At 35.7% G+C, this 57,671-nt stretch carries 51 protein-coding genes, 1 pseudogene and 1 riboswitch (2 of these 53 only partly in view); of the genes and pseudogenes, 17 read left to right on the top strand and 35 right to left on the bottom strand.

Going from position 1 to position 57,671, the window contains the following annotated elements; genetic code table 11:
- Positions 1–699: the 5' portion of an ABC transporter substrate-binding protein gene (locus tag ACQCPR_RS08395; protein ID WP_093494744.1), read on the bottom strand. It extends 477 nt beyond the left edge of the window; the window shows 699 of its 1,176 coding nt (coding positions 1–699); its start codon is at positions 697–699; the stop codon falls past the left edge of the window.
- Between the two features lie 432 nt (positions 700–1,131).
- Between ACQCPR_RS08395 and pepF the strand changes: the two genes are divergently transcribed.
- The gene (gene pepF, locus ACQCPR_RS08390) at positions 1,132–2,946 is read left to right on the top strand and encodes an oligoendopeptidase F (protein ID WP_427138746.1); all 1,815 of its coding nucleotides are present in this window, start codon (positions 1,132–1,134) and stop codon (positions 2,944–2,946) included.
- A 1,025-nt stretch (positions 2,947–3,971) separates the two neighbouring features.
- On the opposite strand, the gene ACQCPR_RS08385 is transcribed toward pepF, so the two are convergent.
- Complete coding sequence (locus ACQCPR_RS08385; protein WP_090561538.1) at positions 3,972–5,453, bottom strand: DHA2 family efflux MFS transporter permease subunit; 1,482 nt, start codon at positions 5,451–5,453, stop codon at positions 3,972–3,974.
- A 182-nt stretch (positions 5,454–5,635) separates the two neighbouring features.
- Between ACQCPR_RS08385 and ACQCPR_RS08380 the strand changes: the two genes are divergently transcribed.
- A complete protein-coding gene (locus tag ACQCPR_RS08380) occupies positions 5,636–6,505 on the top strand; it encodes a TetR/AcrR family transcriptional regulator (RefSeq protein WP_090561540.1) in 870 nt (289 codons plus the stop codon).
- A 13-nt stretch (positions 6,506–6,518) separates the two neighbouring features.
- Positions 6,519–6,797 (top strand): hypothetical protein, encoded by a 279-nt coding sequence (locus ACQCPR_RS08375; protein WP_090561543.1) that lies wholly within the window; start codon positions 6,519–6,521, stop codon positions 6,795–6,797.
- 59 nt (positions 6,798–6,856) lie between these two features.
- Here the strand turns inward: ACQCPR_RS08375 and ACQCPR_RS08370 are convergent, their stop codons facing one another.
- Together ACQCPR_RS08370 and ACQCPR_RS08365 are read right to left on the bottom strand one after the other, a co-directional pair.
- Complete coding sequence (locus ACQCPR_RS08370; protein WP_427138745.1) at positions 6,857–8,959, bottom strand: RNA degradosome polyphosphate kinase; 2,103 nt, start codon at positions 8,957–8,959, stop codon at positions 6,857–6,859.
- Positions 8,956–10,509, bottom strand: coding sequence for a Ppx/GppA family phosphatase (locus ACQCPR_RS08365; protein ID WP_427138744.1), 1,554 nt, complete (start codon positions 10,507–10,509; stop codon positions 8,956–8,958). Before ACQCPR_RS08365 ends, ACQCPR_RS08370 begins: the two co-directional genes overlap by 4 nt.
- A 203-nt stretch (positions 10,510–10,712) precedes the next feature.
- On the opposite strand from ACQCPR_RS08365, the gene ACQCPR_RS08360 reads away from it, so the two are divergent.
- The gene (locus ACQCPR_RS08360) at positions 10,713–11,993 is read left to right on the top strand and encodes an MFS transporter (protein ID WP_241600348.1); all 1,281 of its coding nucleotides are present in this window, start codon (positions 10,713–10,715) and stop codon (positions 11,991–11,993) included.
- Positions 11,994–12,038: 45 nt separating this feature from the next.
- Here ACQCPR_RS08360 and ACQCPR_RS08355 read toward each other — a convergent pair whose 3' ends face one another.
- From ACQCPR_RS08355 to ACQCPR_RS08340, 4 genes and pseudogenes are all read right to left on the bottom strand, one after another.
- Positions 12,039–12,707, bottom strand: a complete 669-nt coding sequence (locus ACQCPR_RS08355) for a phospholipid phosphatase (RefSeq protein WP_427138743.1) — start codon at positions 12,705–12,707, stop codon at positions 12,039–12,041.
- A gap of 471 nt (positions 12,708–13,178) precedes the next feature.
- Positions 13,179–13,589, bottom strand: a pseudogene (locus ACQCPR_RS08350) (VOC family protein).
- A gap of 265 nt (positions 13,590–13,854) precedes the next feature.
- Positions 13,855–14,334 (bottom strand): PaaI family thioesterase, encoded by a 480-nt coding sequence (locus tag ACQCPR_RS08345; RefSeq protein WP_090561554.1) that lies wholly within the window; start codon positions 14,332–14,334, stop codon positions 13,855–13,857.
- A gap of 69 nt (positions 14,335–14,403) precedes the next feature.
- Entirely contained in the window at positions 14,404–15,180 is a 777-nt protein-coding gene (locus ACQCPR_RS08340; protein ID WP_090561556.1) for a carbon-nitrogen family hydrolase, read from the bottom strand.
- Between the two features lie 85 nt (positions 15,181–15,265).
- On the opposite strand from ACQCPR_RS08340, the gene ACQCPR_RS08335 reads away from it, so the two are divergent.
- A complete protein-coding gene (locus ACQCPR_RS08335; protein WP_427138742.1) occupies positions 15,266–16,429 on the top strand; it encodes a pyridoxal phosphate-dependent aminotransferase in 1,164 nt (387 codons plus the stop codon).
- Between the two features lie 34 nt (positions 16,430–16,463).
- On the opposite strand, the gene ACQCPR_RS08330 is transcribed toward ACQCPR_RS08335, so the two are convergent.
- Positions 16,464–16,970 carry a PPC domain-containing DNA-binding protein gene (locus ACQCPR_RS08330; RefSeq protein ID WP_427138741.1) on the bottom strand — a complete coding sequence of 169 codons (507 nt, stop codon included), beginning with the start codon at positions 16,968–16,970 and terminating at the stop codon, positions 16,464–16,466.
- Positions 16,971–17,123: 153 nt separating this feature from the next.
- A riboswitch (SAM riboswitch) is annotated at positions 17,124–17,239 on the top strand.
- Between the two features lie 93 nt (positions 17,240–17,332).
- Between ACQCPR_RS08330 and ACQCPR_RS08325 the strand changes: the two genes are divergently transcribed.
- Genes ACQCPR_RS08325 through ACQCPR_RS08300 form a run of 6 tightly spaced genes read left to right on the top strand, consistent with a single transcriptional unit; the run spans position 17,333 to position 23,062 of the window.
- The gene (locus ACQCPR_RS08325) at positions 17,333–18,154 is read left to right on the top strand and encodes a MetQ/NlpA family ABC transporter substrate-binding protein (protein ID WP_241600306.1); all 822 of its coding nucleotides are present in this window, start codon (positions 17,333–17,335) and stop codon (positions 18,152–18,154) included.
- Between the two features lie 57 nt (positions 18,155–18,211).
- Complete coding sequence (locus ACQCPR_RS08320; protein ID WP_427138740.1) at positions 18,212–19,237, top strand: methionine ABC transporter ATP-binding protein; 1,026 nt, start codon at positions 18,212–18,214, stop codon at positions 19,235–19,237.
- Positions 19,230–19,901 carry a methionine ABC transporter permease gene (locus ACQCPR_RS08315; protein WP_093494733.1) on the top strand — a complete coding sequence of 224 codons (672 nt, stop codon included), beginning with the start codon at positions 19,230–19,232 and terminating at the stop codon, positions 19,899–19,901. Before ACQCPR_RS08320 ends, ACQCPR_RS08315 begins: the two co-directional genes overlap by 8 nt.
- A gap of 14 nt (positions 19,902–19,915) precedes the next feature.
- Positions 19,916–20,692, top strand: a complete 777-nt coding sequence (locus ACQCPR_RS08310) for an enoyl-CoA hydratase/isomerase family protein (protein ID WP_427138739.1) — start codon at positions 19,916–19,918, stop codon at positions 20,690–20,692.
- Positions 20,693–20,704: 12 nt separating this feature from the next.
- Positions 20,705–21,841 carry an alpha-hydroxy-acid oxidizing protein gene (locus ACQCPR_RS08305; RefSeq protein ID WP_427138738.1) on the top strand — a complete coding sequence of 379 codons (1,137 nt, stop codon included), beginning with the start codon at positions 20,705–20,707 and terminating at the stop codon, positions 21,839–21,841.
- A gap of 27 nt (positions 21,842–21,868) precedes the next feature.
- Positions 21,869–23,062 carry a CaiB/BaiF CoA transferase family protein gene (locus ACQCPR_RS08300; RefSeq protein ID WP_427138737.1) on the top strand — a complete coding sequence of 398 codons (1,194 nt, stop codon included), beginning with the start codon at positions 21,869–21,871 and terminating at the stop codon, positions 23,060–23,062.
- A gap of 197 nt (positions 23,063–23,259) precedes the next feature.
- Here ACQCPR_RS08300 and ACQCPR_RS08295 read toward each other — a convergent pair whose 3' ends face one another.
- From ACQCPR_RS08295 to ACQCPR_RS08260, 8 genes are read right to left on the bottom strand one after another with little or no spacing between them, the layout of a single operon-like run.
- On the bottom strand, positions 23,260–25,101 hold the full coding sequence (locus tag ACQCPR_RS08295; RefSeq protein ID WP_427138736.1) for an SEC-C metal-binding domain-containing protein: 1,842 nt from the start codon (positions 25,099–25,101) through the stop codon (positions 23,260–23,262).
- 51 nt (positions 25,102–25,152) lie between these two features.
- The gene (locus tag ACQCPR_RS08290; RefSeq protein ID WP_427138735.1) at positions 25,153–25,569 is read right to left on the bottom strand and encodes a hemerythrin domain-containing protein; all 417 of its coding nucleotides are present in this window, start codon (positions 25,567–25,569) and stop codon (positions 25,153–25,155) included.
- Between the two features lie 15 nt (positions 25,570–25,584).
- Positions 25,585–26,601 (bottom strand): GTP 3',8-cyclase MoaA, encoded by a 1,017-nt coding sequence (gene moaA / locus ACQCPR_RS08285; protein WP_427138734.1) that lies wholly within the window; start codon positions 26,599–26,601, stop codon positions 25,585–25,587.
- Between the two features lie 16 nt (positions 26,602–26,617).
- Entirely contained in the window at positions 26,618–27,175 is a 558-nt protein-coding gene (locus tag ACQCPR_RS08280) for a molybdenum cofactor guanylyltransferase (protein ID WP_090561579.1), read from the bottom strand.
- Positions 27,175–27,408: a molybdopterin converting factor subunit 1 gene (gene moaD, locus ACQCPR_RS08275; RefSeq protein ID WP_090561582.1), complete on the bottom strand. Its 234-nt coding sequence runs from the start codon at positions 27,406–27,408 to the stop codon at positions 27,175–27,177. The genes ACQCPR_RS08280 and moaD overlap by 1 nt, the downstream gene beginning before the upstream one ends.
- The gene (locus ACQCPR_RS08270) at positions 27,405–27,851 is read right to left on the bottom strand and encodes a molybdenum cofactor biosynthesis protein MoaE (protein ID WP_427138733.1); all 447 of its coding nucleotides are present in this window, start codon (positions 27,849–27,851) and stop codon (positions 27,405–27,407) included. The genes moaD and ACQCPR_RS08270 overlap by 4 nt, the downstream gene beginning before the upstream one ends.
- On the bottom strand, positions 27,838–28,359 hold the full coding sequence (gene mobB, locus ACQCPR_RS08265) for a molybdopterin-guanine dinucleotide biosynthesis protein B (RefSeq protein WP_427138732.1): 522 nt from the start codon (positions 28,357–28,359) through the stop codon (positions 27,838–27,840). Before mobB ends, ACQCPR_RS08270 begins: the two co-directional genes overlap by 14 nt.
- On the bottom strand, positions 28,347–29,603 hold the full coding sequence (locus ACQCPR_RS08260) for a molybdopterin molybdotransferase MoeA (protein WP_427138731.1): 1,257 nt from the start codon (positions 29,601–29,603) through the stop codon (positions 28,347–28,349). Before ACQCPR_RS08260 ends, mobB begins: the two co-directional genes overlap by 13 nt.
- A gap of 64 nt (positions 29,604–29,667) precedes the next feature.
- On the opposite strand from ACQCPR_RS08260, the gene moaC reads away from it, so the two are divergent.
- Complete coding sequence (gene moaC / locus ACQCPR_RS08255; RefSeq protein WP_427138730.1) at positions 29,668–30,156, top strand: cyclic pyranopterin monophosphate synthase MoaC; 489 nt, start codon at positions 29,668–29,670, stop codon at positions 30,154–30,156.
- A gap of 10 nt (positions 30,157–30,166) precedes the next feature.
- Here the strand turns inward: moaC and ACQCPR_RS08250 are convergent, their stop codons facing one another.
- The 14 genes from ACQCPR_RS08250 to ric form a co-directional block, all read right to left on the bottom strand.
- Entirely contained in the window at positions 30,167–30,664 is a 498-nt protein-coding gene (locus ACQCPR_RS08250) for a MogA/MoaB family molybdenum cofactor biosynthesis protein (protein WP_340879535.1), read from the bottom strand.
- 19 nt (positions 30,665–30,683) lie between these two features.
- Entirely contained in the window at positions 30,684–31,703 is a 1,020-nt protein-coding gene (locus ACQCPR_RS08245) for a ThiF family adenylyltransferase (RefSeq protein ID WP_427138729.1), read from the bottom strand.
- Positions 31,704–31,869: 166 nt separating this feature from the next.
- Positions 31,870–33,384, bottom strand: a complete 1,515-nt coding sequence (locus tag ACQCPR_RS08240) for a nitrate/nitrite transporter (RefSeq protein ID WP_090561596.1) — start codon at positions 33,382–33,384, stop codon at positions 31,870–31,872.
- A gap of 710 nt (positions 33,385–34,094) precedes the next feature.
- On the bottom strand, positions 34,095–34,619 hold the full coding sequence (locus ACQCPR_RS08235; RefSeq protein ID WP_340879532.1) for a hemerythrin domain-containing protein: 525 nt from the start codon (positions 34,617–34,619) through the stop codon (positions 34,095–34,097).
- Between the two features lie 18 nt (positions 34,620–34,637).
- Positions 34,638–35,285 (bottom strand): response regulator, encoded by a 648-nt coding sequence (locus tag ACQCPR_RS08230; protein WP_090561599.1) that lies wholly within the window; start codon positions 35,283–35,285, stop codon positions 34,638–34,640.
- A 4-nt stretch (positions 35,286–35,289) separates the two neighbouring features.
- The gene (locus ACQCPR_RS08225; RefSeq protein ID WP_427138924.1) at positions 35,290–36,300 is read right to left on the bottom strand and encodes a sensor histidine kinase; all 1,011 of its coding nucleotides are present in this window, start codon (positions 36,298–36,300) and stop codon (positions 35,290–35,292) included.
- A 41-nt stretch (positions 36,301–36,341) separates the two neighbouring features.
- Positions 36,342–36,800: a GAF domain-containing protein gene (locus ACQCPR_RS08220; protein WP_340879530.1), complete on the bottom strand. Its 459-nt coding sequence runs from the start codon at positions 36,798–36,800 to the stop codon at positions 36,342–36,344.
- Positions 36,801–36,848: 48 nt separating this feature from the next.
- The gene (narI, locus tag ACQCPR_RS08215; RefSeq protein ID WP_090561603.1) at positions 36,849–37,535 is read right to left on the bottom strand and encodes a respiratory nitrate reductase subunit gamma; all 687 of its coding nucleotides are present in this window, start codon (positions 37,533–37,535) and stop codon (positions 36,849–36,851) included.
- Positions 37,522–38,097 carry a nitrate reductase molybdenum cofactor assembly chaperone gene (gene narJ, locus ACQCPR_RS08210; RefSeq protein ID WP_340879529.1) on the bottom strand — a complete coding sequence of 192 codons (576 nt, stop codon included), beginning with the start codon at positions 38,095–38,097 and terminating at the stop codon, positions 37,522–37,524. Before narJ ends, narI begins: the two co-directional genes overlap by 14 nt.
- Positions 38,090–39,634 carry a nitrate reductase subunit beta gene (gene narH, locus ACQCPR_RS08205; protein WP_090561607.1) on the bottom strand — a complete coding sequence of 515 codons (1,545 nt, stop codon included), beginning with the start codon at positions 39,632–39,634 and terminating at the stop codon, positions 38,090–38,092. The genes narJ and narH overlap by 8 nt, the downstream gene beginning before the upstream one ends.
- Positions 39,624–43,298, bottom strand: coding sequence for a nitrate reductase subunit alpha (locus ACQCPR_RS08200; protein ID WP_427138728.1), 3,675 nt, complete (start codon positions 43,296–43,298; stop codon positions 39,624–39,626). The genes narH and ACQCPR_RS08200 overlap by 11 nt, the downstream gene beginning before the upstream one ends.
- Positions 43,299–43,700: 402 nt before the next feature.
- Positions 43,701–44,384: a molybdate ABC transporter permease subunit gene (gene modB / locus ACQCPR_RS08195; protein WP_241600268.1), complete on the bottom strand. Its 684-nt coding sequence runs from the start codon at positions 44,382–44,384 to the stop codon at positions 43,701–43,703.
- The gene (gene modA / locus ACQCPR_RS08190; protein WP_340929528.1) at positions 44,365–45,144 is read right to left on the bottom strand and encodes a molybdate ABC transporter substrate-binding protein; all 780 of its coding nucleotides are present in this window, start codon (positions 45,142–45,144) and stop codon (positions 44,365–44,367) included. The genes modB and modA overlap by 20 nt, the downstream gene beginning before the upstream one ends.
- A 111-nt stretch (positions 45,145–45,255) precedes the next feature.
- Positions 45,256–45,954, bottom strand: coding sequence for an iron-sulfur cluster repair di-iron protein (ric, locus tag ACQCPR_RS08185; protein ID WP_093494712.1), 699 nt, complete (start codon positions 45,952–45,954; stop codon positions 45,256–45,258).
- Positions 45,955–46,125: 171 nt separating this feature from the next.
- Between ric and ACQCPR_RS08180 the strand changes: the two genes are divergently transcribed.
- From ACQCPR_RS08180 to ACQCPR_RS08165, 4 genes are all read left to right on the top strand, one after another.
- Entirely contained in the window at positions 46,126–46,692 is a 567-nt protein-coding gene (locus ACQCPR_RS08180) for an SLOG family protein (RefSeq protein ID WP_241600265.1), read from the top strand.
- A complete protein-coding gene (locus tag ACQCPR_RS08175; protein WP_090561620.1) occupies positions 46,689–47,261 on the top strand; it encodes a hypothetical protein in 573 nt (190 codons plus the stop codon). Before ACQCPR_RS08180 ends, ACQCPR_RS08175 begins: the two co-directional genes overlap by 4 nt.
- Before the next feature lie 283 nt (positions 47,262–47,544).
- On the top strand, positions 47,545–48,177 hold the full coding sequence (locus ACQCPR_RS08170; protein ID WP_090563504.1) for a spore coat protein: 633 nt from the start codon (positions 47,545–47,547) through the stop codon (positions 48,175–48,177).
- Between the two features lie 268 nt (positions 48,178–48,445).
- Positions 48,446–49,108, top strand: a complete 663-nt coding sequence (locus tag ACQCPR_RS08165) for an HAD family hydrolase (RefSeq protein ID WP_427138727.1) — start codon at positions 48,446–48,448, stop codon at positions 49,106–49,108.
- A 289-nt stretch (positions 49,109–49,397) separates the two neighbouring features.
- Here the strand turns inward: ACQCPR_RS08165 and hisF are convergent, their stop codons facing one another.
- From hisF to gltB, 4 genes are all read right to left on the bottom strand, one after another.
- Positions 49,398–50,174 (bottom strand): imidazole glycerol phosphate synthase subunit HisF, encoded by a 777-nt coding sequence (hisF, locus tag ACQCPR_RS08160; RefSeq protein WP_340879524.1) that lies wholly within the window; start codon positions 50,172–50,174, stop codon positions 49,398–49,400.
- Position 50,175: 1 nt separating this feature from the next.
- Positions 50,176–50,787: an imidazole glycerol phosphate synthase subunit HisH gene (gene hisH / locus ACQCPR_RS08155; RefSeq protein ID WP_427138726.1), complete on the bottom strand. Its 612-nt coding sequence runs from the start codon at positions 50,785–50,787 to the stop codon at positions 50,176–50,178.
- Between the two features lie 93 nt (positions 50,788–50,880).
- On the bottom strand, positions 50,881–52,365 hold the full coding sequence (gene gltD, locus ACQCPR_RS08150; RefSeq protein ID WP_090561629.1) for a glutamate synthase small subunit: 1,485 nt from the start codon (positions 52,363–52,365) through the stop codon (positions 50,881–50,883).
- A 17-nt stretch (positions 52,366–52,382) separates the two neighbouring features.
- Positions 52,383–56,915, bottom strand: a complete 4,533-nt coding sequence (gene gltB / locus ACQCPR_RS08145; protein ID WP_427138725.1) for a glutamate synthase large subunit — start codon at positions 56,913–56,915, stop codon at positions 52,383–52,385.
- 121 nt (positions 56,916–57,036) lie between these two features.
- On the opposite strand from gltB, the gene ACQCPR_RS08140 reads away from it, so the two are divergent.
- Positions 57,037–57,671, top strand: the 5' portion of a protein-coding gene (locus ACQCPR_RS08140; RefSeq protein WP_090561633.1) for a LysR family transcriptional regulator. 268 nt of this gene lie beyond the right edge of the window; only the first 635 of its 903 coding nucleotides appear in the window; the start codon lies at positions 57,037–57,039; its stop codon lies beyond the right edge, outside the window.

The raw sequence follows: 57,671 nt of genomic DNA, 5'->3' as shown, positions 1-57,671 counted from the left end.
ATTAGAAGATTTAATATTTGTTAAGGTTGAACGGAAGTCAGTATCTTTAGCAACATAAGATTCTTCTGCAACGATTTTACCTCCAGCTGCTTCAAAATCTTTAATAAACGAAGCAGCAAGACCTTTTGCGTAATCACTCGCATTGTCAGCATACACTGCAGCAGTTTTAACTTTTAACTCATTAGCAGCGAAATTTGCTGCTACTGTTCCTTGGAATGGATCGATAAACGCTGTACGGAATGTGAATGGATTAACCTTTCCATCATCTCCTACAGTAACTGTTGTACTTGTTCCTGAAGGAGAAATCATTGGTGTTTTTGTGTCTGTTGCAATTTGAACTTGAGCAACGGAGTTACCACTAGTTGCAGCGCCTATAATAGCTGTTACTTTGTCTTGACTTGTTAATTTAATAGCAGCATTTGTCGCTTCAGCTGCATCAGATTTATTGTCTACTTTGATAAGTTCGATTTTTTTCCCGTCAATACCTCCAGCATCATTGATTTCCTCAACAGCTAAATCAATTGCATCTGCTTCTGATGTACCATAAGATGCCGTCGCTCCAGAAAGCTCAAGATTTGCTCCAATTTTAATCGTGTCTCCGCCTTCTGAACTACTTCCTTCTTCCGCTCCGCACCCTGCTAAGATCCCGATCAATAAAGAAGATGACAGGAAAAGTGAAGCAAATTTCGATTTCTTCATAAAATAACCCCCATTTTGTTTGATAATTCTGAATTTATAAGTTATACTACTTGCCCTTCTCTTTTTAGCAAGCATAAACTCAAAATCTATCATTTTGTAAGAACAACCCTATTGTAAAACAAACTTTTAATTCAGTCTACACTAATTTTTCGGTATTATTAGAAAATTTATAATATTACACCAGTATAATATTTATTTACAGTCGATAAGTCCTTATACAATAAGGATTTATAGGAAAAATTCCCCTTATGACATTCCCACTATTTACATAAAATAATTTTTATTTAAGATTATGCAATATATTTTATTATTTATACTAATATTTCTTACAATTAATCAAATTCTATGAAATAATTAATTGTTTTTACTTTTCTATTAACTTTATATATACTATTGAATAGTTCGAAATCCGTAATAATAAGGAGAGATAAAATGGTAAAAGAAATGCCGAGTCGTGATCAAGTAAAAGTAGAAGAAACGTGGAATTTAGTTGATTTATTTAAAACTGAAGACGATTTTGAAGTTGCATTAAAAGAAATCGAAGTTTCTTCATCAGAGTTTAACAAACGTTTTAAGGGGTCCATCCAAATCGCTTCTGATGTTGGTGAAGCACTTCACGAATATACGAAATTATATGAAAAAATTGTACCAGCTGGAGCATTTGCTAGCCTTTCCTTAAGTACAGATCAAACAAATACAGACGCTCAGATGAGAGCAAGTAAATTTGGTTCTCTTTCCGCAAAAGTTAGCAGTCAATTATCGTTTTTAAATAGTGAGTTAGTGGAATTACCTGATAATATAATTGAAGAAGCAATTTCTAAATTCCCTCCCCATCAGCTTTACTTAGAAAAGTTATTAAAGAAGAAAAAGTATCAATTACATCCAGAAGTAGAAAAAACACTTGCTGCCTACTCTGCTTCGTTTGGTGCTCCTTATAAATTATATGATACGACTAAAATGCTCGATATTTCGTTTGATAACTTTGAGGTAAATGGTCAAGAGTATCCTCTTAGCTATGTGTCATTTGAAAATGACTGGGAAGCCGAATCAGATCCAGAAAAAAGAAGAGCAGCCTTTGATGCATTTTCCAAAAAATTAAGAGAATATCAGCATACAACAGCTAAAACCTATGATATGCACTTGCAAATGGAAAAAACAACTTCAGATTTACGAGGTTATAGCTCTATATACGATTACTTATTATTCAACCAAGACGTGGACCGTTCCTTATATAATAGACAAATTGATTTAATTTCTAAAGAACTTGCACCTCATATGCGTAGGTATGCAAAATTACTTCAAAAAGAACATGGGTTGGACAAAATGACGTTCGCGGATTTAAAAGTATCTTTAGATCCTGAGTTTGAACCTAAGATTTCTGTGGCAGAGTCAAAAAAATATATAGATGATGCTCTTTCAGTTATGGGTGAAGAATATATAGATATGGTCAACCGCGCTTATGATGAACGCTGGATTGATTTCCCCCAAAATGTCGGAAAATCAACTGGCGCTTTTTGTTCTAGTCCATACGGAAGTCACCCTTATATTCTAATTTCATGGTCTAGTCGGATGAATGAAGTGTTTGTTCTTGCACATGAATTAGGTCATGCTGGTCACTTCTATTATGCAAATAAAGAGCAGAACATCTTTAACGCTCGCCCTTCTCTTTATTTCATCGAAGCTCCTTCCACAATGAATGAAATGCTAGTGGCCAACCATTTACTGAAGAATTCGGATGATCTTAAATTTAAACGATGGGTGATTTCTTCTATAGTAGCTCGAACGTATTATCATAATTTTGTAACTCATCTATTGGAGGCAGCATATCAGCGTAAGGTTTATGACCGTATTGATAAAGGCTTAAATGTTAATGCACAAATTCTAAACGATTATAAACGCACTGTATTAGAAGAATTCTGGGGAGATACGGTAGAAATTACAGAGGGAGCCGAACTCACTTGGATGCGCCAACCACATTATTATATGGGTTTATACCCGTACACATATAGCGCAGGATTAACTATCTCCACTCAGGTATCTAAGCGAATATTGAAGGAAGGTCAGACTGCAGTAGATGAATGGACGGAAGTATTGAAAGCTGGTGGTACCAAATCACCGGTAGAACTAGCACAAATGGCTGGTGTTGATATTACAACTGATGAGCCTTTAAAAGATACAATTGCTTATATTGGTTCGTTGATAGATGAGTTAGAATCGTTAACAGAAGAAATAAATCATAACGCCTAAGAAAAAACGGTCAAAAGACGCCCGGTCCTTTAAGATCTAACCTGTTTCTAAAGTTTTCGATGTGCTTTGGACAGCAGTTTTGAAATATTATTACCGAGTGAATTTTTAGTGATATTGGTAGTGACGTCCGTCGCAACCAATATCACTTTTTTTTGCAATCTTATGGTGTTTGCCTGTCCCTCACCCTCCTGCACCTCCTAGAAACAGGTAAGTGCGTTTTTGGATAACTAGAGATAAGTTACTTTCCAATAAATAGAGTAAGCCCTCGAAGATACAATTTTGTTGGCTATTTTACCTCTTTTTTAGTAAACACTTACTATTTCACTTATTAGTAAAATAAAATCTACTTCCGTCCTCTATTATTGGGTAGACTTATTTCTAATTCAAATCGATTACAAATCATTTATTACTCTCTAAAATTCTACCTAACCTTATCATCTTGGCCATAAGCTCTGCGGAAGTACTACACACTAATGGATTGTAGTGGAAGGTGGCGACTCCAGCAGGATCAGTGAGACAGATGAAACATCACAACGTACCCGAAGGGGCGGTGATGGTTCATCGCTCACCCTGCGGAACGCGTCCACCTGGAACGAAAATCGCTGTACTATCCCTAGCATAAAACAAAATATGCTTCCTTCTCTATCATTGGATAAACTTATTCTTAATACAAAAGCGATTACAAAAAATTTATCACTCGCTAAAATTCAACCCAATCTTATCATCTAAGCGATAAACTATGCAGAAGTACTACACACTAAGGGATTGTAGTGGAAGGTGGCGACTCCAGCAGGATCAGTGAGACAGTTGAAACATCACAACGTACCCGAAGGGGCGGTGATGGTTCATCGCTCACCCTGCGGAACGCGTCCACCTGGAACGAAAATCGCTGTACTATCCCTAGCATAAAACAAAATATGCTTCCTTCTCTATCATTGGATTAACTTATTTTTTATTCAATAACATTACAAATTATTTTCCTAAACACAAAAAAAGCACTTGCTTACGCAAGCGCTTTTCCATGTTTATTTTACGTTAGTTGGTTTTTTAGAAACATCCACTCTTTTTACAAATAGCGATAATACTAATGCAAGAACCGTAACAAGCGTAGCAATAAAGAAAGTGAAATTAATCCCTTCTAACATTGCTTGACCACTAATTTGCAATTTAAATTGCTCTAATGCATCTGCAGCTGTTGGAACATTCCCTGCTTTCGCTGCCTCCGCAAACAAACTAGCTCCTTTGGATTCCATTCTTGCATTCATAATTGTGATAAATATTGCAGAACCTATAGCACCCGATACTTGTTGTAACGTATTATTGACAGCAGTTCCGTGCGGGTTCATCTTCATTGGCAATTCATTAAGACCATTTGTCATGATAGGCATCATTACCATAGACATACCAAACATTCGTATTGTGTAAACAATCATGATGTAGTAATAATCTGAGTCAGCCGCTAAATTACTCATCATATATGTCGCGATCGCTGTTATTGTTAACCCGATAATTGCTAACGAACGAGCACCGTATTTATCAAACAACTTCCCTGTAACTGGAGACATTAACCCCATAGCTAAAGCACCTGGAAGCATTAATAGACCAGAATCTAAGGGTGAAATACCTCGAATTGTTTGCACATACAGTGGGGTTAGAATCATACCTGAAAACATTGCAGCTGAAACAACTACAGAAATAACGGATGACAAAGCAAACATTGGGTACTTGTAAATACGTAAATCTAACAATGGTTCATCTAGTTTTAATTGTCTAAGTACAAAAATTACTAGAGCAATTACTCCAATTGCAATCGTACTATATACAATTGGTGCATCCCAGCCTTTATCTCCAGCTGTACTAAATCCATATAGAAGACCACCAAAACCTATGGTCGATAAACCTAAAGAGAAAACATCTAGTTTCATATCTTTGTTCGGAGTAATATTTTTTAGTTTAAAAATGGATAGTAACAATACTATAACAGCCAATGGTAATATTAGCTCAAACAATACTCTCCAAGTATAATGCTCAATGATGAAACCAGACAATGTGGGTCCGATAGCTGGAGCCATAATCATTACTAAACCGAATAACCCCATCGCTGTCCCTCTTCGTTCAATAGGGAATGCAGTTAACATAACATTCATTAGTAATGGCATCATTACCGCTGAGCCCGCTGCTTGAATCATACGAGCTAAAATTAGCACCCAAAACTCTGGTGCGATAGCTGCTAATAATGTACCCAATGAAAATAATGACATTGCAGTAATAAATAATTTTCTATTTGAGAACTTAGTTACAAAATACGCACTTGCCGGTATTAATATACCGTTTATAAGCATATATCCAGTTGTTAACCATTGAACAACAGAAGCTTTGACTGCAAACTCTGTCATAATAGTAGGTAAAGCTACGTTTAATAACGTATTATTTAAAAAAGCTATGAATGCCCCTACAAAAAGGATTGCAATCATGGCATATGGTGGTTTTTGTTGCGTTTCGTTCATTCTTTTTTTTCCTCCTAATATTTCGGAACTATAATTGCACGAGTTGTACACTACTTTGAACATTTTATACCCTTGGTCCAAAAAATGCAATAACGAAAAACGCTTACATTTAAAATTCATTGATTTAACAGCTATTATTTTGTATTATATTATTTAGACTTGTAGTATAAAGGTGTGTGAATATGAAGAATAGGAAGCATCAAGTATTATTGACAGCTCAAAAATTATTTATAGAAAAAGGTTTTGCAGCCACTTCTGTTCAAGACATTATAAATGAGAGTAAAATATCGAAAGGTACATTTTATAATTATTTTTCATCAAAGAATGAATGTATTATTTCTATTATAGATAACGCTAAGGAAGAAACTGTTCTTAAACGTAGAGAATTATTAATTCATCAAGACATATCCAATAAAGATATACTTATAAAACAATTAATAGTACGCATGGAAGTATACAAAGAACGAAATTTGGTTCCCATCTTCTTGGTCATCTTCCACTCTCAAGATTCAGAGCTGAGGGATATTATTAAGAATAATCATTACGAAGAAGTAAAATGGTTATCCAAACGAATAGTTGATATTTATGGGGCAAAATCAAGGAAATATTCAGTAGATAGTGCAATTTTGTTATTGGGAATGATTCAACAGATGCAGCACCCTTGGACTGTTAAGTCTAAAGAGGTTTCTTCTATTGAATTAGTAAATTATGTTATGAATCGATTGGATTCATTAATGACAGATTTAGTAGAGTCTGATGAAGTTATTATAGACACATTTGTTTTTAATCACTTTTATGATGAAGTACGAATTACCAAAGATCATGTAATTCAGCTAATTCAAACATTTAAAGAAACAAATTTAAAAGAGTTGAAGGCACAAGAAATTGAGTTAATAAACTTTATTATAGAGGAACTAAAAAGCAACCATCCTAGGAAATTTCTACTGGAAACTGTAGTAAATAGCTTCTCAAATACAATGATTAATACTGCTCAATCAATAGAAATAAAAGAAATATCCTCGAATATATGGCAAGTAATCGATTCTCTATAACTGGAGGTATAAAATGAAAAATAAAGTAATTGAACAATATGAAGCAGATGAAAATATGATGATACAAATCTATGTACAATGGTGTGTTAATCATGATATTAATCCCGTAGATCTTTATAGTAGAGCATACCCTAACCAAGCTTCAAATGAGGTTATTTTAGAACTAATGGACAGCACAGAGAAAAATTCTACCTTAATAGACATAGGGACCGTTTTATATGTACTTCAATTATTTGGAAATGACGATCTTGCTTTTGTAGTTTCAGAAGTGGAAAAAAGTAATTTACATTAATAAATACAAATAATTCTTTCAAAATAAAGGAGCTGAACCAATGGATTCAGCTCCTTTACCTATTCTTCTGGTATATACTTTAGTGACCTTTCTAACAAAATTTGCTGACTATCTAATTTGCATTCAGTTTTGTCTTTATAATGATATTTGCCACTTTGATCTTGGAATCTGGCTTTAACAGTATCTCGCAATTCTAAATCTAGAATTTCCATCACTCTCTTTTTTATAGGAGGAGATAAAACAGGAAATAATATCTCTACACGTTTCACCATATTTCGAGTCATCATATCCGCTGAGGAAAGGTATAATTTAGAATCACCATTTCGATGGAACCAATAAATTCTAGAGTGCTCTAAAAATCTACCGACAATACTCGACACTGTTATATTTTCACTTACTCCTGGGATTTTGGGTAGTAAACAACATGTACCCCTTACTATTAGATCCACTTTTACTCCCACAGATGAAGCTTCGTAAAGCTTCAATATCAAATCTTTATCTGTAAGAGAATTCATCTTTAGTTTAATGTGACCGTTATGAAATGCCTGATGGCACGCAATTTCTTCATCTATCAAACTAATAAATTTATCTCGTATATCATATGGCGAAACGACTAATTTATCATAATTTGGTTTATCCGTATATCCGCTAAGAAAATTAAAAAATTGCGTTGCATCTGAACCAATTTTTTTATCTGCCGTAATAATTCCCATATCAGTATACGTTCTCGCAGTTTGGTCATTATAATTTCCTATCCCAAGATGGACATATTGTTCGATTCTGTTATTCCTTCTTCGAACAACTAACGTTATTTTGGAATGAGTTTTTAAATTATGCATCCCGTAAATTACGAGACAGCCTGCTTTCTCTAACTCTTTTGCCCACTGCACGTTATTTTCCTCATCAAAACGAGCTTTTAACTCAACCAATACGGTTACCTGTTTTCCGTTCTCAGCAGCACGCTTTAAAGCTAGTATAACAGGAGAATTCCCACTAACTCGGTACAAGGTTTGCTTAATAGCCAAAACAGATGGGTCTTCAGCTGCTTTTTCGATAAAATCTATTATTGGTTGAAAGGATTCATAAGGATGATGAAAAAACAAATCTTGCTTTTGAACTTTCGCAAAAATTTCCTCATCACTTGATATATCTAATGGAGGTTGCGGTATAAAAGGTTCATAGAATAAATTTATATACTTCCCTTCAAAAGTTTTAATAAAGGAAAATAGGAAAGTCACATCTAATGGACCATCTAATTTATAAACATCTTCTGGTATAATTTCTAACTCATCCAGTAAAAAGTTTAACAGTTTCGGTTTGATTTCACTTACTTTTACTTCTAATCTGCTTACCGCTCCCCACTTACGCTTTTTCAACTCTTTTTCAATTTCAATTAGTAAATCCCGAGCTCCCTCTTCATGAATTGTTAAATCAGCATTACGGGTAATTCTGAAGGGGTTTGCATGTTTCACATGATACCCGTGAAATAGATTGGAAATATGTTCAACGATGACATCCTCTAAAAGAACAGCCACGAACGAACCATCCTCTGTCGAAACTTGGATAAACCGTTTTAAAACCGACGGCACCTGAACTATAGCAATCTTATTTTGTTCGGTGTTTGCATCTTGGCTGTCTTCTATCATCACTAAAATATTCATTGTTTTACTTAATAAAATTGGAAATGGTCGATATGTATCAACTGCAATTGGTGTTAAAACTGGAAAAATTTCTTCCTCAAACAGTTTCTGTAATTCCTGTTTTTGAGGAATTGATAATTCAGCATACTTGACTAAAGAAATACCATGCATAGGAAGTTGTTCTTCAATCAGCTCTTTATAAATTTTCATTTGTCTGCTTACTAATTCTTTCGTAATTAAAGCTATTTGATTTAACTGCTCTTTTGGTGTTAATCCTGCTTTATTTTCAGGTTTATTGAATCCAGCTCTAACCTGATCCTGTAAACCTGCTACACGTACCATAAAAAACTCATCTAAATTGGAACTAAAAATAGCTAAAAATTTCAATCGTTCCAACAGGGGATTCGTTTCATCTTCAGCTTCCTCTAGTACTCGCTCATTAAATGCGAGCCAGCTTATTTCTCTATTATTATAATAGGCATAGTTGTTAAAAGGATGTTTTTGTACCGCTCCGTCATTCATTCCTGAATTTCCTCCATGTCTACAAACTTCAACTTAACTTCCATATCAACTATTTTTTCAAGATGTCTTTTTAATTTTTCCGCTTGGTATTGTTCTAACATGTATTTTTCAGAAACTAAAAATATAAATTCGATAGTATTTGCAGCAGTTTTTGTGAGGAATACATCTTTTATAGGAGATTTTCCTAGTACATTTATTCCTTTTATAAAGCGAATTAATGCTCCAACATCTCGAAGCTTTTTACTTTCCATAGTACTAATAATATGTTGATAGGGTTCAATATATTGTTTAAATGTACCCTTATTTTTATATGAGGCAATTAAGGCAATTTTTAAACGATCTTCATTAGATATACCATCTATTGTTAAGTTGGTTATAATATGGAAAGTTTGCTGACTATACGCATCTTGCTCAATTTCCTTACCAATATGAAATAGTTGGAATGCATGGAGAAGTAACTTCTTATTGTGAAGTGGTGCTATATAACCCCACTGCATGAATTTATCATATATAGAAGAAAAAATTCCAAACAAATGAAGTGATTCATTTTCATTCATATTAAACTTTCCTAACACATGACGGATAGCGTTCTTAGTCACATCATTTACTTTAAAATCATCAGGAGATTGATCGATAAGATGAGCTAAAATAATTCCTTCCCGTAAACCCTTTTTGCTATAAATAAAAGCTGAACTTTTTACTACCTCCATAAATATCCGAAAGGTTTCTAGTGCAGGCACAATAATATCCGCTCGATCTGCGGAAAAACCGTCTAATTTCTTTAAACGTTCGAAGGGAAATTGAGCAAATTCATAGCTAATCTCCTGTAAATCCGATGCACTTAACTCATATTGATGTATCCCATGTAGTGCAAAGTTCTTGCGTTGCTGATCCACCTGCGCTAAATTTCGTGCACTACCGCCGATAGCAACCACAGGTGCTTGTAAGTTATGTAACCAAGGTAATCCTTGAAATTGTTCCCACACATAAGCAATAAGATTTTCCTTTTCTTCCAATGTAATTGAACTACCCTGTATAAATTTCTTTTTTAAAGAGACAGCTCCGAAAGGAAAACTGTGTGAAAATTTTATCTTTTTGTTTTCAAAATATGTAACTTCCGTACTTCCTCCACCCATATCTATCGTTACACCTGTAGTTATATTAGTTGAATGAATAACAGCTAAATAACCATAATAAGCTTCCTGTTCTCCAGATAATAAAGAAATTTGAATCCCCGTCTGTTTCTGGGCCTTAAGTAAGACCATTTCACAATTGTTTGCTTCTCTAATAGCAGCTGTAGCTGCTGCAAACACGTTCGTCACAGAGATATCGTTTAATATGTCCTTAAATTTCAATAAATTTTCGATTAAAATATGTATACCTTCAGAACTTAAGTTTCCTTCTTCATCAATATGCATACTTAATCGTGCTACAGTTTTAATATTAAGTTGCTCTATTAAACCCTTGTCTCTACTATAGCTAATTACCACTAAGCGGATGGAATTGGACCCAATGTCTATTATTGCTTTCTGCTCATTTTTAGTTTCCATATTTTCTACTCCTTCATATATAGTTTATTCCTAATATCACCCGTCGAATGTTAAAAGTATGTAAATTTTGATTGGAAGGTGACAATGTTCATGTAATTATTTTGAACTTTCTTTGTAAAATTTAGGTTATTTTTCTGAATTATTCTACTAAGCCTGTTTTGTTTGATGTACAATAATTTATAACAATGATTGGAGGGATGAATATATTGAAAAAATTCACAAAAGAAGAGAATAGTTGGTCTCTTTATGATTGGGGCTCTTCCGCCTATTCAATCATCATTACTACAGCTGTTTTCCCTATCTTTTATAAAGAATCTGCTACAGCAGGCGGGGTAAATGCAGCAGATTCCACAGCTTACCTTGGATATACGATTGCAATTTTCACTTTTATATTAGCCATGATAGGCCCAATTCTAGGAACAATCGCAGACTATCGTGGGATGAAAAAAAAGTTTTTTACTTTTTTCTTTGTATTAGGTGTTACGTTTACTACAATGCTAGCATTCGTACCTTTTGATAATTGGCTATTATTATTAATCTTTTATACACTTGCAGCACTTGGTGCAACAGGAGCGAATGTCTTCTACGATGGCTTTATCGTAGATGTAACTAATAATGAACGTATGCATAAAGTATCTTCACGTGGATATAGTTTTGGCTATATTGGGTCCACTATTCCCTTTTTACTTAGTATCATTATTATTTTGCTAGCCGGAAAGGAAATTATTCCTATTTCAACAACGAATGCTAGCCGACTAGCATTCGTTATAACAGCAGCTTGGTGGGTAATATTCTCTATTCCGATGTTCAAAAACGTGAAACAAATTCACTTTGTCGAAAAAGAAGGAAATATCATCTTAGAAAGTTTCAAACGATTAGGAAATACCTTTAAAGAAATACGTCAATACCGGGCTCTTTTTTTGTTTTTACTTGCTTACTTTTTTTATATTGATGGCGTAGGTACTATCATCTCCATGTCTACAGCATATGGTTCTGATTTAGGTTTGGAATCTACCAGTTTGCTTATAGTTTTATTTGCCACACAAGTTGTTGCTGCACCATTTGCTATACTATATGGAAAATTAGCTACTAAATTTTCTGAAAAGAAAATGCTTTATGTTGGAATAATAGTTTATATAATTATATGTACATATGCATTTTTCTTAGATACTATTGTAGATTTCTGGATTTTAGCAATGCTCGTAGCTACTTCTCAAGGCGGTATTCAAGCGCTAAGTAGATCCTACTTTGGTAAATTAGTTCCAAAAGAGAATTCAAACGAGTTTTTTGGATTTTATAATATTTTCGGAAAGTTTGCCTCTATCATTGGACCATTACTAGTAGGAATCACTGCCCAGTTAACCGGGAACTCAGCATATGGGGTATTTAGTCTAGTAATCTTGTTCATCATCGGATTTATCATTTTAACAAAAGTTCCAGAACCGAAAGAAGCAGTTCCTGTCGATCAAATTGTAAAAGCATGAATTTTTTAAGACATACTAAAATTTAGTATGTCTTTTATATTGAAACTATCTAACATTTAGCTCATTTGTTATAAGACGTCTCTTAGTCCATATCAAAGTAAATATCAAAAATAATTCAAATGCGTTCGTCACTGCTCCACTTTCTACATTTATAGGTATTGCACTTCCAAAAGTCATAACTACGGCACCTATAAAGAAAACTGGCCATTTCGTTTTTTTCCACAAGATTGCACTTGCTACAATGAGAATGATAGTAACTAATAACACCATTACAGGGGGACCAGTTGATTCTTTAACATTTGAATAGCTTATAACCCCGTATTCTTTCACTACTTCAATGTCTAATCCAACAACCTCTTTAGAAAATTCTAATATCATTAAACCAATCGTATATATAATACCTGAAATAAATAACCACTTTTTCTTTGCCCATTTGATACCACTTTCCTGCAATGTCCCTAAAGAATACATAACAAGTAATGGTGTGATTAAAGCATGTAAGCAAAAACGAGAAAAGTTTAAGCTTTCCAATAACTCCCCTTCTCCAATCCACTTTCCTGTAGCAAGTATTGCGTTATCATAGATCAATGGTAGGATCACTAAATAGATGACACTTGTCCATTTTGCTAAATCCTGCTTTCTTATGCCATATACCCCCCAAATTAATAGCGCAGTATATAAAACTACATAAAGAAAATATAATAATGTATCCATTAAAATCAACCTCCTATTCCTTTCATTCCCAAATTTTGAGTGTTTTAATCTTAAGGAAAAGCTTGATAATAAATAGAAAATCAAATGAAACGTACTTAATTTCGAACTATTTATTTCAATTTCATAATGAATTGATTATCAGTAAATTACGTGCCCCATTTAAATAATTCATCTTTAAATAAACAATAGGATGGCCGACCAACTATGGTACCGTTGAGCCCGTTGTTAGTCTAACTCCAACGTCCACGGCACATCACAGACTGGCGCACTCTATACGAGGAGCACTCCTGAGTGATTAATCCTACTCTGATTATGTCACCAGTCATTTTTATTATGTAATTTTATAGATATTGAAAGCTTTTTAATTTTAACTCTGTTCCTCAAGAACTTCATAATTTACGACAAAAAAGCTAACACCATGTGCTAGCTTCCTCAATCGTATAATGTAAGTTACTTTGTCTTTAGGATAAATTAATTCATTGAACTTTCATCCATGAAAAAAAGCTCCCAAAGATGCCCGTCAATATCCTCAAAACTCCACCCATACATAAAACCATGGTCTTGTGGTTCCATTGAAGGTTTTCCACCTGCTTCTAAAGCCTTGTTTACAATCTCTACGACTTTTTCTTTACTTTCAACAGATAATGCCAATATTGCTTAGTTACTTGTTGTAGAATCGGAGATTTCTTTTTTCGTAAAAGTCTTAAAATGTTCTTCAACTAACAACATAGCAAATATATTATCATTAATAATCATGCTTGCTGCAAGCTCATTGGTAAACTGAGCATTGAATTCAAACCCCAATTTAGAGAAAAACGCCTTAGACTTATTTAAATCTTTTACTGCTAAATTTACGAATATCTTATCAGCCTGAAACCCCATGTTACTCACCTCTACTATAGTATTGTCATTTACTTTATAATTCTCTATTCCACAAATGAATTCCTTCCAAGAATAAAAATATTTTATAGAATCCGTAATGCGACATAAGTGGCTAGCTTTTCTTCTTCAATTAATCTGCTGTGGTTGTTAAAGTGAATATTTCAATACCACCTCACGGAAAATCAACACTTTCTTTTTAACATAGCCAAAATAAAAAAGAACCTGCTAATAAAAACAATTTGTTTATTAGCAGGTTCTATATAATTTATTGTTTCCCAAAAGATGCAGGCATTAGAACAGCGATCACTTCACCACGAGCGCAGAGAACTTCTCCTGCAAATACTTCTGTAGTAACTTTGAATTTTTTAGGATGAATTTCTTCTACATGGCCAATTGCTTTTAGAACAATTTTCTGCGGAGTTGGTTTTAGGAAATCTACATGCAAGGAACCAGTAACAAAGCGAGGTGGTGTTTCTCCACTACCTGGTTCAAATCCATTCTTTCGATGTAGAGCAAGCGATGCAGAACCTGTACCATGACAGTCGACTAATGCCCCAATTAGCCCGCCATATACGAAACCAGGTATCGCTATATGCTCTTCCTTCGGTTCATAAATAGTTACTGTTTGCTCTCCATCCCATACTGTACGAAAGTGATGCCCTTCTTTGTTCATTCTCCCACAACCATAACACCAAGCAAAATCCTCCGGGTACTCATCTTGAATCGCGCGAATTATTTCTACCATTTTAATTCCCCCTTTAGAAAACCATACAAAAAAGCTATCTGTACGTCAATACAGATAGCACTATATCTTTTAATATAGGTCCACTCTACGGTCTTTAAAAACCGGAATCCTTTTTCTTACTTCTTCCACATCATCCATGTTTACATCTACTAAACCTATTGTTTCTTCATCAGCTCCAACCCAAAGAACCTCGCCCCATGGTGCGATTACCATCGAATTTCCGTTAAATGAATTGTTAGGATCTTCTCCGACCCGGTTTACTGCAACGATGAAACATTGATTTTCAATCGCCCGAGCTTGTAATAATATTTTCCAATGATCAACTCTAGTAGCCGGCCATTGAGCAGGTACAAAAATAATTTTCGCTCCTGCCAATGAATGGGCACGGAACCACTCTGGAAAACGTAAATCATAACAGATAACGCCCCCCATTTCGACATCATTCAGCGTGAAGATATTTTTGCTTGTTCCTGCCTCTAAGTATAGATGCTCATCCATTAATTTAAACAAATGCGCTTTATCATATTCAGCAATCAGCTCTCCAATATTATTTACTACGTACATCGTATTAAAGAAATGGTTGTTTTTTTGGGTTGAAACGGAGCCTCCAATAATATGAATATGTAACTCACTAGCTAACCGAGTTAGGAGATTTCTAGTTTCTTCTCCGTTTACATCAGCTGTTACATCAAGTTTTGTTAAGTCATAACCAGTATTCCACATTTCAGGCAGTACGACGATTTCTGCATTTAACATCGCTGCTTTCCGAATCTTTTCTTCTACTTTTCTAAAATTTTCTTTTGGGTTACCAAAAGCTATATTTAATTGGACACATGCAATTCTCATTTTTGACACCCCTATAGACATAATAATAAAAAGGTTATAAGATTTGACTAACAAATGCAACTTATTAGAAAACGAGGTTACGAACATGGAATTTTCAAACCGTTTAAAAAATCTACCTTCACAGTTTTTTGCTACACTAGTAAAAAAAGTTGGAGACGCAGTTTTAGAAGGTAGAGATGTGATTAATCTTGGACAAGGTAATCCTGATCAGCCTACTCCTGAGCATATTGTACAAGCACTGCAGGAAGCGGCAGCCAATCCATTAAACCACAAGTATAGTCCATTTCGTGGAACTGGAGAATTTAAAAAAGCGGCAGCCAATTTCTATAAACGAGAATATAATGTTGACATTGACCCTGAAACTGAAGTAGCGATATTATTTGGCACTAAAATTGGCTTAGTAGAGCTCCCGTTGGCACTGATGAATGAAAATGATTTAATGCTACTTCCTGACCCAGGCTATCCTGATTATTTATCTGGGGTAGGACTTGCTAATGTAGCGTTTGACACGATGCCATTACTCAAGGAAAATAATTTCCTTCCTGATTACAGTTCCTTAACAGAGGAGCAAAAACAAAAAGCTAAACTTATGTACTTAAACTATCCAAATAACCCCACTGGCGCTATCGCTAATTTAGAATTTTTCCAAGAAACTGTTTCGTTGGCAAAAGAAAAGGACATTGCCATTGTCCATGATTTTGCATATGGTGGAATAGGTTTTGATGGAGAGAAGCCAATTAGTTTCTTACAAGCTGATGGTGCAAAAGACGTAGGTATTGAAATGTACACATTGTCCAAAACGTATAATATGGCTGGCTGGAGAGTTGGTTTTGCTGTTGGGAACGCTAAAATTATTGAAGCTATAAATATAATTCAAGACCACTTATTTGTTAGTCTCTTCCCTGCCATACAGGATGCTGCAACGGTTGCACTCAATGATAGTCAAGAATGTGTAAAGGAATTAGTGGATTTATATGAGGGCAGACGAAATGCTCTTATTGAATCTTGTAACAGTATTGGTTGGCAGGTGAATGCACCAAAAGGTTCCTTTTTCGCATGGTTACCTGTTCCCGATAATTTTACAAGTGAAGCTTTTGCAGATTTACTTTTGAACGAAGCCGATGTAGCAGTTGCTGCTGGCAATGGGTTTGGTGGATACGGCGAAGGGTATGTTCGCGTGGGTTTATTAGTAGATGAAGATCGATTAAGAGAAGCAATTACACGCATTGGAAAGCTTAGTTTATTTTAAAAAATTGCAGCCCTTTAATGTAGGGCTGCAATTTTCATTTATTTAGCTGATTAGGTTTTTCTTTATTTGTTTCTACAGGATAAAACTGATTAGCTCCAGTTTCTTCGTCAAACTGTCTCTTAAACTCCATATCAACAGTTTCTGCCAACACTAGGTCTACTGTAATAACAGGATTTTCACCTTTAATAAAATGACCACCAAAAATTTTGCCATTTTGGTCACATATTGTACCGTGGAAATGCGTTTCAAATTGATCATCTCTTTGGCATACAACTCCTGTACCCTGCAAGAACTCAATTGGCCCCTCTTTCACCACAAGATTATTGTATCCTACACCTATAGGGGAATCTTCATTTGGTACTAAATACACAAATCCACATCTTTGAAAACTACCAAAACAACTAAGAATTGTAGCTGATTGAATTCCATTTACTTTACACAATTCCTCTATCCCTTCCAGCAGATCAGTTCCATAAATTAAACGTGCGCTCACTATCTTCCCTAGCTGCCCTACAGCATAATTTGCTCTAATTTTTGACAACGCTTACACACTCCCTATGTATAATTATTTATTGTTATTAAACATAAACTAATTCGAATGATATATGCAACTATAAAAAAAGTCTGTTGACTTTAATAATTTGATGTAGTAAATTATATTTTATGAACTGTTGGAAAACTTAATAGCTGATATCTCTTATCAAGAGTAGCTGAGGGACTGGCCCGATGAAGCTCGGCAACCATCCATATATTTTTTGTATATGGAAAGGTGCTAAATCCTGCAAAACATTTTGTTTTGATAGATAAGAGAGGACAAACGTATGTATGCGCCTCTCTTTCTACTGGAAGAGAGGCTTTTTATATTTATACAACGTTCTTAATAATTATTCGGAGGAATGACAAATGAAAAAGATTGGATTTTTATTATCAACGGTATTATTAACTGGAACTCTTGCAGCTTGTGGGTCTGACGCTGCGTCAGAAGCTAAAGCAATCAATGAAGACAAAATAGTAGTAGGAGTAACTGCCGGACCACATGAACAAATTGTAGAAGTAGCTGCAGAAGTAGCAGCTAAAGATGGTTTAGAAGTAGAACTTAAAGTATTCTCTGATTATATTCTACCTAACACTGCATTATCAGAAGGTGATTTAGATGCGAATAGCTATCAACACGAACCTTTCCTAGACACGTTTAACGAGGATCACAGTACTGACTTAGTACCAGTAGGAAAAACAATTTTAAATCCAATGGGTGTATATTCAGAAAAATACAAGTCAATTGATGATCTACCAGACGGTGCAACTTTTGGTTTGCCAAATGATCCAACGAATGGCGCGCGTGCACTATACATTTTAGAAGAACATGGCTACATCAAAATTAAAGAAGACAAAAGAGAAACAGCTAGTATTTATGACATTGAAGAAAATCCAAAAAACTTGGAATTTATTGAACTAGAAGCTGCTCAAATACCAAAACAATTAAGTGAAGTAGATGCAGCTGCCATTAATACAAACTTTGCACTTGAAGCAGGAATTAGCCCAAAAGAGGATTCTATATTATTAGAGTCTTCTAACTCACCTTATGTAAACTTTGTTGTTGTTCGTGCGGAAAATAAAGATGATCCAACGATTCAAAAATTTGTAAAAGCATATCAATCGGAAGAAGTACGAAAGTTTATCGAAGAAGAGTTTAAAGGTTCTGTATTAGCTAGCTGGGACGAATAATGGACTTGAAAACGTTACCGACTTCGGTAGCGTTTTCTTTAGAAAGGAAGATAGTAAATGATTGAGTTAGAAAATGTATCGAAAGAATTTAAAAGCAAGAGTGGAATAGTAAAGGCAGTAAACCAAGTAAATATTCAGGTTAATAAAGGAGAAATTCATGGAGTCATTGGATATAGCGGTGCTGGTAAAAGTACACTGATTCGATGCGTAAATTTACTCGAACAGCCAACGGAAGGCAAAGTTTTTATTAACGGTGTTGAACTTACTTCCCTTCCCCTCCCTAAATTGCGTGAAACCCGCAATAAAATTGGTATGATATTTCAAGGATTTAATCTATTAAAAACAGCAACTGTTTATGATAATATCGCCATTCCACTTAAGCTACTTGGATATAATAAAGCGCAAGTAAAAAAACGAGTGGATCAATATTTAGAAATAGTTGGATTAACTGACAAGCATACAAACTATCCAAACCAGTTATCTGGTGGCCAAAAGCAGCGTGTCGCAATAGCCCGTGCACTAGCGCAGGAACCCGAAGTATTGCTTAGTGATGAAGCAACAAGCGCACTGGATCCGGAAACTACTGATTCCATATTAGATTTGCTTCTAAAGATAAATCGAGAATTAGGTATTACTATACTTTTAATCACGCATGAAATGAATGTCATTCAAAAAATTTGTGATCATGTGTATGTCATGGAAAATGGAGAAATTGTTGAACAAAATACAGCTATTAATCTATTTACTAAACCTACACACCCTACTACTAAAAAGTTTTTAAATACAATAAGTCAGCGTAATTTATCCACTTCTTTAATTTCTCAGCTAAATGTTACGGGTGCAGTCACTCGCTTAACATTTGTCGGGGACAGCACTGGAAAACCTTTATTAGCTGAAGTAAGTCAAAAATTTAATGTCAAACCGAACATATTAACTGCCAATATTATCGAACTTAAAAATGGCATTGTCGGAAATATAGTGGTCCATTTAATTGGCGACAAGGACCAGGTTAGAAATGCTATACACTATTTAGATTCTCAAGGTGTAGCAACGGAAGAACTGGAGGGACAGTCTCATGAGTAGAATCGATCAATTTATAGAACAATGGCTACCGATTATTGGTGAGTCTGTTGTACAAACATTTCAAATGGTGGGTATCTCCCTATTTTTCTCAGTATTAATCGGGATTCCATTAGGTATTTTAATCGTCCTGACCAGACCTGGCCAGGCATTAGAAAACAAATTTATATATCAAATCACTAATTTAATCATAAATATTGTACGTTCTGTTCCCTTTATCATTTTACTATTTTTCATAATTCCTTTTACAAGATTAATAGTTGGAACAACTATTGGAGTTCAAGGCGTTATCGTGCCATTAGTAATTTATACAGCTCCATATATTGCTAGACTAATGGAATCTGCTCTTTTGGAAGTGGAAAATGGTGTCATAGAGGCATATACTGCTATGGGTATTAGTACACGCGCAATCATTTGGAATGTTTTACTTCGAGAAGCTCGTCCTTCTATTGTTTTAGGATTAACCATTTCAACTGTCAGCTTAATCGGTGCTACAGCAATGGCAGGTATGGTTGGTGCAGGTGGTTTAGGTGACTTGGCATATCGTTTCGGACATTTACGTTATGAAGTTGATGTAATGTATGCGACAGTAGTAATTTTAATCATCCTAGTACAAAGTATTCAATCTATCGGAAATCGTATTGCTGCAAATATTAAAAAAGACTAGCAGGAGGCGAACTTATGACGAATCTTTTATATGTTGAACGTAGTGGATCAATCGCAACACTTGTATTTAACCGAGTGGATAAGAAAAACTCTTTCTCCCTAGCTATGTTCAAAAAGCTCGGTGAAATATTAAATGATTTAGAGAATGATCAGCAAGTTAAATTGTTAATCCTTAAAGGTGCGGATGAAACTGCTTTCTCCTCTGGTGCAGATATTACAGAGTTTTTAAAAAATCGTTTCTCTGCCCAAAAAGCAAAGGATTATAATGATGCAACACTTGAATCAATTGAAAAATTATATCGTTTCCCCAAACCTACTATTGCCCTTATTAAGACATTAGCCATTGGGGGTGGATTAGAACTTGCTAATTCCTGTGACTTCCGATTCGCATCTTCTGGTAGTAAGCTTGGCATAACCGCTGCAAACATCGGCATTATTTATAACCTAGTAAGTACAAAACGGTTAGTTAACCTTATCGGAATTACAAAAACAAAGGAATTATTGTATACTGCAAAACTAATTACAGCAGAAGAAGGAAAAGAAATTGGCTTAGTTGACTATATTTATCCGATGGAAGAGATAGAGGAAAAGTGTCATGAGTTCGCTCATCAAATTATCCGTAAGTCTTCCGTTGCCAATAACGGTATTAAACAAGTAATTCAAGCAATTATTGATGGTGATAATGAAGAAACAAAACAAATTGAAGAACTTATCTTAGATTCTTTCAGCTCCGATGACTATAAAGAAGGCATCCAAGCATTCTTAGAAAAAAGAAAACCAAATTTTACATAAGAGGTGTTTCATATGTCCACGAATGATCTATTATTAAAAAATATTGGAGCAAACTCCCATTATCCTATTAACTTTGCAGAATTAGAAGAAGGAGCAAAACAAATATTAGAACCCGGCCCATTCGGATACATTCGTTCCTCTGCTGGTGGTGAAGAAACATATAAAAAAAATACAGAATCTTTTTTTAAGTATTCTATCATCCCGCGTTTTTTAACGGATGTATCTACTTTAAATACAGAAGTCACGATTCTAGGCTATACATATCCCCACCCCCTTCTCATTGCTCCCGTCGGGGTGAATAAAATTGCACATGAAGATGGCGAATTAGCGGTATCCAAAGCTGCAGCAAAATTCGGATTTTCTTATATTCAAAGTACGGTATCCAGCTATTCTATTGAAGAAATTGCTGCAGAAACAAATGGTAGTTCTAAATGGTTCCAATTATATTGGTCTTCTCAAAATAAAGAAGTTTCCTTTAGTATGGTAAAAAGAGCAGAAGCAGCGGGCTATGAAGCAATTGTATTAACAATAGATACTACGATGCTTGGTTGGCGAGAGGAAGATATTCGCAATCAATACTCTCCATTGAAACGCGGATTCGGACAAGGAAATTATGCATCAGATCCAGTATTCATGGCTTCACTTAGCGATCATTCTCAAGAGACTATCGTAAATAATATTTTAGAAAATATCTACCACCCTACTTTAAATTGGATGAATATTTCTGAGTTACGCGAGCATACAACTCTACCAATCCTAATAAAAGGAATACTTCACCCAGAGGACGCTAAACTTGCTGTTGAAAAAGGGATGGATGGAATAATCGTCTCGAATCATGGAGGACGCCAATTAGATGGTGTTATTGCTAGCATTGATGCCCTCCCAGAAGTCATCCGAGTTGTAAACGGGAGAATTCCTGTTTTATTTGATAGTGGAATTCGAAGAGGATCAGATGCAGTAAAGGCTTTAGCACTTGGAGCCACTGCAGTATGTATTGGTCGCCCCGTCATATGGGGATTAGCTACTGGTGGCCAAATTGGTGTGGAACGTGTATTAGAGAACTTCCTACAGGAGTTTAGAGTTTCGATTTCGTTAAGTGGTGCTCGTAATTTAGAGGAAGTAAAAAATCTTCAGCTCTTAAAAGATTAACGGAAAATATAAGGTGGTAGATAGACGATGGAACAAGCATTAAAAGGTATGAAGGTACTTGATTTATCGCAGGTTCTCGCTGGACCCTATTGCACAATGGTTTTAGCGGATATGGGTGCTGAAGTTATTAAAGTGGAAAAATTTCCAAGTGGTGACGACACTAGAAGTATGGGACCATATATAAACGAAGAAAGCTATATGTATATGATGGTAAATCGTAACAAACGCGGGATATGTCTTAATTTAAAAACAAAACAAGGACTAGAAGTATTATATAGACTTATTAAAAATGCGGATGTTTTTATCGAAAATTATCGACCAGGTGTTACGAAGAAACTTGGAATTGATTATGATACGCTGAAAGCTATAAACCCGGCGTTGATATATTGTTCTATTTCCGGCTATGGCCAAACAGGACCATATAAAGACAAAGGTGGCTATGATATTATGGCTCAAGGACTTTCAGGGCTGATTGATATGACTGGAGAAAAAGCTGGAAAACCTGTCAAAGTAGGCATTGCAATACACGACATTGCAGCTGCACAAACCGCCATCCAATCTATTTTATCCGCCTATATTTTTCGGTTAAAAAAAGGTGCTGGACAATATATCGACGTCTCCCTAGTAGATTCTGGTCTTGCATGGACTGTGTGGGAAGCTGCAGCATATTTTGGCAAAGGTGAAGTACCACAAAGAAATGGTACAGCACATCGTGTTTCTGCTCCATATCAAGGCTATAAAACACAAGATGGATTTATACTTATTGGAGCAGGAAATCAGAAACTGTGGGAAAAATTTTGTTTACACGTCGTCCATAAACCGGAATGGCTCACGGACGAACGATTTTTAACAAATAGTATTCGAGCAAAAAATGCTAGCGAACTTGAAATAGAAATAGAGGAAGTTTTAAGCGAACACCCCTCCTCCTACTGGCTAGATTTACTAGATTCAAGTGGCGTCCCTTCTGGACCTATCTATTCGTATGACCAAACATTGAATGATGAACATATTCTATCAAGAGAAATGATAGTAGATTATGTACATCCGATAGCAGGTCCAATGAAAACACTAGGTTTTCCAGCTAAATTTTCCGAGACACCAGGACAATTCAGAACTGCAGCTCCCCTACTTGGTCAGCATAACAAAGAAATACTTTCGGAGCTTGGATACACAGAAGATGAAGTACAATTATTAATATCCGCTAAAGTTATGAATGAGTAATTGTTGTAATGGGTCGTTGTAGTGCTTTTATTGGCTATGCGTTATAGTTTAAGGGCTATCAAGCATTTTTTATAGTCTATATACAAATATTTATGGGTAATAATAAGGTTTTCTATGTTGTGGGAGTCGTTTATGGGCTATTTCCAATACTTTATGGGCTCTACAAGCAAAAAGACCGATTGCGCTGTGCAATCGGTCTAGATTATTGGTTGCAATAGTGTCCAAATTACTTTTGCTTCTTCCGGGCTATCGGGCGTAATTGCAAGAGAATTGGGATATGGTAAGGCGGGAACTTTTATACGATAATAGTTTGCTACGTATGCATTATCTTCAATTGCCAACTCATATGCTCTCTGTGTTTCCTTAGAGAAGAAGCTTTTCTTTTTCTCCATTGACCAACGGAACCAGCTGAAAAACGCATTATCTGAATCCTGGTAATGGCTCATTAGACTCTCTGCTTCCTCTATTCTGTTTAAAGCGATCAAAGTTGCAACTGCTGGATAGCGGACACCTTGATGATCGGCTGGATTTAACTGCAAAATCTTATTAAACAAATCAAATGCTTTCTCAAAATTCATTATTTCAAAACACGATAATCCGTATTTAAACAAGGCTCTTAAATAAGGTCTATTCGGTAAATACCCCCATACAGATTCAAAATTTGGATCAAACTGGTTTTCTCCAATACGTATAGCTTCTTTAAAGAAATTAGTTTTCTCTGCAATATCTACATAATCAGCTTTTAACAAAATTGCATCTACATTTTGTTTATCTAATAAATAAGCCAGTGAAGTTGAATTTTCTCTTAGCAAATCTGAGGAGCTATATGCTTCATACGCATATTTTTGGGAAGCTTCTTTATCATCCTTTGGTATATAATCTTTATCTTTATAAATATCTATATATCTACTCATCTCTTTCTCATTTTTAATAGAAACCTTGCTAAGATGCATACCCATTTTCCAATTTGAAAATTCCACTAGATTTGCATCTGTTCCAACTTCAAAGGCAAATACAGTATTCTGAGTTAGTTCTTCTTTTGAAATTTCATGCTCATAAAACTCCTTGAATAATTCTTCATATTTGTTAGCCGTAGTAGTTGAAACTTCTAAAAACGATGAGATTTCTTTCTTTGTCCAGATATATGAAATGATAGAATTTAGCATACCAAACTGCAAGGCCCCTGCCACTAACGCAGTAGGTTTTTTAATCCCCTTAGGAATACCTTTTCTTTGAATATATTCGATAAAGATGTACATTAGCTTATCACTCTTGGTATCCATTTCTACTAGACTACTATGTAAAATAGAAATTAGCTCCAGCTCTTCTTCACTAAATAGCTCCTCGATGGAAGTTTCTTTATCTCCTAAAATTACATAGCATTCAATAATATAATTATTATAAAAATCAAGTACTGATTCACTCTTGCTGTTGGTATATAAAGCCTTCACACGTTCAACAAGTGCTTCATCTTTCGCAGGGAATACGATTAAAGAATTTAATAATTTATAGTACCGTTCTTGTTGCCTGGAATCTAATAGAAAATGTCCAAAAATAAAATCTCCCACTCCACCTTCGAATGGATTTGGAATTTCTATCATTACCTTTTCTTCAGAAAATACATCCACAACTTCCGCACTATTATTACTTATTTTCAAGATAGTTCCTAGGATTATTTCAGGATTCATCCAACCTTCTAAAACAGTTTGAACTCTTGGTCTTTTCGATTTGGCTGATTCTCTTTCTAAATGCATTTGCCAAATATCTACACGATGATTGAAGTAATAACAATCTCCCATAATAGCACTCACTTTATCATTATCGAAGCGATCTGATAAATATTCTTCTCTGTCACCAATCCACTCATAAATTTCGTTTGTTTCCTTTTTAGTCGGGTGAGCATGAAAAAAGTTTAGTAGCACTTGTTCTAAATCTTTATTTAGTTCTTCATCTATTGAAATAATATTTTCTTTCTTTAAACAACAAGCTTTATATTTTTTCCCACTATTACAGGGACAAGGGTCATTTCTACGAGTCATTTGTTAAACTCCTTTTCATCGAACCATACTTTCATATCGTTACAATTTCTATTAGAATAAAAGACGTTCTTCGTCTCTACTATGAATTTCGTTGAGTGTTAGAAGTGCATAAAATCGTTGGATTACAGCCTCATTTAAACCGTGCTCGTTTCGAATTTCCTTAATGTCTTTAGCGATAATCCGGAGTAAATCATGATCTCTTTCTAGTTTTATAACAACATCTCTTAAAGCCGGATTCTCCTCCACTTTTTCTTGGTAGAATCCTGATTCCTCAGCATCTGCATGGCTAATAACTCTTGTTTCCCAGTAATCTAATAAGTCGTCCGCTGCTAAATTTGCTGCTTCTAGCTCACGTGATCTCAATAATTCTAAAAAGTTATTCGTTTTTTGTATGGCACCTGACAGCCCTCCTTCATGTATAGCATGGTGTGAATGCAACTGTTTCAATGCTGGTCCTGGTTTAGTCATTTTCATGCTCCTTTCTTATCCACCAATATAAGACATATTTATTTTTGTACGGTTTTTAGCAGTTTCTTCTGTTCTTTCATCTGAATACCGATCTGTTCTACGCTCCCACACATTCTTGATAGCATCTGATAACTCATCATCTGTTGCTCCATTTCGTATGAGTTCTCGTAAGTCAAATCCATTTGTAGCGAATAAGCATGTGTAAAACTTTCCATCAGATGATAGTCGTGCTCTCGTACAAGACGAGCAGAATGATTCCGATACTGATGTGATAAAGCCTACTTGTGATTCAGTTCCTACATATCGATAACGTTCAGCAACTTCACCAAAATAATCTTTATCTACGGGCTCTAAATCAAATTCTTGTTGTAGCATCGTTAAAATTTGTTTTTTTGTTATTACTTTTTCAAAACTCCAGGCGTTATCATTTCCAACATCCATAAATTCAATAAAGCGAAGAGTAATTCCTTGTTCTTTAAAATACTTAGCCATTGGAATAATCTCTTGATCGTTCACATTTTTTTGGACGACCATATTTACTTTCACTTCAAAGCCAAGATTCTGTGCAAATTGTATATTTTCTAAAATGAAAGAAGATTTAATCCCTCTTCCATTGAGATTTCCAAATAAGTTTTCATCTAATGCGTCCAGACTTATATTGAGTCTTGTTAATCCAGCATCTTTCAATTTTTGACCATATTGCTTCAATAATACTCCGTTTGTAGTTAGACCTACGTCTTTAATATTGTCCAAAGTGAGCAGTTTTTTAACCAGTTCATCTATATTTCTTCGCATTAACGGCTCTCCACCAGTTAATCGAATTTTTCTAACACCAAAACTTTCAAAGATCTTTGCTAATCTTTCCATTTCTTCAAACGTTAATAGTTCATCTCGAGGTAAAAACACATAATCATCACCGAAAATTTCTTTAGGCATGCAATATGAACAACGGAAATTACAGCGATCGGTTACTGAAATTCGCAGATCTTTCATTGGTCTATATAATCGATCTTGCAATATATTCACCGACATACATTTCACTTCCTTTTCATAGTGGTTTATTTATATTTTGGAACACAGAAGCTGGATTATCACTAATCTGATCTGCAAGAATCCACATTGTACTTACAGTTGACATAAACTGCATTACACTAAAATTTTTGTTCATTAAACTTTGATATATTTTTTCTTTCAAACTTCCACTCCATATGCTTACAAGCGGTTGAAATATTTCTCCTTGTTTTACGGCTTTAATGTCTCCAGTAGAACGATAAAGCATTAACCTCTTTAACTCATCACTTGTTATAAATGGCATATCACACGGTAGCACTACAAATTGATCAGCTTTTATGTTGTTCATACCCGTAAAGATACCAGCTAAAGGTCCATCCCCAGAAAACCTATGATCATCAATAAGTAGGGAAAGATCCTTTGGAAATAAAGGCAATAACTCTTCTCTCGTAATAATAATCACTTCATCACATACTTTATCTAATGCAGCATAAGACAAGTTATAAAAAAACTGATTGTTCCATGTTGCGAACGCTTTGGGAGAACCAAATCTCCTAGACATTCCCCCAGCAAGTAAAATCCCAACTGTTTTCATCAGCCACCACTAACCGGTGGAATCAATGCAATTATGTCTTTTTCTTCAATAATATCTTCTGGTAAAGCATATTCCTCATTGATAGCTACCTGGATTATTCCTTCTGATAGTCCTTCATATTTACGTTGAAGTTCCTCTAATAATTGTTTTACTGTTTTTCCCGAAAATATAAACTCTTCTTTATCTAATCCAGTCTTTTCCTTCAAACCTGCAAAATACAATACCGTAATCATTTTAGCTCTCCTTCCACTATTGGCTTCTGTTTTTGTTCTCCTATCCATTCCTGACCATTTTCCCAAACTTCTTTCTTCCATATTGGTACAATTTCTTTTATGCGTTCAATTGCATATTCATTTGCCTCATAGGCGACCTTACGATGAGGAGATGAGACGGCGATAACAACTGCAATATCCGATATTTCCAATTTTCCAATTCGATGGGCTATAGCAACTTTAGTGTTGGGCCATTGTTCTTCAATTTCTTTCCCAATTTGAGCAAGTTTTTTTTCCGCCATCGGTATATATGCCTCATATGCCAAATAAATAGTTCTTATTCCCTTAGTCCATTCCCGAACATGACCCGTAAATACTGTTACTGCTCCAGCAGATGCATGTAGCACCGCTTTTCTATAAGATTCTGGGTCAATCACTGTTTCTACGATTTCAAATAATTTCAAGCTTATCTCCACCAATCCAATCTATTAACCATTCTTTTAATAGAACTGTATTTTCAATATGTATCATTGGATAATTTTCTATTTTCAGGTCACCGTGTACAATTACACAAACTATATTCGTCAGATACTGAAGTGTCTCCCAATCCTTTGAATCTCTTAAAATAACTACTTTCTCATAATGTTCCTGTTTGTACCCTTCTATGAAGATAACCTCGGGTTCACTGATTTTTGCTATTTGTACTAATTGCTGAAGCGTCCAATTATTCTTTGCTTGATGCATTTGAATCGTTTGATCATCTACTGCAATCGAGCATGTGGCTCCAGAAAGGAAAAACTTCATACTATCTGTTTCGCTATTAGGAAGATTTAGACCATTTGAATGTCCATGATGCTTGATAATGGAAACTACCTTATCAGTTGAAACAAGTTCTTTAACCCAATTGTCTATTAAAGTAGTCTTTCTACTATTTTTATACCCTACAACTTGTAAAATATTCACGACATCCATGAAGAAACACCATTTTCATTTCCCAATAATAGAACATCTACTATGTCACCTGCTACAAAATTTCTGGTGCCACCTGGGAGCACCATCAACGCATTACCTCTTGCAATCGACGACACTGCGTTAGATTTGTTAAAACCTGCGGGAGTAATAATTGCTTCATTCCCCTCAAACCTATATACACTTCGAACAAATCGAGTGAATGGATTAGGCCTTAAAAAGTCCTCTGTCAATTTTGCCTTTATATGAGGAGTATAGGGACAATTATTTAGCATCATATTTTCAATAGCTGGTTTTACAAACAATTCATAGCCCGTAAAACAAGCGGATGGATTACCAGACAGTCCAAACAGTAACTTACCATCTGCAAATGCTGCAGTTGTCACACTACCAGGACGCATAGCTACTTTGTTAAATAGTAGCTCAGCCTGAAGTCTACGATAGATTTCTGGTAAATGATCGAAATCACCTACTGAAACTCCACCAGTAGTTATGACACAGTCAGTCTCCTCTAACACTTTTTTTACAAGTTGGAAACAGCTTTCTAAATCATCCGAAAGAGTTCCATAGTAACGAGATTCAATACCCCTTCTCTTTAACTGTGCTTCTATCATTGGTCCATTGCTATTACGAATTTTTCCTGGTGCTAATTCATCTTCTACCTTTAAAAGCTCTGTCCCTGTGCAAAGAATACCGACAATCGGTTTTTTTCTAACCTTCACTTTTGCATATCCAAAAGTTGCTAAAAGCGCTATAGTTCCGGGATGGATAAAAGTACCTAATGGAATCAACATTTCTCCCTTTTTCGAATCTTCACCCTGTAAAGAAATGTTTTCAAGCTGTTTAAATGGCTTGCGAATAGTAAAAGTGTTTTCACTTTCTACTGTTTGCTCTAACATGACAACTGCATCTGCACCTTCTGGAATAGGAGCGCCAGTCATAATACGTACTGCCTCATACTTTCCAAGAGCATGTTTAGAAACTTGTCCAGCACCTATATGATCTATCACTCTAAAATGAAGTCGATTATCTCCACTGGCACCAATCGAATCCTCTGAACGGATCGCAAAACCATCATATGGCGAATTATTAAATGAAGGCACATCATGCATTGCAATAATTGGTTCTGCCAAAATGTATCCATAACTTTCTTCAAGAGCAATTTCTATTATTGGCAATGCATTCGCTTTGTCCATTACACGTTTTATAGCATCTCTTACCGCAATTGGTTTTCTGATTTCTACCATTTTTAACAACTCCTTCTACTACACATGCTATAATTTGTTTATCCCACTTGAAAGGATGTAAATGATGTCAGAACTTACACACTTTAATGAACAAGGTCGAGCAAAGATGGTAGATATTTCGGAAAAAAACGAAACTACTAGAACTGCCGTTGCCGTTTCCTCTATCACTGTAAATGATACTATTAAAAGCCAAATCACCGATGGAACTAACAAAAAAGGAGATGTATTTGCCGTTGCACAAGTTGCAGGTATAATGGCTGCAAAAAATACTTCTACTATAATACCTATGTGTCATCCAATTCTCTTATCAGGAATAAATATTACATTCGAATGGTCTAGGAATGAAGAAAATGTAATTAATATCCAATCCGAAGTGAAAACTATCGGTTCAACAGGTGTCGAAATGGAAGCCCTTGTAGCGGCATCTGCTGCTGCCCTAACTATTTACGATATGTGTAAAGCGGGTGGCAAAGATATGGTAATCGGATCTACTATGCTAGTATCCAAAACTGGTGGCAAAAATGGCGATTATCAACGGGAAACTAGTGTCTAGTTTCTCGTTTTTATTTTGTCAATTCGAATACAATATGTTCAAGCTCCGGAAGAATTAGCTTATTTACCGCTAACTTAATAGCTCCGACAGATCCTGGAAGAACAAACACAGCTTTATCATTTACTACTCCAGCAACCGCACGACTAAGCATTGCTTTCGTTCCAACATCCTCCGTAAAACTTAGAAAACGAAAAAGTTCTCCAAAACCAGTAATCTCTTTAGTAAAGCTTGGTAATATCGCTTCAATAGTACAATCTCTTTTTGCAATACCTGTCCCACCAGTTGTAATTATGGCATCTATATTGTCATTACTTGTCCAAATTTTGAGTATAGCCTGAATTTCATTTATTTCATCCTTACATATTAACTTCTCCACCACATGTACAGATGCCTGCTCCAATAATTGTGAAATTAGTAATCCACCTTTATCCGTTTTCTCTGTTCTAGTGTCGCTTACTGTTAATATTGCAACGTTTAAAGTACGATTTAATCCAAATTGAGTTGACAATTGACTAGTCCCCCATCATTTATCCGAAAATTTCTGTATATAGTCTTCTACCTAGGTTTACATCTTTTATACCGTGTATTAGCAATCTTCCATCTGCGAAAAGTACCATTCTATGTTGTTCTCGTTGGAATTCTACAAAGTAAGGGGTTCTTTTCTTGAATGCATTAATACTTTTTGTTAATTTTTCTGCGTCTTGTAACGTAACTTTCCTACCTGGACTTGGTAAAACTTGCACCGCATCTCTTCCACATAACACAGCATATTGTGATTGCTGATCTCTTTCTAGAGATGGATATGTAGCATGTTCACCACATGTTTCACAAGTTTCTTTTTTAAGCTTCGAAATACCAATATCTAAAAACGTGTTATTCCAACAGTCAAAATGATGCACCTTTGAACGAATAGCTCCATCATTTCCAGTCAAAAGTTTAAGAGCTTCTGTACATTGTGTAGCTGCCGTAATTTGAACTGCAGGAGAGATTATTCCAACGGTATCACAGGTTTCGTTGACAGTTGGCAAAACTGGCAGCAGACATCTGAAACACGCTGTTTGTTTCGGTATAAAGGGAAATATAACACCAGAGCTACCAACGCACGCTCCATAAATCCACGGTATATTATGTTTGTATGCTGCATCATTGATCAGCTGTCTTGTTTCAAAGTTATCGGTGGCGTCCATAATTACATCTACTCTAGAAGCTAAATACTCTATTTGCGTATAATCTACGTTTTGTAAGTAAGTGTGCAAAACTATATTGGAGTTAATCGTTTTTAATCTTTTCTCAGCCGCAACTACTTTTGGAAGCATTTCCACAGCATCTTGCTCTGTAAAAAGTTGTTGTCTTTGAATATTTGATAACTCTACATAATCACGATCAGCTATATGAATTGTACCAACTCCTGCTCTCACCAATGTTTCAGCAATTGCAGAACCAAGTGCTCCACAACCAATAATCGCCACTTTTGCATCACTTAAATGTTTTTGACCAGATGCTCCTATATGTTTAAATAATAGTTGTCTTGAATATCGCGATTCCATTAAAACACTTCCTTTTAAGAAAAGCGCAAGCGCCAATGTAAGCCCCGACTATCGCTGGAAGGACTTTAAGTAAAGGCGTTCTTTGCCTTTTCTAAAATCCTAAAGCGACTCGAGGGGCTAGGCGCTGGAGCTAGACATATTTAAAATAGGGGAAGGCCCCCTATCTTTACGATTGGTTGCCCTCGTTGGTCCGGTGTTCAGTTATATCAGTAAAGGTTCCAACATATCTTACATCTTCACCTGTCTCATCTTTAACTGCACTAATATTTAACCATTCCAAAAATACTTCCCCATTTTTTTTGGTATTCCAAATCTCACCTTGCCACATTCCATCTTTTTGAATACACTTCCACATTTCATCATAAAATGCTTTTTCTTGACGATTAGATTTCAAGATTCTAGGAGTTTTCCCAATAGCTTCTTCCTCACTAAATCCTGTCAATTGTGTAAACGATGGGTTAACTGTAACAATTGTACCAGCTGTGTTTGTTACCATAATTCCTTGACCAGTTGATTTGAAAACTTCCTGAGCCAATTTTAATCTATCTTGATAATACATAAATACTACTAAAACTAAACTTGCCAAAGATACAGAAGATAGTAGCATAAATCCTATTGAGTACTGTCCAGTTATTGAGAAAATTGTCGCTAATAATAGTGGTGGGAAAAATCCACCTAAACCACCCATCATCGAAACAATACCATTGGCAATACCAGCTTGTTTATTGAAATAAAATGGTACTAATTTAAATATTACACCATTTCCTATTCCTGCACTAATTCCTATAACAATACATCCAATTGTATATAGCATTATAGATGGAGAGAAAGCTAATAATATTGCAGCTATTGTATAAACAGAGAATACACCCATCAATAGGAATAGCGGTTGAAATTTATCACCCAACCACCCACCAACTGGTCTAAAAACTGTGGCTACTGCGATAAATCCAGCAGTTCTTAAACCTGCATCGACTTTATCTAATTCAAAGTTACTCACTAGGAAATTTGGTAAATAAACAGTAAATGCCACAAACGATCCAAAAGTTATGAAATAGAATAAAGAGAAAAACCAAAGCTTATCATTTTTCCAAACACCTTTAATCTGTTCGATTATAGGTGTTTTTACTTTCACCTCATGTTTGTCTCCAAGAAAAATATTAATAACTATAAATACTAATAGTAATATTAAATATAATTTAACAGTCAAAGACCAACCAATTTGAGTCGCAATCATTGGAGCTGCAAAAGTAGAAATTGCAGTACCAATATTTCCTGCTCCGTAAATACCATTTACAAAACCATGTTTTTCTTTCGGATAATATTTAGGTAATGATGTAACACCTACAGAGAAAACTGCTCCCCCAACCCCTAAAAATAGACCACCGATTATTAAATCTATATAACTAGAAGCTTCACTTATATAAAACACGGGGAACATTAGAAGTACAAAGCTAATAAGAAATACAAGTCTTGCACCAATTACATTTGCATAATAACCAAGCGGTATACGTAATATAGATCCCAGTACTACAGGTATAGCAGTCAATATTGCTATTTTATCAGCTGGTATATCAATATCTTCCTTAATAAATGGAAGTAATGAAGAAATGATTACCCAAATCATAAAGCCTAAAACTAAGTTCATTGTCTGTAACGGCAATTGGACTTTCTTTATCATTCATATCACCTTTTCTAATTGGTATTGAATGATTCACGTATTGATTCCCTACTATTATTTTAACTAAAATATGAAAAGTTTCTAATAGGGGACTCCCCTTAACGGCCAAGGGTATTCCCTAAAAAGATTATATTAATGTAGTTTCTTGATTTTACTGTAATTACTGAATGCTTATTCTATGAAAATGACTCCTGTTATAAAGTTTAAAGTGTGAATTCATACGATTGTTTGTTTACTTAACATCATCATTTTAACAATAGAAAAATCAGGCAAAATGAGGTCGGTCCATTAAGTTCAAAACCTGTTTATCTTATCTTTTAAGAATTATTGAATCATATTTTATCTTTACTTGCTCTCACCTTTTGTTTACTTACTCCCATCTGTGGATTACTTGCGGTCGTATAAGATACTTGCTCAAAGCCTATATTTACTTGCGGACTATTACTTTTACTTGCGGAATGGATAATTTCACCAAATTACTTTCCCATTTTACAGACTGAATGTGTAGAATTGAATTACTTTTGGTTTGTTCTCTAATCACGTGGGAGAATGCAAAGGATAGTGTTTACTTGTATTTCATCGTGTTTACCATAAAGCACAAGGGATTGGATCCGTGTCCGCGGAAATCGATGTGTATTTTAGTTTTCATCACTCTGTGGTGAATTTGATACAAATAGAAAAAAATAACCCATAGAGTGAAATGAGTTATTTTAAACAATTAAAGTATTCAGTTGTTCTAATAATTTATCTTGGTCCACTGCTTTCATCACTCGATCAGTCATAGGAAACAATACAGATTCTTCTTTTACAAAATGAACCATTAACACTTCGAAGGCTTCACCTGCGTCCTTCGCTATTCGTTTCATATCATCTAGGCTTAAATGATCTATACCTGCTCTAGTATGATGTAAAAAATGACCTATATATGCATCTATTTCTTCATGCTCTGCTTCGATAGTTACTATTGGACCTTGTTCTGTTCCAATATAATGCCCTAATAACGGGAAAAAGAACTTTTCTTCTTTATCAGTATGATTTTTAAGAGGCTCTAAGAAATCGATTAACAGCTTACGTAGCACCGAGAACTCTGTACGAGCTTCAATTTCCTCATATGCATCGTTTTCAAAGTTTAAAACGATCGCATGCCATTCATTCATTAAGTGCATTAAATATTGATGTTCGTTTTCTAATATTCTCATAGCTGGAACGGGACTTTGGAAATTAGCATTAGCCATTATTAAAGACCTCACTTTTTAAAATTCTAATAATTTCTTTTTCAGTGCATACTCAACTAGCTCTGGACGACTTTTTAAATCTAATTTTTCCATTATTTTTGCCTTGTGTGCTTCTACCGTTTTTACAGATATAAATAGTTTTGCAGCAATATCTTTATTGCCATAGCCTTTTGCAACTAACGGTAGAATCTCTATTTCTCTTTTGGAAAGTACTCTAAATGGATCGTCGTCTACTATATTTTGATCTTTTTTTATGAATTCTTTTACGAGAGAAGTTGCCATTTTGGGATGTATATATGTTCCCCCTTTATAAACCATGCGTATAGCGCTCAAAAGTTCCTCATCTGGTGCATTCTTTAATATGTATCCCGAAGCACCATTTTTCAATACATGGAACATATACTCCTGATCGTCATACATTGTTAAAATAAGAATTTTTGTATCTGGAAAGTCTTCACTAATTTTCCCAGTCGCTATTAACCCACTCTCTCCAGGTGGCATACTCAAGTCTAGAAGAAGAATGTCGGGTTGATGCTTTGCGACCATCAAATGTGCTTCTATTCCGTCGGCAGCAGTTGCAACAACTTCCATATCCTCTTGATAGTTTAGTATCATTGAAAATCCACTTCGTACAACTGCATGGTCATCTGCAATAACAATTTTCATTCGTTTAGCGCTCCTTTAGTGGGATGTATAGTAGAACTTCAGTCCCTTTACCCATAGATGACATAATAGACAATTTACCACCTACTAGTTCAGCTCTTTCCTTCATACCAAACAATCCTAGGCCAGTACCCTTAAACACTCTCTGTGAAGTATCAAAGCCAATACCGTCATCAACAATCTTCAATATTAAATTATCATCTTTCTCATATAGTTCGACGTTAACCTCGTCCACATCAGCATATTTTAGTGCATTTAGAATTGATTCCTGGCATATTCGATAGACAACCGTTTCCATTTCATTAAGGAAACGTTTCCCTTTGATTTCAGATGTATAATGGACAACTAATCCATAGTTTTTTTCAATCCATTTAAAATGTGATCTTAGTGCTGCTTCAATGCCTAGATCATCTAATGACGAAGGTCGTAATTCTACAGACATATTCCTTATTTCATCTAGCAGTCTTGTTAAAGATGCTTCCATATGCTGAACTTTCTGGGAGACTTCCTCAGGACTTTTCAAATATTTCATAAGTCTTAAATCTACTAATGAACTCAATATTTCCTGTGCTACACTATCATGAAGTTCTCTTGAAATTCTTTTGCGTTCGTCTTCTTGTGCTTTAATTATTTGCTTAATCGTTGTATTTTTAAATAGTAATTCTCTTGTTTCAAGTAACTTTGTTAAATTTCTTAAGATAAGTACTTTTGTTCCATTTTCACTATCAATAGTGTGAAAACTTGCTACATAGGGAAGAACCCCTTTATCTTTCGTATCTAGATATACTTGAAATGAACTGAAATCTTGTTTTGGATCGGAGAAATAACAGTTTTCACAGGAAATTAACTCTGTTGTATTCGTATAGCCTTTACATGTTTGACAAGTAGACCTTTCTTGACCTTCCAACATAGCATCTAATGCATCTGTATCTACTATTTCTCTCGCAATCGGATTCAAATGTAATAATTTATTATCTTTATTAAAAAAGAAAAAGGCTTCAGAACTGTTTTCGTACATTCCTATTAAGCTATCAACTAACTCTGAATGTGCATTATTTGTCAATTCTTAGCCATCTCCTTACCGTAATATTTTGGAAAATCAATATGGATATTATAAATTATTTTTTCAAATAATTCATACGTCATCTTATCCTCTTCCCTATATCCCAACAATAATACTCCTTGAACTTTATTTTTTTTATAAAGTGGCAGAGCACAAAAGCTTTTAATCTTTTCAGAAACAATTATTGGGTAATTAAACAAATCTCTATCAGGATACTCAGTCACGACATTTGGTACATGCATAGGCTTTCCAGATTTAAAAACTTGACCTGCAATACCTTTGCCGGATTGTAGAACAATTCTTTTCAAACGATTATTAATATTTCCAATAGCGTACTGCCATGTTAGCACATATTCAAGCTGTGCTGGTTGGATAAAGGCTAATGCCACTAAATCTACTTCATACTTGTCTTTAAAAGCGGTTATCACTTTTTGAAAATCAATATCATTTTTCATATAAATACCCCTTATGGATAAAAAAGAAGACCGAAGTCTCCTTTTTCTTTATTCTGATCGATTCTTTCTATATAAGATATAGCTTCTACCTACGTAGTTTAATGGTACACTCCATACGTGAACTAATCTAGTAAATGGCCATAATGCAAATATTAAAAACCCTGTTACTACATGGATTTTAAAAGACATAGGCACATTTAACATATAGGATGCATCTGGCTGTAAGATAAATAAGTTTCTAAACCAGACCGAAATGGAGGTTCTATAGTCAAAATCAGGTTGAACTGCATTTGTAACCAGCGTTGCATACATCCCCATAAAAACGATAAATAATAAAATCACATTTACTATTAAATCTGACGTACTACTCAATTTACGAACAGTTGACTTTGTGAATCTACGAGATGTCAAAATGATCATCCCTGCCAATGTCACAAATCCAAAGAATCCACCAATGTAAATTGCTCCAATATGGTATAAGTGATCATTTACACCAACTGCATGAAGCCATGATTTCGGTATTGCTAGCCCAGATACATGCCCCATTATTACCGGAATAATACCAATATGGAACAGTAAGCTTCCAATCATTAATTGTTTTTTCTCTATAAATTCACTCGATTTTGCCGTCCAGCTAAATTGATCTGTTCTATATCGAAAAATATGACCTACAATAAAAACTGCTATACAAATATACGGAAATATAACCCATAAAAACTGATCAATCATGTTCATGATTTACAGCCTCCCTTTCTATACAGGCTTTGAAGGTTTCTCGTAAGCCTCTGACAAGCCGGAGATATGGGCTATTAAACTTTTCCAATGCTTCAATTAAATTATATGTCCCATCTTCCAGTACAGCAAATAGAATATTAAAACTATCTTTCGCTCTAGAATCACCTATCCATTCTGCGGCGTATAAAAATTCACAGATAAGTGGTAGAAAATCGGAAAGCTCCTCTGCTGGCATATCTAAACCAAACATCTCATACATTACTTTTAACTTCGCAAGCATTTGACCTCTCTCTTTTGCATCCTCAAATTTAAAATAAGTCATATATAATGTTGCACTTTTTTGAAAGTCAAATGTCTGAACATATAGTTCCTGTATATCATCCAAACTATACGTATGAATTTCATCCCAGTACGCTTTCACTAATTCGTACGCAGGATCATTTGGTGAAAATGATTCTTCGATTAGGGTAGGGTGAAAGGTTAGTTTTTCTGGATAAGTTAATTGCTGCGCAAAAAAGCCGAAAGCCGGTTTATGTTTATATAGCTTTTCTAAATCAATCACGCCAAATCCCTCCGTAGAAGTTCTCTTCATAAATTTCCTTACCCGTTTTAGTTGCTGTTGGGTTAGGAGAAGCTGGTCCACATCCGTCGCAGCCCATATCATAACCCATTGATCCTTGTGCACGATAAGGATCCATATATCCTTCTCGATGAGAAGTAGGAACGACGAAACGATCTTCGTATTTAGCAATTGCCAATAATCTATACATTTGTTGTGTTTGATGTGCTGTTAATCCTACACGTTCTAAACGACTTTCATCAAATTCTTTACCAGAAGAAATTGCACGCATATAAGAGCGCATCATGGCCATTCGTTGAAGAGCACCTTTTACCGCTGGTGCATCACCTGCTGTTAACATATTTGCTAAATATTGAATTGGTGTACGCATCTCTTCAATTGCAGGGAAAATCATATCCGGATTTTTGATGGAATCTTTCCCTTCAAAATAGTTCATGATAGGGCTTAAAGGTGGAACATACCATACCATTGGTAATGTTCTATATTCCGGATGTAATGGGAATGCTAACTGGTATTCTATTGCTAGTTTATAAACCGGAGAGTTTTGTGCACCTTCAATCCACTCTTCTGCTATTCCATCTTTCCTTGCCTGTTCAATGACTTCAGGATCATTTGGATTTAAGAAAATTCCACACTGTGCTTTATACAAATCTTTCTCATCTGGGGTTGAGGCTACTTCTAGTACACGGTCTGCATCATATAATAGTACCCCTAAATAACGAATACGCCCTGTACAAGTTTCAGAACAAACCGTCGGAAGTCCTGATTCAATACGAGGATAACAGAACGTACATTTCTCTGCTTTGTTTGTTTTCCAGTTAAAGTATACTTTTTTATACGGACAACCAGTCATACAATAGCGCCAACCACGACATGCTTCCTGGTCAACTAGAACGATCCCATCTTCTTCGCGTTTATACATAGCTCCTGATGGACAAGATGCTACACAACTTGGATTTAAGCAGTGTTCACACAATCTTGGTAGATACATCATAAATGACTGTTCAAAATTGAACTTAATCTCTTCCTCAATTTTTTGGATGTTTGGATCAGTAGGTCCCGTAATATGAGCCCCTGCCAAATCATCCTCCCAGTTTGGTCCCCATTCTAAATCCATATATTCACCAGTAACTACTGATTTTGGACGAGCAACAGGGGAATGCTTCACCTCAGGTGAATTTGTTAACTTTTCATAGTCATATGTCCAAGGTTCATAGTAATCTTTCATTTCTGGCATATCGGGATTGTAGAAAATTTTTCCTAATGCTATTTTAGAAAGCTTTGAACCGGATTTCAGTTCCAACTTTCCATTTCGCATTTGCCATCCACCTTTGTATACTTCTTGGTCTTCCCAGCGTTTAGGATAACCAATACCAGGTTTAGTTTCTACGTTGTTAAACCACATGTATTCGGCACCCTCACGATTTGTCCAAGTACTTTTGCAGGTAACACTACATGTATGACACCCTATACACTTATCAAGGTTCATCACCATTGCTATTTGCGCTTTAATCTTCAAGCCAATTTACCTCCTTCATCTTACGAACAGCTACGTATCCATCTCTTTGGTTACCTATTGGACCATAATAGTTAAACCCATAGCTTAATTGTGCGTAACCACCGACCATTTGAGTTGGTTTAACATGAATTTTAGTAGGTGCGTTATGACTTCCCCCTCGTTCTTCTGTTATTTCAGAACCAGGTACATTAATATGCTTATCCTGTGCATGGTACATGAACATAGTTCCTTTTGGCATACGATGACTAACAACTGCTCTAGCTGTTACTACACCATTTCGGTTATAAACTTCTAACCAAGCGTTATCTTCAATGTCATGCTCCGCTGCATCGTCATTATTAATCCAAACAACTGGTCCACCTCTAAATAATGTGAGCATATGCAAATTATCCTGATAAGTACTATGAATATTCCACTTTCCATGTGGTGTTAAATAACGTAAAACTAGTGCATCTTTCCCGCCGACAATAGGTTTATCCTTAGTACCAAAGACCATTGGCGGCAATGTTGGTTTGTAAACTGGTAGCGATTCACCATATTGCAAGAATATTTCATGATCAATATAGAAATGTTGGCGACCCGTTAATGTTCTAAAAGGAACTAATCGTTCTATATTTGTTGTAAATGGTGAATATCGTCGACCTAATTTATTCGAACCACTAAACACAGGTGTTGGAATTACTTCTCTTGGTTGAACAGTTATATTTTGGAACGTAATTTTTTCAGCTGCACGATCTGCAGAAATATCCTTCAGCTGCACACCTGTATCTTTTTCTGCTGATTCAAATGCTTTTTGAGATACCTTACCATTTGTTGCTGATGATAAGTGAAGTACAGCGTTTACTGCCTGTCTTGCTGAGTGAATCATTGGAAGACCGTTTTTAATAGTGTCATCAAAATGAGTCCCGTTTATTTTTTTCATATCCTCGTATTCTTCTGCTACAGAGAAACTTACACCATGAGCTCCGATTTTTCCTTTTTCAGTTAAAGGCCCAAGCGAAACAAACTTATCATAAACCTTTGTATAATCTCTTTCCACGACTATAAAGTTAGGCATAGTTTTACCAATGACTGGTTCAACCTCACCTTTTTTCCAATCCTTCACTAATCCCATTGGTTGAGAAATTTCACTCTTCGAATCATGTGCTAGCGGAGATGTAACTACGTCTTTATAAACTCCTGGTAAATGTGATTCCGCCATTTTAGAAAATGTTTGAGCTAATGAGCGGTATACATCCCAGTCGGAACGTGATTCCCATAGTGGGTCTACTGCCGGATTGAACGGATGAACAAATGGATGCATATCAGTAGATGAAATATCTGTTTTCTCATACCAAGTTGCAGCAGGTAATACAATATCTGAGTACAATGGAGTAGTTGTCATTCTAAAATCAATAGAAACTAACAGATCCAACTTACCTTCTACATCATCTCTCCACTTTATTTCTTCAGGTTTTTCATCTTCATTTGGAGTCGCTAATAATCCATCACTTGCACCTAGTAAATGCTTCATAAAATATTCTTGTCCTTTGGCAGAACTAGAAATTAAGTTTGATCTCCAAACAAATAAGGATTTTGGGAAGTTTTCAGGTGAGTCTGGATCTTCGATTGCACCTTTTACTTCGCCTGAAACGATTTGGTCATATGCCGTTTTTATTATTTCTTCATTTGTTGTTTTCCCTTTTGCCGCTGCTTCTTCAGCAAAAAGTAAACTATTTTTGTTAAACTGTGGATAAGATGGCAACCAACCAAGTCTTGCAGCTAATACATTATAATCTGCAGGATGTTGGTACTTAAGTTCTCCAGCTAGAGGAGATTTTAGTGAATCATTACCCATTTCTTCATACTTCCACTGGTCCGTAGCAAAGTAGAAGAAGGAAGTAGCATTTTGAAGCCGCGGTTGTGCTTGCCAGTCTTTAGCAAATGCAATAGTGCTCCAGCCTTCAATAGGACGAACTTTCTCTTGACCAACATAATGGGCCCATCCGCCGCCGTTAACTCCTTGAGACGCTGTCAGTATAACTAGGTTTAAAATAGAACGATAAATTGTATCACTATTGAACCAATGGTTAATACCCGCTCCCATAATAATCATTGATCTACCTTTTGTATCAATAGCATTTTGAGCAAATTCTCTAGCTACTTGTACAACTACCGATGCTTTTACGCCAGTGACTTTTTCTTGCCAAGCTGGTGTGTAAAATGATTCGGCATCATCATATCCTTTTGCGTTAAATTCACTTTCCGCGCGATTGATACCATACTGACTTAGCATTAAATCATATACAGTAACTGCTAGACGAGTACTTCCATCAGCCAAAGTAACTTGTTTAGCTGGGATATGTCTATTAAATGTTCCATTTGCAACATTATCAAAGAACGGGAAAACTATTTCTGTTTGACTTGATTCATAATTTTCAACACTCATTGCCGGCTCAATTCTAGTTCCATCTTCATTTTCTAAAATAAGATTCCAGTTTTTATCTTGTTCCCAGCGTTGCCCCATTGTCCCATTAGGTACAATTATTTTAGATGTAATTTCATCAATAATTACAGGTTTCCACTCAGAATTCTCTGTTGTATCTCCAAAGTCACTTGCGCGTAAGAACCGTCCAGCTTTGTGAATACCTTCATGTTCATCCAATAAAATTAAAAATGGCATATCTGTATATTGTTTTGCATAGTTAATGAACATTTCTTCTTTACGTTGAACGTAAAACTCATCCAAAATAACATGTGTCATCGCTTGAGCTACAGCAGCATCTGTTCCAGGATGTGGAGCTAGCCAGTTATCTGCAAATTTCACGTTTTCTGCATGGTCAGGAGCAACCGAAACAACTTTTGTTCCTTTATAACGAACCTCAGTCATAAAGTGGGCATCTGGTGTACGAGTTAATGGGACATTTGAGCCCCACATGATTAAATAACCCGAATTGTACCAATCAGATGATTCCGGTACATCTGTTTGCTCTCCCCAAATTTGTGGTGAAGCTGGTGGTAAATCAGCATACCAATCATAGAAACTTAACATTTCCCCACCAAGTAAACTGATAAATCTCGAACCAGCAGCATAGCTGATCATTGACATTGCCGGAATTGGTGTAAATCCAGCTATTCTATCAGGACCATACTTACGAATCGTATAGATCAATTGTGCACATATCAATTCCATTGCATCCTGCCAGGAAACTCGGACATGTCCACCCTTACCTCTGGCTCTTTTATAAGTAAATGCTTTCTCTGGATCTTCAACAATACTTCCCCAAGCATCCACTGGATTTGTATGTTCATGTAAAGCAGTTTTCCAAAGTCTCCATAGTCGACCTCGCATATATGGATATTTCACACGTAATGGGCTATATTCATACCATGAAAATGATGCTCCACGAGGACATCCTCTAGGTTCAAATTCTGGCATTTCAGGACCACATGATGGATAATCTATTTGCTGATTTTCCCATGTAATAATTCCGTTTTTCACAAATACTTTCCAACTACAAGAACCAGTACAGTTAACTCCGTGTGTTGTCCGAACTACTTTGTCATGTGACCAACGTTCACGGTACATATTTTCCCAGTCTCGGTTTTTTTGCTCAAGAATCGACCAGCTTCCTGAATATTTTTCTGTAGGCTTAAAATACTTCAATCCAAATTTTCGTTTCATTAGTATCGATCACCCTTCCTATTCGAATGACTAGCATGACGGGAATCAATTACTTGCTCATTCTTATACTATTATTATGAAAGACTATGACAATATTCGACATTAGGGAAAGTCCTAAACACTACCGGGTTTTCCCTAGAGCACAAAATTCTAAGTAGAGAACACAGAAAATGAGAGCATATTCCAGACTATATTTGATAATTTATGGGTTTTATCCCCGTCTGCTTGACTATGGGCTACATTCGTAGCATCCTTTTTGGCGACTTTAAGTCGTTAATGGGTCATTTACACAGAGTATTGGCTATATTAGTATCCTTATGAGCTATGATCTCAGAACGGAAATCAATAGTATTTTTATTCAAAAAAAGACTTAAGCAATTAAGCTTAAGTCTCAAATAGTATTCAATAATTCTGGTTACGCTGTATAATCATCAACATGATAAAGGATATAAATATAATAGAAGTAACCCAGAGCCAAGCTAATTCCATATTTCCAGAATCTATCGCAGTATAAATTGCTGTAGGTAGAGTTTGGGTTTGACCTGGGATATTACCTGCAAACATTAATGTGGCACCAAATTCACCAAGCGCGCGTGCAAAACTTAAAATTGCCCCTGACATAAGTGATTTAGATGCAAGCGGTATAGATAAGTAATACAAAATCTTCCATTCACTAGCGCCATCAACTCTAGCAGCCTCTTCAATGTTAGTATCGATTGCTTGAAATCCGGACTTTGCAGATTGATACATTAGAGGGAAAGCTACTACTACCGAAGCGATCACCGCCGCCCACCAGGTGAAGATTACCGGCTGGTTGAACAACCTTTCGATCACTTGCCCAAAAATACTATTTCGACCAAATATAACAATTAACAAAAATCCGACAACAGTAGGGGAAAGCACCAATGGTAGTAATAGCAATGTTTCCACTATCGATTTTCCCTTGAAAGAATTTCTCGCTAGAAGTCTTCCTACTAATATTCCTGAAATAATCACAATAACGCTGGCTATGATAGTAATTTTTAGGGATAACCAAATAGGATTAAAAAACTCGTATAATGTAATGTTAGTTAATAGTAAATCCATAATCTTCAAAAACCTTTAAACCTTTCTCACTCTGAAGATAATCATAAAAATCTTTCGCTTCTTCATAGTGTTTGGTATCTTTAATGATCCCAAGTGGGTAAATAATTGGAGTATGCATTTGCTCTTCCACTGAAGCAATTACCTTAATTTTTTTAGAAGAAATTACATCTGTTTTATAGACGATTCCAGCTACAACATTCCCCGTCTCAACATATGATAGTACCTGTCTAACATCTTTAGCAAACACTATTTTATAATCTATATCATTCCAAATCCCTAAGTTTTGTAACGACTCTTTTGCATATTTCCCAGCAGGTACTGTTTCAGGCATTCCAATAGAAATTTTCTCTACTTCTTGCTTGTTTAAATCTTGAAAGCTTTTTAAAGTTGTTTTCCTACCATTTTGAACGATTAATACTAACTCATTTCCTAATAAATCTGTAACATCATTTTTATCCATTAAGCCCTCTTTCACTAATAAATCAAGTTTGTCCTCCGCAGCAGAAAAAAAAAGATCTACTGGAGCACCCTGAGAAATTTGTTGCTGCAGGGAACCGGAAGCTCCAAAGTTAAATCGTAGTTTAATATGAGGGTTTTCTTCTTCATATGTATGTTGTATATCCTCCATCGCTTCCTTGAGACTAGAAGCGGTTGAAATGACTAATTCTGTTTTTGCTTCTTCTCCAGCTGTATTTGAACAGGCTGCTAAAAATGGGACGATTAATAAGAAAACTATGATTATTTTGATAAATTTGTTCATAATATCCTCTCCTACCTTACCTACATATCTATCATTATAGCTTCTATACATCTAAATAAAAATAGTCGCTATATTTGTCAATGTATCTTCGACTAAATAGCGACCTTTCTATTAAATTGCTGTCCTTACATTTTCAAACAATATATTATTCTCCAAATGAATATGTTCAAATGTATCTTTTTCGAGTTGTTCCAGACGTTGGTATACCAATCTAAATGTACCGCAAGCACTTTCTGGAGGTGTGAAATTATCGGTAATTACTCGGAGTTCTTTCAGTAAATTACCTGCATTTTCGTGTTCTTCTTCCAATTCTAGTACATGTGGTTGTAATTGTTTTGCGTGTTCTTCCGTTGGGTTTTCTATAAATTGATTTATTAGTGGAAAAACAACATGATCTTCATCGTCGGTATGATCGATTAACTCACGTTTTAAAACGGTGAAAATCTCTTTAACTCTCATAAGATGAGGATGATTTTCCCCATGCACTTTTGATACTTTAGTTATATACGGTGTTAAAGAAGGTAATTCTTCACGTAAATATGCATGATGTTTTGTTTGTATATGTTCGATCAACGCTTTCTCGTCTAAAGAAGTTGGTAGCAATTGTTTATATTCTGTTTGTTTCGATTGAATGCCTTTCACTTTTTCAAAAACCTCATCTGGATCTAAATGTTGATCTATTGCGGCAGTTCTAAGAGGTATTTTCCCTCCACAACAAAAATCTATACGTAGTTTTCTAAACAAATCACCGGTCTGTGGTACTTCTTTTACAATCTCTGAAACATTTGTTTCTACGGATAACTCAGTCATTTTACTTCATTCCCTTCTTAGTTAGCTACAAACTAATTGTAAATTGTTAAAGAAAAATAAATATTAGGGAGTTCCCTCTTCCTACAATAATTTTCTCTATCGTTTTTAAAGTCATACGAGATAAGATTTTATATGGGTAAAGGAACATGCTATGATAAGTAGGGTGATATAATGATTAAAAGATTGTTAATAACAGGTTATAAAGCACATGAATTAGGTATATTTAATGATTCACATAAAGGAATACCTATTATCAAAAGAGCTATAGAAAATCAACTACGTGTTTTATTGGATGAAGGATTAGAATGGATTATATTAGGTGGCGTCCAAGGTGTAGAAACTTGGAGTGCTGAACTAATTCTAGAACTAAAAGCCGAATACCCAGATGTGAAATTCGCCATTATTACCCCCTTTTTAGAGCAAGAAAAAAATTGGAATGAACAAAAGAAAGAAAAGTATGAACGCCTATTAATGCAAGCTAATTATCATACTAGTGTGACTAAGAAACCGTATGAAGCTCCCTGGCAGTTTATCGAGAGAAATAAGTTTGTTGTACGCAATTCGGATGGCATGTTACTAGTTTATGACGAAGAAAATGAAGGCTCACCTAAGTTCATTAAAAAATTAGCTGAGCAATATGCTGAAAAAAATGATTATCGAATAATCGTTATAGATGCATACGACCTTCAAGTAATGGCAGAAGAAATAGCAGAAGAAGAGAGGAATCAATTTCTATGATTAAAAATAAACTCACTAAAAAGATTGAAGAAACATCAGACCAAGAAATAGTACTGACGGAGGAGGAAAAAGATTTTGCAGAGAAAAATCATTTACTTCCTGCAGGATTAAATGTCATCCCACAAAACTTATTTAGCGAGGCAATTATTGAACGATATAACAAAGAAACAGATGAACTGATATCTAAAGAATCAATAGCATTTTTACAATCACCTATTTCATATTTTAAAGACAATATTCAAGAGTATACTTTTTTAGAAACTAAAGTATTGGACATTGTTAGTGTTGATGCAATTGCAGTTGAATACGATGAGGTATTTGAAGTATATACTGCAATGTTCGGGCTATATATTCAAAAGAAATATTCAGCAGAAATAAGAGCTTTTCTAGATGAGCATTATAATTCAGAGAAAATGCAATATAGTATGATGTTTGCAGCTAATGAAGGTTTATGGGAAATAAATTTACCTATCAATTATTTAAATGGATTCAATGACTCCTCTTCAATCGAAGAAATGTATCAATTCTTATATTCCCTAATATTTAGGTTAGCCGCGACTATCGAATAGTTTATCCCAATGATTAGACAATTAAAGATTTTTAGTCACATAGACAAATCCACATGTGACGCTTTACGTCCAGTTGTCTCACACTTATACTTTTTTACTTGATCCAAGCCTTAATCGGAGTATTACTACTAGTTAATGAGAGCTAAATTCAAATCGACAGACAATCCCAAAGAAACTTAGGTGGGATTGTCTTTTTATTTTTTTTGCCCTGCATATTATGTTTCATTTTGTTCAATCTATAAAGGATGTTTCATCACATTTTCTAAAAGGAGGAAAAATTGGAATGACACAAAACCCATTTGGACAAGGTCAAGGGCAAACTCATCAAAATATGCAAACAGGTAGCATACCGCAGAATATGAATCATGGTGGTCATGAGGTTTTTGACGTTCATGAAGTACTTTCAACAGCTATTTCTGGTTTGAATTTAAAAACGCTTCTACGTCCACATGTCAAAGACCAAGAATTGCTCAATATTTTAGACCGACAATACGCATTCGCAGTAGATGAGTATAATATTACTGTAGAATGTTTTAAAACCGGTAAAGATCCGTCACATCCTACAACTAGCTATAAAATGCAAACAGGAAACGATTTTATATATGGCATCAAACCTTCACAGCCAAAAAAACCAATCCAATCTGCAAATGAGCTTTCGGATGAGATAATTTCAGGTTATCTGCTTGATGCTGCTAAAGCCTCTGCCACTGCTAAAACTACCGCAGCATTAGAAACAACCAATCCAGTTGTCCGCCGTGTACTTGCAGACTCAATTCCAAACTGTATTGAAATGGCTTATGAGCTTTCCATTTATCAAAATAAACATCATTATTATCAAGTTCCACAACTAGACGAGCAAAGTATGCAGGCAATATTGAACGCTTATGCTCCAGCACAAGGCAAAATGATGAGCTAAATTATAAATCTCGCCCCGTTAGTTTGGGGCGATTTTTTAATTATTCATGTGAGTCAATTCATAATTACTTACGTAATATCGTAATTTGGGAATAGTGAGAGCTAAAAGCCCCTAGAAACTAATGAGGAGATTGAAACCGTGCCCGTGGAAAGCGTCCCCCTAGAGCAAAAATCATCGTTGTTCGGATCACACTAGTTTATTTCCTTTTATGAAATTGATTCATGTATAATAATTTTATAAATTATTATTTGAGAAAAGGGTGGAATTTATGCGAGTAGCTATATTTGATTTTGATGGAACTCTCTATGCAGAAGAAACATTTACCATACTAATGAAACATCTAAAAGAACACCCTATCTATCAATCTTCATATAAAAGCTTTTATCGTGCAATTGTTCCGCCATACATAGCAAACAAACTTAAACTATATCCAGCTAGCAGGATGAAAAGACGTTCTATGCAATTATATTTAGAAGCTTTCGAAGGTCTTTCAAAACAGGAAATGGATGCATATTTCGAGGAAATCAAAGTTGTCATGCAACAGGATTTTAACCCAAAAGTGTTGGATAGACTAAAACTTCATCAAGAAGAGAATCTTCACATATTACTTGTATCTGGAGCTTACACACAATTTTTAGAGCGTGTAACAGACGGACTTGTGTTTAACCAGATAATAGGAACTGATATTTTGTATAAGGATGAAAAAGTTTATACCAAAAATATTATTAACCATATAAATGGCGAACAAAAAACATTGAAGGTCCATGAAGTATTGAATGACCATCAGATAGACTGGGAAAATAGTTTTGCATATGGCGATAGTTTTTCAGACTTGCCTGTTTTAAAGTTAGTGGGTAACCCTGTAGCAGTTAAACCTGAGGAGAAACTACGGAAACTGGCTACAGAACGGGGATGGGAGATAATCGAATAAGATAGCCTTCAGAATCTGCAGGACTTATTGATCGATTCTTAAACCTATTCTAGTGATTCTCTCAAACATTCTAGCGATTCTTAAACCTATTCTAGTGATTCTCTCAAACATTCGAGCGATTCTCAAACACATTCTAGTGATTCTCTCAAACATTCGAGCGATTCTCAAACACATTCTAGTGATTCTCCCAAACATTCGAGCGATTCAACATTTCCCCACCAACATTCATTTAAAAATTTAAGCCAGAAAAAATGACTTAGTCTCAGTAAAAACTAAGTCATTTCTTCTATTAAGTAAGTCGTACATTCACATTTTTAGTTTGCAAATAAGATTTGATCTCTCCAATTGTATAATCACCGTAATGAATCATGGATGCAACTAAAGCCGCATCTGCTTTCCCCTCCGAGAAGACTTCCTCAATATGTTCGATTTTTCCTGCTCCACCTGAAGCGATTATTGGGATATTTACTTTTTCAGATAATAACTTTATTAGTTCTACATCATAGCCGTTTTTCATGCCGTCTTTGTGGATACTCGTACAAATTATTTCTCCAGCACCTAAGTCAGCGGCTTGCTGTGCCCACTCAACAACATCCAATCCGGTTTTCTCATGGCCAGAATGAGTGTAAACTTCCCACCTAACAATCTCCCCTTCATCATTATAAATTGGCATGGCATCTAAGCCTAATACGACACATTGTTTGCCGTAAATATCTGCTGCTTCTTTAAGTAACTCAGGACGCATTACTGCAGCTGAGTTTACCCCTACCTTATCTGCCCCAGCTCGTAGTAAATTTTTGAAATCTTCTACCGTACGCACACCACCGATTACGGAAAATGGAATATTTACTTGTTCAGCGACACGCTGTATCCATTCCAGTTTTAAATCTTGGTTTTTCAAGGATGCCGTAGTATCAAGATAGATTAATTCATCAGCACCATCTTCGGTATATTTTTTTCCAAGCTCTGCGGGATCACCTATAATAGTAGGGTTTCTAAACTGAACATACTTGACTGCTTGATCATTTAATACATCAATGGCTGGTACAATTCGTTTTCTAAGCATATTATTTACCTCCTTGCTTGCAGAAATTATCTAAAAGCTGAATACCATACTTACCACTTTTTTCAGGATGAAATTGTACACCCATCACTTGTGAATTACCAATAACCGAAGCAAAATTAATACCATAATTTGTTTCACCTAATATTTCTTCCTGTAACTCTGGTTTCGCAAAATAGGAATGAACAAAGTAAAAGTCCGTTTCATCTGGAATATTTTCAAATAGAAAATGACTTTGAATATCTTTCACTTGATTCCAACCCATATGTGGAATTTTCTCCGATTCATCGGTAAATTCAGGTACTGCTCCTTTGAGTAATCCTAGACAAGGAACATTCCCTTCTTCGCTCGTTTCTAATAAAAGTTGCATACCAAGACAAATACCCAATAATGGAACCCCTTTAGAAACCCTCACTTTAAGATAATCACTTAGGCCTGTACTATTTAAAACACCCATAGCCACTTTTGCGTTTCCAACACCAGGGAGTATAATCTTTGAAATCTCATCAGTATGATCACTATCTCCCGTTATGAGTTTCGTTTCATATCCAAGTTGTTTAATTGCTTTTAATACACTATGTAAATTTCCTGCACCATAATCTATAATACCAATCATGTTATTGCCTCCATATTCGTTATGTAACTATTATGACATCTTATGGGCAAAAACGGAACAAAAACTTTAGTTCGCTAGCACAGTAAAAACCGGTCATGAGACTATGACCGGTTTTTTACTAACATATTCATCTACTCGTTTAGCTACTTCTTGGCCTTCTTTAATAGCCCAAACAATTAGGCTTTGTCCTCTTCTTGCATCACCAGCTGTAAAGACTCCCTCAACGTTTGTTAAGTAGTCTTTTGAAGATGCAGCAATCTTTTTATTGGTAATTCGTACACCTAATTGGTCTGCTAAAGTAGTTTCTGCTCCTTCAAAGCCAATAGCGATAAATACAAACTGAGCAGGCCATACTTTTTCTGTACCTGGCACTTCTTTAAAAAAGTAGAACCCATCTTCACCAAGAATTTTTTCCATTTGAATGGTATGCAATTCTTTTAAATTGCCATTTGCATCCGCGATGATTTTCTTCGTTTGAATTAAATACTCTCTTGGATCTTTTCCAAACTTTGCATCAGCTTCTTCGTAAGCATATTCTAGTTTAAAAATAGTTGGGTCAGTTGGCCATTGATTATCTTCCGCACGTGTTAATGGAAGTTGTGGATGCTTACCAAATTGAACTACACTACGGCACTTTTGTCGAAGGGCCGTCGCCACACAATCGGCACCCGTATCTCCTCCACCAATAACTATGACATCTTTACCTTTTGTATTGATAAACTGGTCATCCTTAAAATTTGAATCTAACAAACTTTTAGTAGTCGTAGTAAGATAATCCATCGCAAGATGTATTCCTTTAGATTCGTTACCCTCCATGTGAAGAACACGTTGTTTTTGAGCTCCAATACACAAGATTACTGCATCGTACTGTTCCTTTAAATAGTCGGCTGAGATATCCACCCCAACTTCTGTATTAAGTACAAAATCAATTCCTTCTTGCTGGAGCAATTGAATTCGACGTTCAACAATATCTTTTTCCAGTTTCATATTTGGAATCCCATACATGAGAAGTCCCCCCGCTCGGTCTGCACGTTCGAAAACTGTAACAGAATGACCTGCCTGATTGAGGTCATCTGCACTTGCAAGACCAGCAGGGCCAGAGCCGATAATAGCAATCTTTTTACCAGTTCTCGATATAGGAATTCTAGGGACTATCCATCCATTCTCAAATCCTTTATCGATAATAGTGCGCTCAATATTTTTTATGGAAACTGCTGGATCTGAAATAGCCAAAGTACACGAACCTTCGCATGGTGCAGGACAGACTCTTCCAGTAAACTCCGGAAAATTATTTGTCATTTGTAAACGCTCAAGCGCTTCTCTCCATTGTCCTTTGTATACTAAATCATTCCATTCGGGAATCAAGTTATTAATAGGACAACCTGAAGTCGCACCCCTTACCTCTATTCCCATATGACAAAACGGAGTCCCGCAGTCCATACATCTTGCGCCTTGCTTTTGTAGAGACTCATCAGTTAATTTAGCTGAGTATTCCTTCCAGTTATTAATACGTTTGAGAGGGGCCACCTCTTTACCTTTTTCACGCTTATATTCCATAAATCCTGTAGGTTTTCCCATTAGTATCTCCCCTCTCCTTATTTTTTTGCTAGAACTTTCGTTTCTTGTTTCGTCACATTTGAAGTTGCCAAAAATGCTTGCATGGCAGCAGCATCATCTGTTAAGCCTTGAATTTTAAATGACTGAATCCTATCCACCATTTTTTTATAGTCATTTGGTACAACCTTCACAAATTTACTAGCTGCATCATCCCAGTTATCTAATAAATTCATCGCTTTTGTACTCTTCGTGTAATAATAATGATCCATTATTAATTGTCGTAAAGCATGTAGTTCATCTGTTGTTTGAATTTGTTCAAATCCAATCATTTCTGTATTACATTTTTCTTTAAACCCGCTCACATCATCGACAAGAACATATGCTATTCCTCCAGACATTCCTGCTCCGAAATTCTTCCCTACATCACCTAAAATGACAGCACGGCCACCTGTCATGTATTCACATCCGTGGTCACCAATACCCTCCACGACTACATCTACTCCACTATTTCGAACTGCAAAGCGCTCCCCAGCACGTCCATTTATAAATACAGTTCCGCTTGTTGCCCCGTAAAGCGCGACATTTCCAGCAATTACATTTTGTTCAGCCTTACCTTGTATAGGTGCTGTAACAATTAGTTTTCCACCTGATAATCCTTTTCCAAAATAGTCATTTACATCGCCTGTAATATACATCGACATTCCTTTTGGTATAAATGCACCAAAGCTTTGCCCTGCCGCTCCGGTAAATCTTAAAACGATCGAATCATCCGGTAACCCTTGTGCACCGTATTTTTTAGAAATTTCACTTCCAATTACTGTTCCTACAACACGCTCTCTGTTAGTTATAGGGAAATATAGCTCCGCCTTCGATTGAGTTTCTATTACTTTTTTCAATTTCGGCAGTAAAACTCTCATGTCAAATGATTCATCAATTTTATGATCTTGCTGTGACTTCCAAGTTCTCGTACCTTCTGGTTGGAATAATAGGGCATCTAAATTTAGTTGTTTTGCTTTCCAGTGCGATTTGGCACGCTCACTAATCTCTAATACATCTGTTCGACCTACCATTTCTTCCACTGTTCTAAATCCTAATAATGCCATGTATTCTCTAACTTCTTCCGCTACAAATTTCATAAAGTTTACTACATATTCTGCTGTTCCTGTAAATTTATCACGTAACTCTGGATTTTGTGTGGCTATCCCAACTGGACAAGTATCTAAATGACATGCACGCATCATAATACAACCCATTACAATAAGAGGTGCTGTTGCGAATCCATACTCTTCTGCACCAAGTAGAGCTGCCATTACAACATCTTTACCGGTCATTAATTTCCCGTCAGTTTCTAACACTACACGATCGCGTAAACCATTTAACATTAACGTTTGATGTGCTTCAGCAAGTCCTAGTTCCCAAGGAAGCCCGGTATGCTTAATGCTTGTTTTAGGTGATGCACCTGTTCCACCATCATACCCACTAATTACAATTACATCAGCCGCTCCTTTTGCTACACCAGCAGCGATTGTGCCTACTCCCGATTTTGCTACAAGTTTCACACTAATCCTTGCTGCCCTATTTGAATTTTTTAAATCATGGATAAGTTGGGCCATATCTTCAATGGAATAAATATCATGATGTGGCGGTGGAGAGATTAAGCCAACCCCAGTTGTAGAACCACGGACATCTGCAACCCAAGGATATACTTTGTTGCCTGGTAATTGACCACCTTCTCCTGGTTTTGCACCTTGTGCCATTTTAATCTGTAATTCATTTGCTTGAACAAGATAATGACTTTTCACACCAAATCGTCCTGATGCAATTTGTTTAATAGCGCTTCTTCGGCTATCACCATTAGCATCTAGCTCATAACGGCTCGGATGCTCTCCACCTTCTCCACTATTGCTTTTCCCACCGATTCGATTCATCGCAATAGCCAATGTTTCGTGTGCCTCTTGACTTAATGATCCATAAGACATGGCACCTGTTTTAAAGCGTTTAACTATATTATCAACAGATTCCACTTCCTCAAGAGGGATACTTTTAATTCCTTTATCGAAAGTGAAAAGATTTCTTAAAAATCCAATTCGTTCCTCATTTGCCATCTCTGCATATTGTCTATATAATCCATAATCTCCTCTTCTAGTTGCCCATTGAAGTGTATGAATTGTTTTAGGATTGAATGCATGATGTTCTCCAGTACTTCTCCACTGAAAATCACTACCTGATTCTAAAGATTTATCTGAAGCAATAACTGCTTGTTCATGCCTATTAACAGTTTCCATTGCAATAGTTGATAAATCGATTCCACCAAGTTGTGATACTGTACCTGTAAAATAACGCTCAATAACGTCTTTACTTATACCAACAGCTTCAAATATTTGTGCGCCTCGATAACTTTGGACAGTAGAAATCCCCATTTTGGACATGACCTTAACTACACCATCTGCAATTCCTTTACTATATTTAGCGACAGCCTCTGAATAACTACTCGTTATATGTCCATCTTGGATAGCCTCTCCAATCGTCGCATAAGCAAGATAAGGATTGATAGCATCTACACCAAATCCGATAAGTGCAGCAAACTGATGTACCTCTCGCACTTCCCCAGATTCCACAATAATACTTATTTTCGTACGATTTCCATTACGCAATAAATGTTGGTGTACATGACTTGCTGCTAATAATACAGGAATTGTTTGCTGCTGTTTGGAGATCGATCTATCCGAAAGTATAAATAGGCAGGATCCTTCTTCTACCAATTCATCCACTTTTTTTGTTAGAAGATCTAAATCTAATTCTAAATCTTCTGACATATCAAGTGAAAGAACAGCACTTGTAAATGTTTTTATTTTACTCTCTTTTAATTGTGCTAATTGACTATTTGTTAATATAGGTGTATCTAAGAAAATTCGTTTCGCATTAGTTGCGTTCGGATGTAATAAATCCCCTTCCGCTCCAAGCAGTGTCATCGTTGAAGTTACAATATGTTCTCTAATAGAGTCAATTGGAGGATTAGTAACCTGGGCAAAAAGCTGTTTAAAATAATTGAACAATGACTGAGGTCGATCAGATAATACCGCTAATGGTGTGTCATTCCCCATCGACCCGATTGGATCCTTACCATCCATTGCAATAGGAATTATATACTTATGCACATCTTCAAATGTATAACCAAATGCTTTTTGTCGAAATAACAAATCATCTATTTGTTCAACTTTTTCCTTAGTTACTGGAAGCTTATACATATTTTCTGTTAACCATTGTTGATAAGGCTGAGCTTGCGCCATCTCTGTTTTTATTTGTTCGTCAGAAATTATCCTACCTTCTTCCAGATCAACTAACAGCATTCTACCAGGGCTTAGACGTTCTTTATATAGAATTTTTTCTTCATCTATGTCCACTACTCCAACTTCAGAAGAGAACACAATATAATTATCTTTTGTAACTAGGTAACGAGCAGGTCGCAATCCATTACGATCTAAAATAGCTCCTATTTGTTTTCCGTTAGTGAAGGAAATTGCTGTTGGACCATCCCACGGTTCCATTAAACTGCTATGATATGCATAGAAAGCTTTTTTTTCCTCTGTAATATGCGGATTCTCAGTCCAAGGCTCTGGAATAAGCATCATAGCAGTATGGGCTGGTGTTCTGCCAGCTAAAACAAATAATTCAAATGCATTGTCTAGCATGGAAGAATCACTCCCATTTGTATCAATAATGGGTAGTAATTTTGCTAGATCATCACCAAATGCTTTTGATACAAATTGTTTTTCTCGAGCTTTCATCCAGTTGATATTTCCACGTAATGTGTTGATTTCACCGTTGTGGACAATATATCGATTAGGATGTGCACGCTCCCAGCTTGGAAACGTATTAGTACTATAGCGAGAATGCACAAGTGAAAATGCAGAAGTGAATAATTCGTCCTGCAAATCGATATAAAATAAATCGACTTCTTCTGGAGTAAGCAGTCCTTTATATACGATCGTTTGACTAGAAAGACTCGCACAATAGAATTTTAGGCCATGACGTTCTGCCCAATGTTCAGCTTGTTTACGAATAATATATAATTTGCGTTCAAAAGCTAAAGATTCCATTTCGTCATTCGATTGTATAAAAACTTGTCGAATAAAGGGTGCCGTTTCCTTCGATTTATCACTTAACTCACTTGTATCAATTGGTACAGTTCTCCAACCAATGAGAACTTGCCCTTCCGCAACTATCAATTCGTTTATTTTTTGTTCTATTAATTTGCGTTCATCAGAATCGTTTGTGAAAAATAACATACCTACTCCGTACTTCCCTTTTTCGGGTAAGACCCATTCGTTACAAACAACCCGAAAGAAAATATCAGGTATTTGAACCATTAATCCAGCTCCGTCACCTGTTTTACCATCGCCACCTCTCCCAGCGCGATGCTCTAAACGACATAACATCTCAAGTCCTTTTTTTACGATATCGTGTGTTGCATTACCTTTTATATTTGCGTATAAACCTATCCCACATGCGTCATGTTCAAAAGACGGGTCATACATACCTTGTGCTTGTGGTAGTTGGTGAAATGTCATGTTTATACCTCCCTTTAAACTGAAAAAGTGTCTTAGGAATATTGTATGTTTTCAAAATAATATAAACAATATATAATTTGGATATAAATCATCTAATATTGAGATAGATAAGGAGAATACGATGGAACTACGCCAATTGAGATACTTTATAGAAGTTGCAGAAAGAGAACATATATCGGAGGCAGCGATCCATTTACATGTTGCACAGTCTGCTGTCAGTAGACAGATAGCTAATTTAGAAGATGAACTAGGGGTCCAATTATTTGAGCGAATTGGTAGAAATGTAAAATTAACACCAATCGGTAAGATTTTCTTGGAGCATAGTGTCTCTGCAATTAAGGCAATTGACTTTGCAAAGAAACAAATTGATGAATACTTAGACCCAGAAAAAGGTACTATTAAAATAGGTTTTCCTACTAGTTTAGCTGGTCACTTATTGCCAACAGTAATTTCTGCTTTCAAAAGTGAGCATCCAAATGTGGCTTTTCATTTGCGCCAAGGATCATACACTTACTTAATAGAAGCAGTTAAGAATCGAGAGATTAACTTGGCGTTTTTAGGTCCTCTACCTCCTAAAGATAGTATTTTGAATAACACGATTCTATTTACCGAGAACTTCTCTGTTCTTTTGAATGCAAACCATCCATTTGCTAAAAAAGATAAGATTCCTCTCATTGATTTACGAAACGAGGATTTTGTACTATTCCCTGAGGGATACATTATGCAGAAGTTAGTTGTCGAGGCATGTAATTCTGT

It is taken from the genome of Psychrobacillus psychrodurans (genome assembly GCF_050209195.1).
In the GTDB taxonomy this organism is placed as follows: Bacteria; Bacillota; Bacilli; order Bacillales_A; family Planococcaceae; genus Psychrobacillus; species Psychrobacillus psychrodurans.
This window is presented reverse-complemented; position numbering and strand designations above follow the sequence as displayed.

Bases quoted from the DNA above. Each gene is read 5' to 3' on its own strand.
- ACQCPR_RS08175 (WP_090561620.1), top strand. From the start codon at position 46,689: ATGATTAAAAATAAACTCACTAAAAAGATTGAAGAAACATCAGACCAA.
- moaC (WP_427138730.1), top strand. From the start codon at position 29,668: ATGTCAGAACTTACACACTTTAATGAACAAGGTCGAGCAAAGATGGTA.
- ACQCPR_RS08300 (WP_427138737.1), top strand. From the start codon at position 21,869: ATGGAACAAGCATTAAAAGGTATGAAGGTACTTGATTTATCGCAGGTT.
- ACQCPR_RS08290 (WP_427138735.1), bottom strand. From the start codon at position 25,569: ATGACTAAACCAGGACCAGCATTGAAACAGTTGCATTCACACCATGCT.
- ACQCPR_RS08280 (WP_090561579.1), bottom strand. From the start codon at position 27,175: ATGAAAACAGTTGGGATTTTACTTGCTGGGGGAATGTCTAGGAGATTT.
- modB (WP_241600268.1), bottom strand. From the start codon at position 44,384: ATGGATTTACTATTAACTAACATTACATTATACGAGTTTTTTAATCCT.
- ACQCPR_RS08260 (WP_427138731.1), bottom strand. From the start codon at position 29,603: ATGGTAGAAATCAGAAAACCAATTGCGGTAAGAGATGCTATAAAACGT.
- ACQCPR_RS08245 (WP_427138729.1), bottom strand. From the start codon at position 31,703: ATGGAATCGCGATATTCAAGACAACTATTATTTAAACATATAGGAGCA.
- ACQCPR_RS08365 (WP_427138744.1), bottom strand. From the start codon at position 10,509: ATGGAAACTAAAAATGAGCAGAAAGCAATAATAGACATTGGGTCCAAT.
- ACQCPR_RS08340 (WP_090561556.1), bottom strand. From the start codon at position 15,180: ATGAGAATTGCATGTGTCCAATTAAATATAGCTTTTGGTAACCCAAAA.
- ACQCPR_RS08380 (WP_090561540.1), top strand. From the start codon at position 5,636: ATGAAGAATAGGAAGCATCAAGTATTATTGACAGCTCAAAAATTATTT.
- ACQCPR_RS08315 (WP_093494733.1), top strand. From the start codon at position 19,230: ATGAGTAGAATCGATCAATTTATAGAACAATGGCTACCGATTATTGGT.
- mobB (WP_427138732.1), bottom strand. From the start codon at position 28,359: ATGGATGTCGTGAATATTTTACAAGTTGTAGGGTATAAAAATAGTAGA.
- ACQCPR_RS08235 (WP_340879532.1), bottom strand. From the start codon at position 34,619: ATGGCTAATGCTAATTTCCAAAGTCCCGTTCCAGCTATGAGAATATTA.
- ACQCPR_RS08375 (WP_090561543.1), top strand. From the start codon at position 6,519: ATGAAAAATAAAGTAATTGAACAATATGAAGCAGATGAAAATATGATG.
- hisH (WP_427138726.1), bottom strand. From the start codon at position 50,787: ATGATTGGTATTATAGATTATGGTGCAGGAAATTTACATAGTGTATTA.
- ACQCPR_RS08200 (WP_427138728.1), bottom strand. From the start codon at position 43,298: ATGAAACGAAAATTTGGATTGAAGTATTTTAAGCCTACAGAAAAATAT.
- ACQCPR_RS08295 (WP_427138736.1), bottom strand. From the start codon at position 25,101: ATGACTCGTAGAAATGACCCTTGTCCCTGTAATAGTGGGAAAAAATAT.
- moaA (WP_427138734.1), bottom strand. From the start codon at position 26,601: ATGTCGGTGAATATATTGCAAGATCGATTATATAGACCAATGAAAGAT.
- ACQCPR_RS08180 (WP_241600265.1), top strand. From the start codon at position 46,126: ATGATTAAAAGATTGTTAATAACAGGTTATAAAGCACATGAATTAGGT.
- ACQCPR_RS08170 (WP_090563504.1), top strand. From the start codon at position 47,545: ATGACACAAAACCCATTTGGACAAGGTCAAGGGCAAACTCATCAAAAT.
- gltD (WP_090561629.1), bottom strand. From the start codon at position 52,365: ATGGGAAAACCTACAGGATTTATGGAATATAAGCGTGAAAAAGGTAAA.
- moaD (WP_090561582.1), bottom strand. From the start codon at position 27,408: ATGATTACGGTATTGTATTTTGCAGGTTTGAAGGAAAAGACTGGATTA.
- modA (WP_340929528.1), bottom strand. From the start codon at position 45,144: ATGAACAAATTTATCAAAATAATCATAGTTTTCTTATTAATCGTCCCA.
- ric (WP_093494712.1), bottom strand. From the start codon at position 45,954: ATGACTGAGTTATCCGTAGAAACAAATGTTTCAGAGATTGTAAAAGAA.
- ACQCPR_RS08240 (WP_090561596.1), bottom strand. From the start codon at position 33,384: ATGATAAAGAAAGTCCAATTGCCGTTACAGACAATGAACTTAGTTTTA.
- ACQCPR_RS08305 (WP_427138738.1), top strand. From the start codon at position 20,705: ATGTCCACGAATGATCTATTATTAAAAAATATTGGAGCAAACTCCCAT.
- ACQCPR_RS08355 (WP_427138743.1), bottom strand. From the start codon at position 12,707: ATGGATACATTATTATATTTTCTTTATGTAGTTTTATATACTGCGCTA.
- gltB (WP_427138725.1), bottom strand. From the start codon at position 56,915: ATGACATTTCACCAACTACCACAAGCACAAGGTATGTATGACCCGTCT.
- ACQCPR_RS08325 (WP_241600306.1), top strand. From the start codon at position 17,333: ATGAAAAAGATTGGATTTTTATTATCAACGGTATTATTAACTGGAACT.
- ACQCPR_RS08370 (WP_427138745.1), bottom strand. From the start codon at position 8,959: ATGAATGACGGAGCGGTACAAAAACATCCTTTTAACAACTATGCCTAT.
- ACQCPR_RS08220 (WP_340879530.1), bottom strand. From the start codon at position 36,800: ATGAAAAATGATATTGATTTTCAAAAAGTGATAACCGCTTTTAAAGAC.
- ACQCPR_RS08310 (WP_427138739.1), top strand. From the start codon at position 19,916: ATGACGAATCTTTTATATGTTGAACGTAGTGGATCAATCGCAACACTT.
- ACQCPR_RS08335 (WP_427138742.1), top strand. From the start codon at position 15,266: ATGGAATTTTCAAACCGTTTAAAAAATCTACCTTCACAGTTTTTTGCT.
- ACQCPR_RS08385 (WP_090561538.1), bottom strand. From the start codon at position 5,453: ATGAACGAAACGCAACAAAAACCACCATATGCCATGATTGCAATCCTT.
- ACQCPR_RS08345 (WP_090561554.1), bottom strand. From the start codon at position 14,334: ATGGTAGAAATAATTCGCGCGATTCAAGATGAGTACCCGGAGGATTTT.
- hisF (WP_340879524.1), bottom strand. From the start codon at position 50,174: ATGCTTAGAAAACGAATTGTACCAGCCATTGATGTATTAAATGATCAA.
- ACQCPR_RS08225 (WP_427138924.1), bottom strand. From the start codon at position 36,300: ATGTACGAAAACAGTTCTGAAGCCTTTTTCTTTTTTAATAAAGATAAT.
- pepF (WP_427138746.1), top strand. From the start codon at position 1,132: ATGGTAAAAGAAATGCCGAGTCGTGATCAAGTAAAAGTAGAAGAAACG.
- ACQCPR_RS08230 (WP_090561599.1), bottom strand. From the start codon at position 35,285: ATGAAAATTGTTATTGCAGATGACCATGCAGTTGTACGAAGTGGATTT.
- ACQCPR_RS08165 (WP_427138727.1), top strand. From the start codon at position 48,446: ATGCGAGTAGCTATATTTGATTTTGATGGAACTCTCTATGCAGAAGAA.
- ACQCPR_RS08320 (WP_427138740.1), top strand. From the start codon at position 18,212: ATGATTGAGTTAGAAAATGTATCGAAAGAATTTAAAAGCAAGAGTGGA.
- narI (WP_090561603.1), bottom strand. From the start codon at position 37,535: ATGAACATGATTGATCAGTTTTTATGGGTTATATTTCCGTATATTTGT.